Source organism: Streptomyces reniochalinae (assembly GCF_003323735.1).
GTDB classification, from domain to species: Bacteria; Actinomycetota; Actinomycetes; order Streptomycetales; family Streptomycetaceae; genus Streptomyces; species Streptomyces reniochalinae.
Genome location: NZ_QOIM01000052.1, coordinates 1 through 57,671 on the forward strand (window position 1 = coordinate 1; position 57,671 = coordinate 57,671).

The following is a 57,671-nucleotide window of genomic DNA, read 5'->3' on the forward strand; positions in this document are numbered from 1 at the left end:
TGAACTCCGGTGTGAACGAGCGGCGAGGACGCGGCTTCTTCTTCCCCATGCTCTCCATGATGGACATCCTTCCGGGGCAACGCCCCTGATCTCGAATGTCCGTCAAACCGAATCAAGCCCAGCACGTCCCCAGAGGCGGCCTATGCGGAAGCGCCGCGCATCCTTCGCGAAATCGCATGGATCGCACGCGCCACAGCCGACAAGGAATTCGGAGTGCCGATGGGACGAGAGTTCTGGCTTCGGAAAGCCGCCGTACTCGACCGCATCGCGCTGGCCGAGGAAGTGACCTACGCGCCCGAAGTAGCTGCCCCGGCAATCGAGACGGCAGAAGAGGCCGCCGGATGGCTCGCCGACTTCGACCACACCCACCACACAACGCACGGCCCCGGCAAACCCCTGCTGACCCCACCCGGCCGTTCCTACCGGCCCTACGTCCGCCAGGAATACCTGGCTTGGATCAAGACCCAAACCGAGTCCTAGCTATGCCCGGAGGCGGCGACCAACCGACCAAGGAAAGCCCGCCGCCTCCGGTCTCCCACTCCCAACCAGGAAACAGGAGGGCACAAGCATGCCATCCGAACCCGTCCACAGGCCGTACGGCAAAGTACGCGCTCTATTCGATCAAGCCGAGGACAGCGGACCGCCCAGCGACGTGGAAGCCGAGGCAGCCGTACTCGGCGCCATGATGCTCAGCGCTCAGGCCATCGGGGACATCACCAAGGCCCTGAGCCCGGAGGACTACTACCGGCCCGCACACGAGACCATTCACCGCGCCGTCCTCGCTCTGCACGAGGACGGCCGACCGGTAGACCCGATCACCCTCACACACCACCTGGACCGCCTCGGCGAACTGCCCCGCGTCGGCGGCCCCGGTTACGTGCAGTCCCTCGTCCAAGCCGTGCCGACTGCCGCGCACGCCGCGTACTACGCGGAAATCGTGCACGAACTGGCCGAGCGCCGCCGCCTGATCGAGGCAGGCACCCGCCTCGTCAACGCCGCTTCCTCCCCGGACGCCACGGCGAACGACGTACGCGAAGCACTCGCCCTCAGCGGCGAGAAACTGCCCGAAACCTGGCAGGAACCCATCCCGCTCAACACTCGCCCGGCGCTTCCGCGCTTCCCGCTGCACGCGTTCCCCGACTGGCTGCGGGAATTCGTAGCAGGCATCACGGAGGAGACGCAGACGCCGGCCGACATGGCGGGTGCCCTGGCGCTCTCCGTTCTCGCCACCGCTGCCGGTGGCCGTTGCGTGGTGCAGGTGCGCGGCCGGTGGCACGAGCCGACCAACCTCTACGTGGTCGTCGCGCTCCCTCCCGCCAACCGCAAAAGCGCCGTTTTCTCAGCAATGACCGACCCGCTCTACGAAGCGGAAAAATCCCTGGCCGAAGAGATGGCCCCACGCATTGTGGAAGCCGAACTGACCCGGAAGATGGCCCAGGAAGCAGCCGACAAAGCTGCCGCGCGGGCATCCTCGGCTCAAAGCTCGGAGCGTGACGCGCTTGTCGCCGAGGCCATTGACCTGGCCCAGGAAGCCGACCAACTCACCATCCCGGCCCGCCCCCGCCTGCTGGCGGACGACTCCACCCCGGAAACCGTCACCTCACTCATGGTCGAACAGGGCGGGCGCCTGGCCGTGATGTCCGCCGAGGGCGGCATCTTCGACATCATCGCGGGCCGCTACTCAGGCACGCCCAACATGGAGATCTTCCTCAAAGGGCATGCAGGCGACCGCCTACGCGTCGACCGCCGCTCCCGCGAGGAGTCCATCGAAGCACCGGCACTCACCATGGGCCTGGCCGTACAACCGACCGTCCTGGAGGACATCGGCAAGAACCGCGGATTCGACGGACGTGGCCTTCTCGCCCGCTTCCTCTACTCCATGCCGGAATCCCTTGTCGGCTACCGCAAGAGCAACCCCACACCAGTCCCCGGCCCCGTCGCAGCCCGCTACGCCTGCAACATCGTGGCGCTGACCCTCTCCCTGGCCGACCGCACCGAACCCGCCGTACTCCAACTCACCCCTACCGCCGAAAACGCACTGACCGCCTACCAAGACGCACTGGAACCCGAACTGCGCGCCAAGGGCGGAAAGCTCGGCCACATCGGCAAATGGGCCGGAAAACTGGTCGGCACCACCGCCCGCATCGCCGCACTCCTGCACCTGGCCGCACACCTGCGCGACAGCTACGGCGAGCCGATCAGCCAGGCCACCATGCTGGCCGCCATCGAACTGGGCGAATACTTCGCCGACCACGCCCTGAACGTCTTCGACCTCATGGGCGCCGACGCCGCCCAAGCCCGCGCCCGGACCCTGCTGGAGGTACTGGCCGCTAACGGCTGGGAGACCGTCAGCCGCCGCGACCTGTTCGCCAAGCTCTCCCGCTCGGAATTCCCCACCGTCGCCGACATGGAACCGGCCGTCTCCCTCCTGGAGGAACACGGCTACCTCCGCACCCACACCCCACCCCGCAACGGCAAACGCGGCCGTCCCCCGGCCCCCCGCTACCTGATCCACCCCCAGGTGAGGGAGGGGCTGGCATGACCCCACGTACGGCCCTCCGGCCGCGCAAACCGCAGAAACAACAGAAACCCCACGCCGTGCACGCTGACCAGCAGCGCAGCACCGTCGGTCCGGAGCCGAGCCAGCCGCCGCAGAAAGCAGCGAAACCGCCGCACAAATGCATGCGCACCGCTGACACCACCCTGGCCGGCTCGCCCGACGCCTATTTCTGCGGCACTTCCCGCACTTTCTGCGGCACCCATCCCGTCAACCACAACATCCCAGGTCAGGAGGCAAGTACGCAGGTTTCTGCGGATTCTGCGGTTTCTGCGACGGACCAGCGAACCTCCAGCGCTGAAAGGAGCACCGTGCAGCACGTCTTGAGCACCCGCGATCACGGCGACTGCGACATCGATCCCACGCTCGCGCTGCTCTCGGTCGAAGAGGCTGCCCGCCGACTCGGCATCGGCCGGACCGTCTGCTACCGGCTCATCAGCTCTGGCGAACTGGAGTCGATCACGGTCGGTCGCCTCCGCCGCGTCCCTGCCGACGCGGTTCCCGAATACGTCGCACGACTCCGCACCACCGCCCGTACCGCTGCCTGAAGGGGGAGAACACTATGGGAGACGAGAACAAGAGCCGTACACGCCAGCCCAACGGCCGTTCTTCCATCTACCGGGGGAAGGACGGGAAGTGGCACGGCCGCGTCACAGTGGGAGTCCGTGACGACGGCAGGCCGGACCGCCGGCATGTCGAGCGCAAGACGCGCGCAGAGGCCACCACAGCCGTACGGCAGCTTGAGAAGCAGCGCGAGGCCAAGACCGTACGGAAGCCCGGCAAGGTATGGACAGTCGAGAGCTGGCTTACCCACTGGGTGGAGAGCATCGCCCCGCTCGCCGTAGGCGAGAACACGATGGTCGGCTACGGCGTTGCCGTACGTGTCCACCTCGTTCCAGGGCTGGGAGCCCATCGGCTTGACCGGCTCACCCCGGAACACATCGAGCGCTTCTACGCCAAGATGCAGGCCAACGGCAGCAAGGCCGGAACCGCTCACCAGGTCCACCGCACGTTCCGCACCGCGCTCAACGAGGCCGTACGGCGCGGCCACCTCGGCAAGAACCCCGTAACGCTCGCCAAAGCCCCACGCCTCAACGAGGAGGAGATCGAGCCGTACACGGTGGAGGAAGTACGCCGGATCCTCCGCGCGGCCGAAAAGCGCCGGAACTCTGCGCGTTGGGCGGTCGCCCTCGCGCTCGGTCTCCGGCAGGGCGAAGCGCTGGGGCTCCAGTGGACAGACGTTGACTTGTCCAACGGTGTCCTGTGGGTCCGCAGGAGCCGCCGTCGGCCACGCTACGCCCACGGGTGCGGCGACACCTGCGGCCGGAAGGCCGGCTACTGCCCGCAGCGCCGCCGCACGAATCCGGAGACGGCGGAAACGAAGTCGCGCGCCGGACGGCGAGCGGTGGGGCTCCCTCCCCAGCTTGCCGACCTTCTCCGAGCGCACCAGGGCAAGCAGGAAGCTGAACGGGTTGCGGCTGGAGACGACTGGCACGACGGAGGCTGGCTCTTCGCCACGCGGGATGGTCGCGGAACCTCCACCCGAATCGACTACGACGAATGGAAGGAGCTACTGAAGGCCGCGAAGGTACGTGACGGCCGCCTACATGATGCCCGCCACACAGCCGCGACGGTCCTGCTGATCCTCGGCGTACCGGAACGAGCCGTCATGGGCCTCATGGGCTGGTCCTCCACCTCGATGGCAGCGCGGTATCAGCACATGGTTGACACTGTGCGCGACGGCATCGCCGCCCAGGTCGACGGGCTCATCTGGGAGCAGAAGCCTGACGAGCCGGACGACGATGACGACGGCACTGCGGGGGCTCTCGTACCGGTTGGGTGAGTCGGGGGCCGAGGGGACTGGCTACAAGTGGCTAGTCCCCTCGCCACCGGCTCAGACTGCTCGCCGTTGTTGTACGACGTTCCTAACGGCGGGTTCTCCCTGGCCCCCGTCGCCAGGGCAGGAACTGAGCGAAGGCGTCCAACACCTGGCCCAGGCCGGGAAGCACCTGAGGCAAGTCCTCGGGGCGGGCCCGCTGCACGACTGTATGCGCGATCACGCTTACAACAATCAGTAACGCCACAACTACTACGAGGACTGTAAGTAGGACGCACACCATGGCGACTGGTGAGAGAGACAGAAGTTCCGTCATGACACCTCCGGAGGGCATACCAAGGAAGCCCTCCGGCGGGGGCCGAAGGGCTTGTAGGGACTGCATAGGGATGGGGGAGGAGACGCACTCCTCCCCGGAACCTGCGTAGACCTTCAAGATCGCAGAGGGATTTCGGTGGTGCTATCAACCTCTGTGCCGAGCTTCACACCGTCTTGGAGGGAACCGCGTGGTCTCTGTGACCGCTCACCTCAACCTGGATGGTGTCTCTCTATGCGGTTATGTCTGAAGGCCAGCGCTACCAAGGTAGCAGCACTCTGTGGTTGGGTTCGGGCTCCAGACCGATATGGCCTCACACCAGGGGCCGGGCCGACTCAGGCAACAACTGAGACGGAAACTGAGACGGACACGACGAAGGGCCGGACCCTCGCCGGGTCCGGCCCTCCATACATCCTGCTCACAAGCGGTAGCGGTGGGATTTGAACCCACGGAGGAGTTGCCCCCTCACTCGCTTTCGAGGCGAGCTCCTTCGGCCGCTCGGACACGCTACCGAGAGGAACTCTAGCCCACTGAGGGCCCAGGGTCGAAATCGGTTGGAGGGCCCGCGGGGGGTGTGGGGGGTGCGGTACGGAAGAAGCTGGTGAGGAGGGTGGCGCACTCCTCGGCCCGTACCCCGCTGACGACCTCGGGCCGGTGGTTGAGGCGGCGATCGCGGAGGGCGTCCCAGAGGGAGCCGGCGGCGCCCGCCTTCGGGTCAGGAGCTCCGTAGACGACGCGCTCCACCCGGGAGAGGACGGCCGCCCCGGCGCACATCGTGCAGGGCTCCAGGGTGACGACCAGCGTGCAGTCCGTCAGGCGCCAGCTGTCGCCCCGCTTCCTGGCCGCGGCGCGCAGGGCGAGGACCTCCGCGTGCGCGGTCGGATCACCGTCCGCCTCACGGGCGTTGTGGCCCGTGCCGAGTACGGCGCCGTCCGGTCCAAGGACGACGGCGCCGACCGGCACGTCCCCCGCTCCCGGCGCCCTTTCGGCCTCCGTCAGCGCACGTCGCATGGGCTCGCGCCAACGGTCGCGCACCGGGTCGGGGGAGGGGGTGGGAGGAGAGGAGGCCGTGGCTGCCGGCCGCTCGTCCTCCTCGTGTGCGGGGGTCATGGGTCCAGTGTCGCGCCCGGCGGGTGACCCTCGGAGCCGCGGCCCGGCCTTGAGGGGCCTGGGGGAGGGGAGGGGAATCGGGTCGGCGGCTCTGAGACCGGCGGCCCCGAGACCGGACGTGGCCTCGGGGCCAGTGGTCCCAGGCCGGGTGTCCGGCGGCCCGGGGCCGGAGTTCGCGTGCCGGGTGGCCCGCCCGGGACCGCTGTCACATGCCGGGTGTCCGGGGCCGGTGGCCCGGGGTCGGGCGGACCGACGCCGGGCGTACGGCGTACGGCGGCCGGTCGCCCGAATCCGGGCTCCCGGCGGCCCGGATGACAGGTGCCGGGTGCCGCATGACGGGCCCCGGCACCGGCGTGGGCCGGGACGGGCGTGGCGTCCGCGCGCGAGCCCGACCCCGGCCCGGGGCAGGAGACGGATCCGGGCCCGGACCGGCTGCCTGGTGTGGCGGCCCGCGTCGGGCCGGCCCCGCGTCGGGCCGCCGGGCCCGACGCGGTCAGCGCACGGATTCCAGGACGTCCGTGCAGCCGAGGGCCTCGGCTACCTCGGCCAGCGCGTCCTCGGGGACGAGCGACAGCAGTGCCTTGCCGTCCATGCCCAGGTCGGAGAGGACGTCCGGGTCGCCCAGCGGCCCTGCGGGTGCGGCTTCCGCGTCGGCGACGGCGGTGCGCTCGGCCTCCTCGTCGTCGTTCTCGGCGCCTTCCGGCTCCCCCTCTTCCGTGCCGTCCAGGTCCACGAGTTGGTCGAGCGCGGAGGGGTCTTCCGGCTGGCGGCCCAGCAGCTCGTCCGACAGCAGTATTTCGCCGTACGAACTGCGCATCGCCGCCGCAGCGTCGGACACGTAGACGCGCGGGTCGTCTTCACCGTCCACGCGGACGACGCCGAACCATTCCCCCTCCTGCTCGATGCAGACCAGCACTGTCTCGTCGTCGGTCGTGGCCTCCCGGGCCAGGTCGGCCAGGTCGGCCAGGGTCTCCACATCGTCAAGCTCTGTGTCGCTCGCTTCCCACCCGTCTTCGGTGCGCGCGAGCAGCGCGGCGAAATACACCGTGACTCTCCCACTGATTCAAGAGGTGCCCGAGTGCTGACGAGGACCGTGCCCCGCCCCATCGGGCATCGTGGCAGAAACCCGGGCTGTGCGAAGGGTCTTCGACAGTGCGTCGCCGTGCTGTTTGCCCGACTGTTGCCCGAACGTTCCTCCGCGCCCCCGCCTGCGACGACTCACTGTGACAACTCGCGACGCAGAGCTGCCCAGGGAGCGCGTTCCGGCGCGGGCCCCTCCGGCGCGGGCCCCTCCGGCGCTTCCCGGCGGGGTGCGAGCCCGTCTCACCAGCGGAACGTGCGCATCCGCAGTGCTTGCTTGCGCCTTCGGGCGGCGCGCGAACGGCGCGGGTGGACGCGTTCGCGCAGTTCTTTCGCCTCGTTCAGCTCTCGGAGAAAGCGGGCGCGACGGCGGAGCCGCTCCGCGTCCGTGGGGTCTTTCCGGCCCGCCCTGTCCGTCTGTTCCGTGCGGTCGGTACGGCGGTCCCGGCGGTCCGGCTCCCCGGCCCGTCGCCGTGGCTGCCGGCCGGGCTTCGACGCCTCGGCTTCTGCCTCTGTCATACGCGCACCTCCGGTGTACCTGGCCACCTTCCCCGGTGCGCCGGTGGTACGCCCGTGCGCCCCCGCTCGCGTTCGGCGGTGGCCCCCGATTCCGTCGGAGGCGGCCCCGGCTCTCCCCGCCGACGCCCGCGCTCTCCGCCGACGACTCCGGCGAGGAGACCGGCAGCGCCCCCGCGGGGGTCCCGGCGGGGTCGGGTGGGCGGGGCCTCGGATACTGTCGAAGTATGCGGACCCACGTCGTCGACCATCCCCTTGTCGCGCACAAGCTCTCCACCCTGCGGGACGCGCGCACCGACTCGCCCACCTTTCGCCGGCTGGCGGACGAGCTGGTGACGCTGCTCGCGTACGAGGCGACCCGCGACGTGCGCGTCGAGGAGGTCGGAATCACCACGCCGGTGACCCGTACGACCGGCGTGCAGCTTTCCCGTCCGCGCCCCCTGGTGGTGCCGATCATCCGTGCGGGGCTCGGGATGCTGGAGGGGATGGTCCGGTTGCTGCCGACCGCCGAGGTCGGCTTCCTCGGGATGATCCGCGACGAGGAGACCCTCCAGGCCTCGACGTACGCGAACCGCATGCCCGACGACCTCTCAGGACGCCAGGTCTACGTCCTCGACCCCATGCTCGCGACGGGCGGCACGCTGGTGGCCGCGATCCAGGAGCTGATCCGGCGCGGCGCCGACGACGTGACGGCGCTCTGCCTGCTGGCGGCGCCGGAGGGCGTGGCCGTCATGGAGCGCGAGCTGGCGGGGACGCCGGTCACCGTGGTGACCGCCTCGGTGGACGAGCGCCTCAACGAACAGGGCTTCATCGTGCCGGGGCTCGGCGACGCGGGCGACCGGATGTACGGAACGGTGAGCTAGCGCCTCCGCGCGCTCCCGTACGCCCCCGATTACCGTCCGCACACCCCGCCGGACACCGGCCGTCCGTCCCGTCGGACACCGGCCGTTCCCCCTCCCGGATTTCGCCCGCGCGGTGGTTACGCGCTCAGCAGGTGGTGGGGTCGTGGGGCGTGGAGGCGGAGGCTCCGGGCGCCGCGGGTCCGGCGAGGGCCGCCGTGGCGGCCTTCTCCTCGGTCAGCTCGGTGAACTTCTTTCCGAGGACGAGGTCGAGTGCGTCGCCGTCCCGCTCGTCGTAGCGGATCTCCTCGCCCTTCAGCTGGGTGGCCAGGGTCTTCAGGCGGGCCGTGTTCTTCGCGCCCGGGGCGCCGATGAGGAAGCCCGTTCCCTTGACCTCCTTGGCGAGCCCGGCGGGCGCGTTGGCCACCTTACCGACGGTGAAGCCGCGCTTCTCCAACTCGTCGGCGGTGTCCTTGGCCAGGCCCGTACGTGAGGTGGCGTTCAGAACGTTGACGGTGACGTCACCGGGCTTCGGGAGGTGCGCGCCGTCGCGGGCGCCGGGCCGGACGGCTGCGGCCGGGGAGGCGCAGTCGGCGGCCTTGGCACGGCGGTGGTCGGAGGCCCTGGCGGGCTCGTCGGCGGAGAAGATGTCGACGAGCTGAAGCGTGCCCCACCCCAGCACGGCCAGGGCCGCCGCTCCCGACAGCGAGACCGCGAGGATTCTCCCCCTCCGCCGTGGCCTGCGCATCCGTGGGTAACGGTCGCCCCTGATGCGGTACTTCCCGCCCAGGCCCGGAGGAGTGAGCATGCTCATGTGCGCAGGGTAATGGCCAAAGGCAGTACTGCCTACTAGATGATCAACGACTCGTCAGAATGCGTACCCGAACGGGGGATGCGGGCGGACGCGGACGCATCTTCACTCGGTCATGCGTGCGCAGACGGGCGGGGCTCAGTCGAGTTCGAGTACGCGCGCGTGCAGCACCTGGCGTTGCTGGAGGGCCGCGCGGACGGCGCGGTGCAGCCCGTCCTCGAGGTAGAGGTCCCCTTGCCACTTGACGACGTGGGCGAACAGGTCGCCGTAGAACGTCGAGTCCTCGGCGAGAAGCGTCTCCAGGTCGAGCTGGCCCTTGGTGGTGACGAGCTGGTCAAGGCGCACCGGTCGCGGGGCCACATCCGCCCACTGACGGGTGCTTTCCCGGCCGTGGTCGGGGTACGGCCGCCCGTTTCCGATTCGCTTGAAGATCACACGGAAAGCCTACCGGGCCACCGGTACCGGGCGCAGCCTCGCGACCGTGACGCAATCCGGACGATCTACCCGTAAAGCGGGGGGAAAGCGGGCAGGACGTGGGTGACCCGGCAGGGGCGGCGGCGGAGAGTGTGGCGGGGCCCGGGCTCCGACAGGTGCGGGAGGTCGCGGCGTTCCGTTGTCCACAGGCTGTGGACAACGGAACGCCGCCGGGGTCGCGCGGCGCCTCCGTGGTGACCAGGTGGCCGCCGTGGCGACTAGCGGAAGAGGCGCGCCCCCTTGTAGGGGCCGTACGCCGGTCCGGCCGGGGTGGCGGTCTTGCGCACGCCGGCCGGCGCCGTCGGGCAGCTCGCCGGTGTCCCAGGCGTAGTGGCCGACGGCGTTGGCGATCGCCTTCACGTTGGCGTCGAACACGCGCATGTCGATCTTGTCGAGGGTGTCGCAGACCTGGTGGTAGAGGACGGCACCGACCGCGCCGGCCTCCGCGGCCGCCGACTGCTTCTGCGCGAACGAGCACGAGCCGCGCTGGATCAGCGCGATGCGCCCCTCGAACGTGCCCTGCGCGTAGTCGGCCGCGTCACAACCGCTGGAGCCGTCCGCGTCCACGGGCACCGCCGCCACGGGCGCCCTCCACGCCCCCGTCCGGCGTGCTCTTCGTGTACGTCATCAGCGTGAGCGGGACGTCGCGCTGCTCGGGCCCGAGCACCGTCAGTTTCTCCGCGAGGGTCTCGCGGAACGTGAACTCGAACTCCTGGAACGACACCTTGTAGCCGGCCGCCTTCAGCAGGGCACCCGCGTACGCGGCCGAACGGTCGTGCCCCTGGGAACCGGCGCCCCGGTTGCCGTCGCTGACCCTCGCGAGCGCGCTTCTGCCGCATCTCTTGCGGAAGAAGCCGAGGGACGAGCGGGAGCGGAGCGGTACGGACACAGTCGTGGTCCTTTCGGGGAACGGCTGTTCGGCGTGTGGTGCTCCATGTCCGTGGTGCGTCCGGCATACGGACGCGCGGACTCGGTGACAGGGAAGCTAGCGGGCCCCTGGCCCGGAGGGAACGCCCGTGTGGGCACGCGGCGTGTGGGCCCGCCGCGTGGGGGACGCCTGAATACCGGGGTGTCTGTGGGTGTGCTTGGAGGTGCCTGGGGCACGGGGGTGCCTGGGGCACGGGGTGCCTGGGGTGCTCGGAGGGCGCCCGGGGGCGCGCTCCGTTCGCGCTCCCGCACTGGGCACCCGCGCACCCGCGCGCCGGGCGCCTCCGCGCACCGCGCGCCCGTCCGCTCGTGTGCCGGTGGTCGGGAACGGTGGGCGAGGGGGGCGCGTTGGTAGCGTGTAGCGTCCGATACGGCCCGTGTGCTGTCCGCGCCGCCCTCCCCCAGCCCCCGGCCGGGAGGTGCCCCCAACTCGCGCCCCTGATCAGGAGCCCTCCGTGACCAACCTCGCACTAGGACCCAGCTGGCTGGATCCGGACTTCCTGATCAACACGTTCGGCCCTGTCGGGATCCTGGCGATCGTCTTCGCGGAGTCGGGCCTGCTCATCGGCTTCTTCCTGCCCGGCGACTCGCTGCTGTTCACCACGGGCCTCCTGATCGTGACCGACCAGCTGGACATGCCGCTGTGGCTGATGTGTCTGCTGATCGTGCTGGCCGCGGTGCTCGGTGACCAAGCGGGCTACCTGTTCGGGAAAAAGGTCGGCCCCGCGCTGTTCAAGCGGCCGGATTCCCGGCTGTTCAAGCAGGAGAACGTCGAGAAGGCCCACGAGTTCTTCGAGAAGCACGGCCCCAAGTCGCTGGTGCTGGCCCGTTTCGTGCCGGTCGTCCGCACGTTCACGCCGATTATCGCCGGCGTGAGCGGGATGCGGTACCGGTCGTTCGTCCTCTTCAACGTCATCGGCGGCACCCTGTGGGGAGCGGGAGTGACCCTGCTGGGCGCCGCGCTCGGCCAGATCGACTTCGTCCACGAGCACATCGAGCTGATCCTCGTCGGCATCGTGCTGCTGTCGGTCGTCCCCATCGCGATCGAGTACCTGCGCAACCGGGGTAAGGGCTCCGCGGGGAAAGCCGCGTCCTCCGCTGCTCCCGCGGCCGACGAGGCGCGCCCCCAGGCGCCGGGCGCGCCCGCCGGTGACCACGGTCACGGCCACTTCGGCCCGGGCCACGGCCCCGGCACGGGCCCGGGCTACGGCGACCACCACGTGCACGGCGCGTACGCGCCGGAGCCGGGTGCTCCCGCGCCGGGTGCTGCCCAGCCGGGCTACGGCGCGGGTCGTCCGGGGCCCGTGCCCCAGGACCCGAACGCGCCTCATGGCCACGGCCCCGGCCGGCCCCAGCAGCCTTATGGTCCGGGTGCGGGCAACCCTCCGGGCGCCTACGGCCCCGGTCCGGGCTACGGCGCGCCGGGCAGCCATGGAGCCTCAGGAGCACCCGGAGCACCCGGAGCACCCGGAGCACCCGGAGCACCCGGAGGCTATGGGCAGCGGGGACACCGCCAGGGCCCCCACGGCGAGGTCGGCGCGCCCTACGGTGACGGTGCCCCGGTGTACCCGGGCCCGTACGACGGCGCGGCGCCGCAGGACCCGTACGGGCGGGGCGGCGCCCCCCAGGCTCCCGCCGCCGGTGACCCGTACGGCGGGGACGGCGGACCGCACGGCCCCTCCGCGCCGCCTCAGGACCCGTCGGCGCCGCCCCGGGGTCCGGCGGCGCCTTCGGAGGACCCGCCGGGTTCGCAGAACCGTCCGGGCCGCGGCCGCCACGCCCGCCGCTAGAAGGCTCGGGGCGGTCTGCCGCCAGAGGGTTCCGAGCCCGCCCAAAACCCGCTGAGCCGGCCTGTCGCTGTCACCTCGGGCCACGGCGGCTCGTGTGGCGCGGGCCATGTGCCGGGCCCCGGCGCCGCGATCGCGGCGCCGGGGCCCGTGCGCTGTGGACGTCGTGCGTGCCGGTCAGGCCGGGGGTTCCGCGTAGGACGGCCGGTCCGACGGGTTCCCGTTCCCCGACGACTCCTGGGAGGCCGCGGGGGTCGGGGCGGCGTCGTCGGGGGGCTCCTTCGTGGCGGTGGGACTCGCCGGGATGCGCGAGGTCTGGCCGGTGAGCAGGGGGGAGAGTACGGCCAGGATGAGGACGTACCCGGCGATGAAGGGGGCGAGGCGGTCGTCGAGGCCGGCGGCCGCGGCCATGGCCGCGAGGATGAGGGAGAACTCGCCGCGGGCCAGCAGCGTGGTGGCGACGTTGGCCGCCGGCCGCGCTCCGAACGCGTAGATGCGGGCGGTGCACACGCCCGAGAGCACGTTCATGGCCAGGGTCAGGGCGACTGCCAGGAGTACGGGCACGAGGACCGTGGGCAGGTCGCCGGGGTCGATGGACAGGCCGAAGCCGAAGAAGAAGATGGCGCCGAAGGCGTCTCTCAGCGGATGGACGAGTTCGCGGATGCGGTCGGCCGAGGCGGTGTTGCCGAGCATGAGGCCGACCATGAAGGCGCCGATGGCGTCGGCGACGCCGAACTCCTCCGCGACACCCGCGACCAGCACGGCCGCGCCGAGGAAGGAGATGACGAGGAGTTCGTTGTCCCGGGTGGCGAACAGCCTGTTGATCACGCGGTTGCCGAAGCGGGCCGCGAGCCCGAGTACCAGGAGGAACGCGAACGCCTTGGCGATCTGGAGCAGCGCCGTGCCCGCCTCGTCGGCACCGGCGAGCACGGGCTGGAGCGCCGCCAGGTAGAGGGCGAGGAAGATGTCGTCGACGACGATGATGCCCAGGATGGGCTTGGTCTCGGGATCGCCGAGGCGGCCGAGGTCGACGAGCGTCTTGGTGACGATGGCCGAGGAGGAGATGCCCAGCACCCCGGCGAGTACCAGCGCCTCGGAGGTGCCCCAGCCGAGGGCGAAGCCGAAGCCGAGGCCGGCGCCGACGTTCAGGACGAGGTAGATGCCGCCGGCGAGCGCCATTTTGCGGCCGCCTGCTTTGAGGTCTCCCACGTGGAACTCGAGCCCGAGGTAGAAGAGCAGCAGGACGAGCCCGAGGGTGGAGAGCATTTCCAGCTCGTGCGGGTCCTCGACCAGTACGTAGCCGGGGGTGTGGGGGCCGAGGAGGATACCGGCCAGGATGAACAGGGGGATCGTCGGCAGTCCGATGCGGTTGCCGAGGCGGGCGAGGACGGCGGCGGCGACGAAGGCGCCGCCCATGGCGAGCAGGGTGTCGGCGTGGCCCATGCTCAGTCCCCCGGGGAGATGGGGGACGTGCGGGCGACTGCGGGGTGGTCGGGCGTCGGCAAGCTGATGGCTCCTCCTGGCGTCCGGCCTCTTGCACATGATCAGGCAAAGAGGTAGTCAAGAAAGCGTTAATAGTTACTTTACCAAACCAAATCCGCGGGCGGCCGGGCCGGACGGAGAAGGGCGCGGGCCTCCGGTTTCCGGAGGCCCGCGCCCGAGGTGGGGTCCCTTGCGGCGGGAGAGGAGAGGCGCGGCAGCGCGGGTGGCTCAGCCGCCGTCCTCCACGCGCTCGCGCCGCCGTGCACCCGGCAGCAGCCGCTTCAGCCACGGCCAGGCGAGGAGGACGACGATGATCGCGTAGACCGTCACCGCGAAGGGCGTGTCGACCAGCCCGGTGACGTGGCCGTCGCTGATCTGTAGCGCTCTGCGCAGCTGCTGCTCGGCGTTGGGGCCGAGGATGACGCCGATGATGGCGGGCAGCACGGGCAGCCCGTAGCGCCGCATCATGAGTCCGATGAGGCCGATGATCAGCAGGATGACGAGGTCGATCGCCTCACCGCCCACGGCGTAGGCGCCGACGGCCGCGAAGAAGAGGATCCCCGCGTACAGGTAGGGCCGCGGGACGCGCAGGAGCTTCGACCAGACCGGGGCGAGCGGCAGGTTGAGGACGAGCAGCATCACCATGCCGACGAACAGCGAGGCGATCAGACCCCACACCAGCTCGGGTTCGCGTTCGAACAGCAGCGGCCCCGGCTGGATGCCGTACTGCTGGAAGGCGGCGAGCATCACGGCAGCGACGGCCGTGGTGGGCAGGCCGAGGGTCAGCATGGAGACCAGCGTGCCCGCGGCCGAGGCGGAGGCGGCCGACTCCGGTCCGGCGACGCCCTCGATGGCGCCCTTGCCGAACTCGTGCTTGTTCTTGGAGAGCCGTTTCTCGGTGATGTAGGAGAGGAACGTGGGGATCTCCGCGCCGCCTGCCGGGATCGCGCCGAAGGGGAAGCCGATGACGGGGCCGCGCAGCCACGGTTTCCAGGTGCGCCGCAGCTCGTCGCGGCCCAGCCACGGGCGGCCGACCGGGATGGCGCCCTGTCCGCCGCGCCGCAGGTGGGCCGCCACCCACAGGGCCTCTCCAATGGCGAAGAGGCCGACGGCGACGATCACCACGTCGATGCCGTCGGAGAGTTGGAGGCTGCCGAACGTCAGCCGCTGCTGGCCGGTCATCTGGTCGAGGCCGACCAGACCGATGGTCAGTCCGATCAGCAGGGAGGCGAAGCCGCGCACGCGGGAGGAGCCGAGGACGGAGGTGACGGCGATGAAGGCCAGCACCATGATGGCGAAGTAGTCGGGGGCGCCGATGTCCACGGCCAGGTCCGCGACGGTCGGAGCGAGGACGACCAGCAGGGTCGTACCGATCATGCCGCCCGCGAAGTGGCCGACGGCCGCCGCCGCCAGTGCTTGGGAGCCGCGCCCCGACTTGGCCATCGGATTGCCTTCGATGGCGGCGATCACGGCGGCGCTCTCGCCGGGGGTGTTGAGCAGGATCGAGGTGGTCGAGCCGCCGAACATGCCGCCGTAGTAGATGCCGGCGAACATGATGAAGGCGGCTGTCGGATCGAGCCCGTAGGTGACGGGCAGCAGCAGGGCGACGGCCATGGCGGGCCCGATGCCGGGCAGTACGCCGATGGCGGTGCCCAGCAGGACGCCGGTGGCGGCCCACAGCAGGTTGAGCGGGGTGAGCGCGGTACCGAAACCGTCGATCAGGGAGCTCGCCGAGAGCATGACATCCATGGGTTACACCACTCCCATCAGCGGTCCGCCCGGCAGCTGCACGCCGAGGAGGGTGTGGAAGACGACGTAGGTGACCACCGAGAGGCCGGCCGCGATCAGGGGGTCGCGGGTGAGCGTGTGGGTGCGGCTGCCCAGCGCGTAGGCCGAACCCCAGAACAGCAGGGCGCCGGAGAGGGGGAAGCCGAGCGGGTCGATCAGGGCGGCGAACGCGAGGAAGACGCCCGCGAGCAGGGCGACCGTCCGCCAGTCGCCGGGTTCGCTCAGGTCGATGTCCTCACCGCCCTCGGCCTCGCCGCGCCCGCCGCGCAGAACGTCCACCGCGAGCAGCACGGCGACGAGAAGCAGCGCGATGCCGACGACCAGCGGGACGGTGCGGGGTCCGACGGGGCCGCGCACGGACGCGACGGTGTCCATCGTGACCGCGTCGGCCAGCACGAGGGCGCCGACGGCGAGCAGCAGGGCGCTGACGCCGAGTTCGGAGTAGGCGCGCAGCCCCGTGGGGCGTTCGGCGGGGGGAGGGGGCGTGGCGGCGGCGTCCGCCGGGGGTGGGGTCTCGGGCGTGCTCACCGGCCCAGCTCCTTCAGTACCGTGTCGACCCGCTCGTCCTCGCTCTTGAGGAAGCGGCCGTACTTCTCACCGGGCAGCCAGGCGTCGTCCCAGCCGTTGGTGCGCAGCGACTCCTTCCACTCCTTCGAGTGGCGCAGCGCGCGCACGAGGCGGATCAGCTTGTCGCGCTGCGTCTCGGACAGGCCGGGCGGCGCCATCAAGCCGCGCCAGTTGGTGAACTCCACCTCCAGGCCCGACTCCTTGAGGGTGGGCGCGTCGAAGCCCCTGACCCGCTCGGGCCCGGTGACGGCGAGCAGCCGCAGTTCGCCCGACTCGATCTGGTCCCGGTACTCGCCGAGCCCCGAGACACCGAACTTGACCTTGCCGCCGAGGACAGAGGCCAGCAGCTCGCCGCCGCCGTCGAACGGCACGTAGTTCACGGATTTCGGTTCGATGCCGGCGGCGCGGGCCATCAGCATCGGTGCCAGATGGTCGGGGCCGCCCGCGGAGGAGCCGCCGCCGACGGGGAGAGCGCCCGGTTTCTTCTTCCAGTCGGCCAGCAGCTGGTCGAACGTCTTGTACTTGGAGTTCTTCGGGACGACCACGATGTCCGGCTCCTCCGTCAGCCGCGCGATCGGCGTCGCGTCGGCCAGCGTGGAGGGCGCGTGGTTGGTGTGGACGGCTCCGACGACGCCGAGGCCCATGGACATGGCCAGCTTGCCGTTGCCGCGTTCGTTCACCAGGCGGGACAGGCCCACGGTGCCGCCGGCGCCGGGCAGGTTGAACACCTCGATGTTGTGGTTGAGGCCGGCGTCCTCGGCGTTCTTGGCCGCCGTACGGGCGGTGATGTCGTAGCCGCCGCCGGGGGTGTTGGGCACCATGAAGCGCAGGCCGGGGATGTTCGTGCCGCCCGAGGTGCCGCTGCCGGTCGTGATCAGCGGCGGTACGAGGAGCACGACCACCGCGGCGGCCAGGGGGGAGAGCAGGGCGCGCGTGCGCACGCGGAGACACCGCCTTTCCGGGGCAGTCCGCAGGGACGGGGGTGACCCGCCGCCGGCCCGGTGCTGAGGGGGACGTCCGGACCGACGGCGGCGGGGGAAGCCCACATGCTGCCCGCCCGGCACGGCGGTGTCTGCCCTTCGGCGGCAAGAAAAGTATTGGTCGTTGTGGTCGTTGTGGTCGCGACCCCGGGATGTACGCGGCTGCCCTGTTACGGGGCGACTTGTTCGCCTGGCAGGCCGACGTGTTCGCCGCGGCAGGCGTCGTCCACCGAGGCGTAGGCGGGCAGCCGGTGCTCCAGTTCCAACTGGCGCAGCAGCCTGCCGACCGGCGCGTGCTCGCACACCAGCACGAGCGAGCCGTCCCGGGACAGCGCCCTTCCGCGGGCCCGCATCAGGACGCGGACCACGGAGCAGTCCAGGAACGTCACCTTCCGCATGTCCAGCACGACGCGGGGCGGCCCCGGGGGCGCGAACGCCCGCACCAGGTCGGTCTCCAGCTCGGGCAGCGTGGCGATGTCCAGCTCGCCCCTCGCGCGTACGATCCGGAACCGGGCGGGCTCCGGGGCGTCGGGGCGGGGGACGGCGACCATGAATGACCCCTTCCGCTGCGGATGGCACGGTGGTGCGGCACGACGGCGATTTCCTCGGCGATTCCCTCGTTCGGCCGGGGTCCGGGGCCGAACGAGTGCACTCTAGGCACGCCTCGTGAGGGTTGGGGCGTGAGTGCGGATATCGAACCCTTCAGTGCCTTGATCTCACTCTTCCGAGTGACATGGGGGGCCGGTGGTTTTCCCGGGTCCTCCCGCGCCACGCGCATGTCCCGCGCGCGGAAGGGGCAGTGCATGAGGGATGCGACAGGACGGGCGGGAACAGGCGCGGGACGCGCGAGAGGCCGAGGCGCTGGCCGCACACTTCGGGCTGGAGCCGCTGCCACGCGAAGGCGGCCGGTTCCGCCGGCTGTGGGCGGGGCCGCAACGGAGCGACGGGCGGCCCGAGGGATCGGCGATCGTGATGCTGCTGACCGCCGCGCGGGACGACTACTGCGCGCTGCACCGGCTGCCGGACGACGAGATCTGGCACCACTACCTCGGCGACCCCCTCGAACTGCTCCTCCTCGCCCCCGACGGCACGGCGCGGACCCCCGTGCTCGGCCCCGACGTCCTCGGCGCCGGACACCACGTCCAGCTCACCGTGGCGGCCGGGACGTGGATGGGCGCCCGGGTCGCGACGGGCGGCGCCTGGAGCCTCTTCGGCTGCACCATGGCGCCCGGCTACACCGACGCGGGATACGAACACGGGGACGCGGAAGCGCTCGCCCTGCGGTACCCGGCACACGCCGGGGCCATCCGGAGGCTGGGCCGGTGACGCGGCGAGACGGTCCGCGGACCGTTTTGGTGACCGGTGCCTCCGGGGGCGTCGGGCGCGGGATCGCGCAGCGCTTCGCCGCCGCGGGCGCGGCCGTCGCCGTCCACTACCGCGGTGACGAGGCAGGTGCCCGCAGGACGGTGGCGTCCATCGAGGCGGCGGGCGGCGCCGCGCTCCCCGTCCACGGAGACCTGTCCACCGAGGCGGGCTGCCGCGCGGTCGTCGGGCGGGCGGCGGAGTGGCGGCGGGACGCGGGTCTCGGCGCCGTCGTCAACAACGCCGGCACCCAGCCGGTCACCCACCTGTGCGGGATGTCCGAGCGCGAGTGGCGCGCGGTGCTCGATGCGAACCTGCTCAGCGTCTTCGGCTGCACCCAGGCCGCCGCACCGCTGCTGGCGGACGCCGGCGGTGGCTCCATCACCCACATCGCCTCCATCGAGGCGGCCCAGCCCGCGCCGGGCCACGCCCACTACGCCGCCTCCAAGGCCGCGATCGTCGCCCACGCGCGGGCCGCGGCCCAGGAGTACGGCCCGCTCGGGGTGCGGGTGAACACCGTCTCGCCCGGCCTGGTGTGGCGCGAGGGCATCGAGGAGCAGTGGCCCGAAGGGGTGCGCAGGTGGCGCGAGGCGGCACCGGACGGGCGCCTCGGTACGGCCGAGGAGGTGGGCGACGCCTGCGTGTTCCTCGCCTCGCGGGCCGCCCGCTGGGTCAACGGGCACGATCTCGTGCTGGACGGCGGAGTGACCGCGCGCCCCTCCTGGTGAGCGGACCGGCTTCCCGCGGGCCGGCGACCGCTCGCGGGGGCTCCCCGCTGGTGTCGCCCTCGGCGATCGGCTGCGCGGGAGGCCCCGAGTGGATGGCTCACCAGCCCGTCATCAGTACGTGGTTGACGAGCAGGGCCACGGCCGCCTGTGCGGCGAGCCACCAGCGGGCGCCCGCCCGCGGCAGGAGCGCCGCGGCGGGCAGCAGCCAGGTGAGGAAGGGCAGCCAGATGCGCTCCGTCTCGGCCTTGCTCATGCCGGACAGGTCGGCGACGGCGACGGTGAGCGCGGCGGCCAGCACGAGCGCGACGAGCCGGCTCCGGCTGTCGGACCCTTGACGGGCGTCGGCTCGCTCCCGCACGTCGCTTCGGTTCTGGTCCCCGGGCCGGCCGGGTCGCCGTGCCCGCAGGTGGCCGGTCGCTTCCCGCGCCGCGGTGGTCCCACGCGCCAGCGCGCGTCGTACGCCCGCGAGCGTGGCGGGTCCGGCGACGGTGGCCGCGCACGCCAGGTTCCCCCACACCCAGTAGCTGTAGGGGCGGATGCCCGCCGCGCCCTGGTAGTAGCGCTCGGTCAACAGGTGGTAGCCCTCCCACCAGTTGAAACCGGCCAGGGTGAACGCGGCGGCGACCGCGGCCGCCCCGGCCAGCACGTGGGGCACCGGGCGCAGAGTGCGCGCCAGCGCGAGGACGGTGAGGCCGAGCAGGGCGCACAGGGCGAGCCCGTAGGACAGGTAGCACAGGAGGCCGAAGAGGAGCCCGGAGCCCAGGGCGGCGGCCCGGGGCGCGCGGACCGCGCGGGTGGCCGCCAGCGCGAGCAGGGCGAGTGCCCACGCGGCGACGGCGGTGAAGTAGCCGTCCGCCGACACGCCGACCCACACTGCGGTGGGGGCCGCCACCAGGAACGGGGCCGCCCCGCGGGCGTGTTCCTCGTCCGTCAGCGCGCGCAGGGCCACCAGGAGGGCCGCCGCGGCTGACGCCCCGGCGGTGATGACGAAGGCCGACGCCCAGGGGCCGCCTCCCAGGCCCAGGCGGTCCAGCCCGACGAAGGTGAGGACGGCCCCGGGCGGGTGGCCCGCGACGTGCGGTACCCAGTTGTCGGAAGAGTGCAGCAGGATGTGGTCGGTGAACGTGCGCAGGGCCGCGCCCACGTCGTCGAAGCGGTCGATCTCCTGGAGGTACTCGTAGGCGGAGGTGAGCTGGTTCTCCACCCCTCTGTGCCAGCCGTCCACCAGGGCGAGCGACCAGATCCACGCCATGGACGCGCCCCAGGCCGCCGGGGGCAGCCACCGCCACGGCAGCCGAGTCGCAACCGTCCGCCCGTACACCACGACGGCCGCGGCGATCAGCAGGGCGAAGGGCGTGCCCGGGCCGACGTGGGGTTCGAGTTCGGCGTAGAAGGGCGGCCAGTGCACCCGTAGGGTGCCGTGCTCGCGCTCGATGGCCGAGCCGACGACGACGGCAGCGGACACCAGCGCCACGGCGGCCAGTACGGCCAGCAGGTCGGACACCGGGCCGCGCCGCGCGTCGCGCCTGCCCGAGACCGCGCGCGGTCCGCGTCCGCCGGCGGCCGACCGGTCGGCGGCCGGGTCCGCGGCAGTGCCCGGCTCCGAGGAACCAGGCGGTTCCTGGGGCGTGTCCGCGTGTCCTTCGCGCTGGCGGGGTGCGCGGCCGTCCGGCCGGTGGCCGGGGCCGTGGGGGCGTGCGGGGGAGGGTTCTGGTGCCACAGGTGCACGTTAGGCCGCCCGGGGGTGCATGCGGGTCATCGGGCGAGGACGTCAGCGTTTCGTCATGCCTTCTGCGCCCCCACGGGGCCGCACCGGCGCATACGGTCGCTCCATGGGTGATCACAGCGCCGCTGCCGGCCCACCGCCGGACGAGCGCCCTCCTTCGCGCGGGTCCTCGCCGCCGAGTGGAGGCCGCACGGCACCGCGGCTCCCCTCGGACGCCGGGTTCTGGCGCAGCCCGCTGCGCGGCCCGTGGTTCACCGCGCTGCTGGGCGTCGTCCTGCTGGTGGGCATCACCGTGGTGTTCGTCACAGGGCTGCTCTCCTACGCCGCCTACAACCCGGATCTGGCCCCCGCCAACGACCAGACGCCCGAGCGGGGTCTGCTCGGCTTCTACCTGTTCGCCTGGCCCACCGATCCGCACTGGCTCTACCGGCTCACCCAGGGCCTGCACGTCACGGTCGGTGTGGTGCTGGTGCCGGTGCTGCTGGCGAAGCTGTGGTCGGTCGTCCCGAAACTGTTCACCCTGCCGCCGGCCCGGTCGGCCGCGCACGCGCTGGAGCGGGTCTCGTTGCTGCTGCTCGTCGGCGGTGTGCTGTTCGAGTTCGTGACCGGGCTGCTGAACGTCCAGCTCGACTACCTCTTCCCCGGCTCGTTCTACCCGCTGCACTTCTACGGGGCCTGGGTGTTCGCGTCCGCTTTCGTGGTGCACGTCGCCCTGCGGCTGCCCACGGCCGTACGGGTGCTGCGGGCGGGAGCACCGGACGACCTGGCCTCCGGACGCGGGAAGCGTTCCGCGGCCGGAGCGCGGGAGCCCGACAGGGAGACCGGACTGGTCGCCCCCGAGCCCGCCGCTCCCACCCTCTCGCGGCGCGGTGCGCTCGGCGTGGTGGGCGGCGGCTCCGTGCTGCTGCTGGGGGTGACGGTCGGCCAGAACGTCGACGGTCCCCTCCGCCGTACGGCCCTCCTGGCGCCGCACGGCGGTACGGATCCCGGAAGCGGGGCCAACGCCTTCCAGATCAACAAGACGGCGGGCGCGGTCGGTGTCACCGCACAGGAGACCGGCGACGGCTGGCGGCTGACCGTCGAGGGCGCGGACGGGCGCCGACGGCGGCTCACGCGCGCCCAGTTGCTCGCCATGCCGCAGCACACCGCGGCCCTGCCCATCGCCTGCGTGGAGGGCTGGTCCACCTCCGACCAGCACTGGAGCGGCGTACGCCTGCGCGACCTCGCTCAGCTGGCCGGGTTCGACCCGAGAGAGGGACTCCCCGGCGTATTCGTCTCCTCCCTGCAACGCTCCGGGGCGTTCCGGCAGGCCGCCCTGCGCGACAACCAGGTGCGTGATCCGCGCTCCCTGCTGGCGCTCCGCGTGGGCGGTGAGGACCTCTCGCTGGACCACGGCTATCCGGCCCGTGTCATCGTTCCGGCCGCCCCGGGCGTGCACAACACCAAGTGGGTCTCCCAGCTGTCGTTCGGAGCCAACCGATGAGCCAACCGCCGAGCGAACCGCCGAGCGGGTCCGAGGGCGAACCGGCCGACGGCAGGCCACCGACCGGCGGTCCGCCGGGACCGGTGGACGGCACCTCGTCCGCCGGCGTCACCCCCTCAACCGGTGACGACTCGGAAAGGGGTCAGGGGCGACGCCGCGGTGGACCGTCGGGGCCCGCCGCCGGAGGACGCATGGAGGCAGGGCCCGCGCAGGGCGCGGGACGGCCGCGCCGCCGCCTCGGCAGCCCGCTCCAGATCGTCCTCCTGTCGGCGTCGTTCGTGCTCGCCGGCTACGCGGGGACACGGCTGCCGACCGACGACTGGCTGGGCGTCGCCGTCTGGTTCGTCGGCGCGGCGCTGCTGCACGACCTGGTACTGCTGCCGCTGTACTCGCTCGCCGACCGGCTGCCCCGGCTCGCCGGCCGGTACGTCAACCACCTGCGCGTCCCGGCCCTGTTCTCCCTGCTGCTGCTCCTGGTGTGGCTGCCACTGATCTGGGGACCACCCGACCGGTACGCGAAGACCACCGGACGGCCGGAGGGCACCACCGACTACGCACTGCACTGGCTGTGGCTCACTGTCGGGCTCTTCGCCGCCTCCGCACTGTGGCTGGCCGTGCGGACCGCCGGCGGGGCGGTTCGAGAGCGCCGCAGAGCGAGGAACGACCGTCCGCCGGACTCCCACTGAGCCGCCCGGGACCACCCGGCGTGCGCGGCGTACCGCAGGAGCGCCCGCGCGCCCACCCGCGCCCAGGGGAAGGGCTGGCCGACAGGCTCGCCGGCGCCCCTCCCGTCGTCGATGCGGACCTCCACCCGCTCGTCCACGTCCACGGGAGCGGCCTCGGCCAGCAGCAGCCCCCCGGGGGCGAGCAGTTCGCCGCACCGGTCCAGCAGCGCGCCGGGACGGCCACCGATGCCGATGTTGCCGTCCAGCAGCAGGACGCTGCCCCAGCGGCCCTCCCCGGGGAGGGCCTCGAAGACCGAACGGCACAGCGCGGTCGCGCCCAGGCCGACGGTCCGGGTGACCGCCTCCTGACTGACGTCGATACCCAGCGCCCTGCTGCCCAGCCCGGCCAGCGCCGCCACCAGCCGCCCCGGACCGCAGCCGACGTCCAGCACGGAGCCCTCGCAGAGCCGCAGCACCGACAGGTCGGCGGCGTCCGCGCTCGCACACCAGCGCTCGACGTCCAAAGGGAGCAGCCAGCCGTCGGTCCGCCGCAGGAACAGCGGCCCGTGTCCGCTGCGCAGCGCGTCGGTGTAGGGATCCGCGCTCCAGCAGGGGCGGGGGCCACACGGGGCGGCGGAGCCCGCAGCGCCCGGCGCGGGTCCTGACGGCTGGTCGGGCGCGGCCGGCTGGTGCGGCGGTGCGGCCTGGTGGATGGTCGTGGGCGCCGTCATCGGGTGGCCGTTCCGGGGGAGGGGGCGGTTTCCTGGGGCCCCGCGGACGGCGGCGCCTCCTGGGCGGCCGCCTGCCGGGGGACGAGAGGGCCGAGCCGGGCGACGGCGGCGGCGAAGCGCCCCTCGGGGGCCTGAGCCGCCACCCGCACGGCGTCGTCCGCCGTGTCCACGTCGCGCAGCGACGGAAGGTGACGGACCCGCAGGCCCGCGTCCGTCAGCCGGCCGAGCTGCGCCTGTCCGGTCCCCGGGGTGGACATGGGGACGCCCCGCAGGAGCGCGGGCTGTGGACGGGCCAGGCCCAGTGCCCAGAACCCGCCGTCGGCCGCTGGTCCGAACCACGCGTCGCACTCGTGCCAGCCGCCGGGCTCCAGAACGGGCGCCAGCAGCGCGGGCGTCAGCTGGGGGGTGTCCATGCCGACCAGCAACGCGGGCCCCTCGCCCGCGCCGTCGAACGCGGCGGCCAGCCGCTCGTCCAGCCCGCCCGCGCCCTGAGGCACGACGTCGAAGCCGGACGGCAGCCACTGGCCGGGCCGCCCGGACAGGACGAGAACGCGGCGCCTGGCGGGCATCGCCGCGACGGCCGTCAACGTGTCGTGCAGCGCGGCCTCCGCGAGCCCGGCCGCCTGCTGCGGGGTGCACGGCGGACACAGACGTGTCTTGACGCGTCCCGGCACCGGCTCCTTGGCGATGACGAGCAGCGTGGTGTCCCCCTCGCGGGACGGCTGCGCGTGCGAGCTGCTCATCGGGCGGCCCCCTCGGTGGTGTGCGGCGGGCGCGGGGCGCCCTGACCCGTCGGCGTGCCCGGGACTCCCGGCTCTGGCGGGCTCGTCGGACCCGTCGGCGCGGGCGGCGCGTTGAGGACGGCGCGCATGTCGCGTACGGCGTGCCAGGTGCCCCGCCAGGTGCCGGTGACCTTCGACTTGCCGGCGCGCGGCCGGTAGGGCACGTCCCGCTCCTCGATCCGCCACCCGGCGTCGGCGGCCCTGACGACCATCTGGAGCGGGTAGCCGCTGCGCCGGTCGGTCAGACCGAGGGCCAGCAGATCCGTCCGGCGGGCGGCGCGCATCGGCCCCAGATCGTGCAGGCGGACGCCGGTACGGCCGCGCAGCATGCGGGAGAGCGCCAGGTTGCCCGCACGGGCGTGCGCGGGCCACGCGCCGCGCGTCTGCGGGCGTCTGCGCCCCAGGACCAGATCGCTGCGTCCCTCGCGTACGGCCGCCACGAACGGCTCCAGGAGGGAGGGGTCGAGGGAGGCGTCGCAGTCGCAGAAACAGACGATGTCCGCCTCGGCCGCCGTCAGCCCCGCGTGGCAGGCGGCTCCGAAGCCGCGCCGCTCCTCCCTGACGACCGTGGCGCCCAGCTTTCGTGCGACGGCCGCCGAACTGTCCGTCGAGCCGTTGTCGACGACGATCGCCCGCCAGCCGGACGGGATCCGCTCCAGCACCCAGGGCACGGCCTGTTCCTCGTCGAGACAGGGAAGGACGACATCGACGGCGGGCACGGGCACGGCCTCCTCCGGGCGGTTCGGTCCGGGTGCGGACCCGGATCCGAGGGCGGACACGGATGTGGGCCCGGACGCCGTCCCCGGGGGCGGGGCGGCTTCCGGCTGGGGATCGGTCACGCGGGACACCCTACGGAGCAGAAAGCGACATTCCGGGCTGCGTGTCCTTACGAAACACGGACATCGCCCGTCTCCGTCAACGGCCCGCCTGCCTCGTCCTCCCGTCCGGTGCCACCCTGAGCACATGCAGACACCACCTTCCGGCCACGTCCTGGTGGTCGACGACGACCCGACTGTCGCCGAGGTCGTCGCCGGGTACCTCGATCGGGCCGGTCACACCGTCGACCGTGCCGAGACCGGCTTCGAGGCGCTGGAGAGGGCGGCGGCGCGCCGCCCCGACCTCGTCGTGCTCGATTTGATGCTGCCCGGCATGGACGGCCTGGAGGTCTGCCGCCGGCTGCGGGAGGAGGGGCCGGTGCCCGTAATCATGCTGACCGCGCTCGGCGACGAGAGCGACCGCGTACTGGGCCTGGAGGTGGGTGCGGACGACTACGTGACCAAGCCCTTCAGCCCCCGCGAACTGGTGCTGCGCGTCGAGTCGGTGCTGCGGCGCAGCAGGGGCGCGGGCGGCGGCGCGGGCCACCCCGCACAGGCGGGGCAGACGGCGGGTGCCGGGGATCCGGGCCCCCGGGAGCCGCTGCGGGTCGCGGGGCTGACCGCCGACCCGCGCGCCCGGCTGGCCACCAAGAGCGGCGCCGAGCTCAACCTGACCGTACGGGAGTTCGACCTGCTCGTGCACCTGCTGCGGCACCCGGCACGCGCCTTCACCCGCGAGGAGCTGATGCGCGAGGTGTGGGGCTGGGACTTCGGCGACCTGTCGACCGTCACCGTCCACGTCCGGCGTCTGCGCGCCAAGATCGAGGACGACCCGGCCCGCCCCCGGCTCATCCAGACCGTGTGGGGCGTGGGCTACCGCCTCGCCTCCGCCGACCCCCCGGCTCCGGATGCCCGTCGGACCCCCGAAGACGCGGGCGCCGGTCAGGCCCCCGCAGACGCGGGCGCCGCCGGGGCCCGGGAGAGCTGAGACGCCGTGCACGACATGCTGCTGATCGCCCTTTTCGCCTTTCTGGGCGCCGCCGCCGCGGGGCTGCTCGGCGCGCTGGCGCTGCGCGCGCTGCGGCACCGTTCGCTGATCGTGTCGCTGACGGTCGTCTCCACGGTCACCGTGGTCGCCATGTTCTCCGGGACGCTCGTCGTCGCCTGGGCCATGTTCCTCTCCCGCCACGACCTGTTCGTCATCACGACCGTCGTCGCCATGGCGGCCGTCGTCTCGCTGGCGACCGCGCTGCTGCTGGGCCGCTGGGTCGTCGCGCGCAGCAACGCGCTCACCGCGGCGGCCCGCTCCTTCGGCGACGGCGGCCGCTTCCCCACACCCCGCGAGGGCGCCGACGACGACCCGGCCGAACTCGCGGCGCTCACCCGCGAACTCGCCGCCACCAGCGAGAAACTGGCCGCCTCGCGCGACCGCGAGCGCGCTCTGGAGAGCTCACGGCGCGAGTTGGTCGCCTGGATCTCCCACGATCTGCGGACGCCACTGGCGGGCCTGCGCGCCATGTCCGAGGCGCTGGAGGACGGCATGGTGGAGGACACCGGGCGCTGTCTGCGGCAGATCCGCGCCGAGGTCGAGCGGCTCAACTCCATGGTCGGCGACCTGTTCGAGCTGTCCCGCATCCACGCGGGCGCACTGTCGCTGACGACCCACCAGGTGGCCGTGGACGAACTCGTCGAGGAGGCGCTGGCGGGCGCCGACCCGCTCGCCCGCAAGAGCGGGGTCAGGCTCGTGGGGGACGCGGTGGCCGCCGTCCCCGTCGAGGTGGATCCGGGCGAGATGACCAGGGTCCTGGGCAATCTGCTCGTCAACGCCATCCGCCGCACCCCGGCTGACGGCACGGTGGCGGTGCACGCCCGCGGTACGGACGAGGCGGTCGTCCTCTCGGTGACGGACGGCTGCGGCGGCATCCCCGAGGAGGACCTGCCCCGCGTCTTCGACACCGGCTGGCGGGGCACCCACGCCCGTACGCCGCCGGGTGCGGGGCTCGGGCTCGCCATCGTGCGGGGCATCGTCGAGGCCCACCACGGCTCGGCGGCGGTCCGCAACGTCACCGGCGGCTGCTGCTTCGAGCTGACGATCCCGGTCACCCAGGCCGGCTGAGCGGCGGCGGACCCCCTCGTGGCTCAACGGCCCGACGAGGCGCGCATCTGGGCCGTCGCGAACTCCTTCATGCCCTCGGCGAACCCGATCTGCGCACGCCAGCCCAGCTCGCGGGCCGCACGCCGCGACGAGGCGGTGATGTGCCGCACGTCACCGAGCCGGAACTCGCCCGTGACGACGGGATCGGGCCCGCCGTAGGCCTCGGCCAGCGCCGCGGCCATCTCGCCGATGGTGTGCGGCTCGTCGCTGCCGACGTTGTAGGCGGCGAACGCCGCGGCGCTGCCCGCACCACCGCCCTCGCCCGGCTCCCCGACGCCGGTGCCCGCGCCCGCGCCCGTGTCCGTGCCCGTGCCCGTGCCCGTGTCCGTCTCCGTGCCCGAGACGGCGGCCAGCGCCGCGACGTTGGCCGCCGCCACGTCGTGCACGTGCACGAAGTCCCGGCGCTGCGCCCCGTCCTCGTACACGGTCGGCGCCTCGCCGCGCGCGAGGGCCGAGCGGAAGAACGAGGCGACCCCCGCGTACGGGGTGTCACGCGGCATCCTGGGCCCGTAGACGTTGTGGTAGCGCAGCGAGACGGCACGTCCCCCGGCGGCCCGCGCCCACGCCGCGGCCAGGTGCTCCTGCGCCAGCTTGGTGGTGGCGTAGGTGTTGCGCGGGTCCGTGGGCGCGTCCTCCCCCACGAGCCCGGGGCGCAGCGCCGCCCCGCACTCGGGACACGGCGGCTCGAACCGGCCCGCGCGCAGCTCGGACACCGCACGCGGCCCCGGCCGCACCTCCGCGTGCTCGTCGCAGACGTAACGGCCCTCCCCGTAGACGACCATCGAGCCGGCGAGGACGAGCGAGCGCACCCCGGCCGCCTCCATGCCGGACAACAGCACGGCGGTGCCGTGGTCGTTGCAACTGACGTACGCGGGCGCGTCGGAGAAGTCCTTGCCGAGCCCCACCATGGCGGCCTGGTGGCACACCGCGTCCACGCCGCGCAGCGCGTCGGCGACGGTGCCGGGGTCGCGGACGTCGCCGACGAGGCACCGCACGTCCGGCACGGTCGTCGAGGACAGCTCGCCGCGCCCCTCGTGCGCCGACGGCAACAGGGCGTCGAGCACGACCGCTTCGTGGCCCGCCTCCGTCAGGGCGTCGACGATGTGTGAACCGATGAAACCGGCCCCGCCGGTGACAAGAACGCGCATATGCACCACGCTAGGCCCGCGAGGCCGCCAGGCGCCGCCGCACCGCTCCTGTGTCACCGGCCCGTAAGAACCCGCGGACCGCGCACGTGCGCCCGGCCCCCTACGGACGTCCCTGCGGCGGCGTTCCGGCCACGCCGTCGCGCAGGAAACCGACCACCAGGGGCGTCGCCTCAGGGGCGAACTCCTCGAAGTAGGCGTGCCGGGCGCCGGGAATCAGCCGGAGGGCGGCGCCCGGGATACGGCCCGCCAGCAGCGGGGCGTTGGCCGTGGGGTTGAAACGGTCGTCCGTGCCGTGCACGACGAGGGTGGGTGCCGCGATGCGGGGCAGCGCCTCCCACGCGTCGTGCCCGGCGCTCGCCCTCAGGTGGCGGCGGCGAGCGTGCCCGGGCATCGAGGGATCGCCCAAGGTGTGGAAGGGGCCGGGGTGCCGGGCGGTGTAGGCGGGGGTGTACATCAGATCGAGCAGCGCCTCGCGGGCCGCCCGCGCGTCCGGCTGTACGAGAGCACGCCGCACCTCGGGACCCCGCTCGATGCCGTGCGGGGCACCCGGAGAGGTGCAGCCCAAAACGAGCCGGTCGACGCGGGAAGGGTGGTCGGCCGCCAGCCACTGGGCGACCCGGCCGCCCATCGACGTGCCGTACACGTGCGCCCGTCGGACGCCCGCGTGGTCGAGGACGGCCAGCGCGTCCCGGGCGAAGCCGGGGGTGCTGTAGGAGTCGGTGTCGGGCCGGTCGCTGCGGCCCGTGCCCCGGTAGTCCCAGACCAGGGTGGTGAAGACCGTGGCGAAGTCGGCCCGTACCGGATCCCACCACCTGTGGTCGTTGGACTGCCCGCTCAACAGCAGCAGCGGCGAGCCGCCGGCGCCGTGGACCTCGTAGTGGAGCGCGGCACCGTCGGCCGCGGTCGCGTAGGGCATGCTGTCACGCTCTCACGAGGGAGCGGTCGCGCTCTCACGAGGGGCGCGCACGCCCGAGACGGCCTCCGTCACACCGGTGCCCTTGACCAGGTCGCACACGGCCCACTCGCAGGGGCGCTCGTCGCCCTCCCGGCGCGGCTTCCTGCTCATCACGCGGACGGGGAGGCCGTCGGCCAGCAGCCGGTCGACGAGCGGACGGCCGAGGGTGCCGGTGCCGCCGGTCACGAGGACGGGCCCGGCGGGACGGTGGGCGTTCTCGTGCGGGGGAGAGGGCGCGGGTGTCATCGGTCTGCCTCCGGTTCGGTGGGGGTGCCCGGGACCTGCCCTGCCGGTGAGGGGGTCCCGCACGGGAGAACCGGACAGCGGCGCGGAATGTGACAACGGGTCCCGCGAACGGCTCAGACGTCGCTCCGGCCGCCTGCCCGGACGGTCGCGCCCCACGAGGCGAGCTGCTGCGCCGCGTACTTCAATTTGTCCGGGTTCGCGGTGATCCGCAGGGTCGTGATCCGGCCATCCACGACGTCCAGCGACAGCACGCCCAACAGCTGCCCCGCCGCCAGCCCGAGCAGCGCGGGCCCGCCGTTGACCTCGCACGGCACCAGTTCGACCCCGGCCGCGAACCGCTCCAGATTTCCGGCCAGGTACCGGGCGACCCGGGCCCGGCCGCCGATCGGACGCCGCGCGGTGTTGACCTTGCCGCCGCCGTCCGCGTACGAGACCACGTCCTCGGCCAGCAGTTGCTCCAGCCGCTCCAGATCGCCCTCGCGCGCCGCGGCCACGAACGTCTCGACCAGCCCGCTCCAGCGGCTCCGGTACGGCACGGCGGGCACTCCCGCGCGGTCGGGCACTCCCGCGCGGTCGGGCGCTGCCGAGCCTGTCCGTGTCTCCGTCCTGGCGGTCTGCGCGCTCTCGTGGACGGCCCGCTTCGCCCTCCGGTACAGCTGACGGGAGTTCGCCTCGGAGACGTCCAGTACCTCGGCGATCTCCCGGTGCGGGTAGTCGAAGGCCGCGCGGAGCACGAACACGGCACGCTCGGGCGGAGTCAGCCGCTCCAGCAGGACGAGCAGGGCCAGCGAAACGGAGTCGCGCTGCTCGGCCGTCTCCAGCGGCCCGAGCGGGGCCCCTGCCGCGTCCCGGCCGGCCACCCCGCGCTCCGACGCGACGACGGCCCCGGCGGGCCCCGTCAGCACCGGCTCCGGCAGCCACTGGCCCACGTACCGTTCACGGCGCACGCGGGCGGACGCCAACTCGTTCAGGCTAAGCCGGGTGACGACCGTGGCCAGCCACGCGCCGGGCGTCGCGACGGCCCCCTGGTCGGCGCGCTGCCAGCGCAGGTAGGCCTCCTGCACGATGTCCTCGGCGTCGGCCGCCGAACCCAGCATCCGGTAGGCGATCCCGAACAGCCGCCCCCTGTGAGCCTCGAACCGCGCCACCGCCGCATCCGCCATGGCCTCAGTCGACCATGCCGCACTCGGCCCGCGATCCGGGCCGCGGGGCCCGGACCGTGGGATCGGTCACAGCTCCTGGGAGGTGAGCCAGGGACGGATGTGGCGGCGGGCGTGGTGGAGACGGGACTTGACGGTGCCCAGGGGGATGCCGAGACGGTCGACGATCTCGGCGTAGTCCATCTGGCACAGGTCGCGGTAGACCAGGGGCGCCACCAGGTGGGGACTCTCCTGCTCCAGGCGTTCGAGCGCTTCGAGCACGTCCACCTTGGAGCCCGCGATCACGCTCGTCGTGCGGGGGTCGGGACGGCGCTCGGGCGCACCCGCCTCGTCGGGGAGCGTGGGCTGCTCCGCCGCGCGGCGTTTCAGCTCGCGGTACTTCTGCCGGGAGCAGTTGGCCACCACGGTGTGCAGCCAGGTGCTGAAGCGGCTGCGGCCCTCGAAGCGGTGGATGTTCCGTGCGACCTGGAGCAGCGCGTCCTGTGCCGCTTCCTCGGCGTCCTCGCGGTAGAGGAGGAAGCGGCCGCAGCGGCGGACCACGTCGGGACGGATCGCGCGGAGCAGCGCGTCGAGGGACGCGCTGTCGCCCTGCGCCGCGAGCAGCGCGAGGGTCTCGGTGTCGGGGGATCGGGGGTCGAAGGTCTCATTGTCGTGAGGTGCGGCGCCTGGGGGGACGCCCGTGCCGGCTGGTGTGGCCGGGGCGGCCGGAGTGGCCGGTTCGGTCGGGCCGAAGGGCTGGTTCGCGGCGTCTGCGGAAGCCGGGGGACACATCCAGGCATCATAAGGGGCATGCCCTCACCTGATCAGTTCGGCCGCTACCGGGTCGAGAAGCCCCTCGGATCCGGAGCCTTCGCCGTCGTCTGGCTCGCGCACGACGATCGGCTGGAGGCTCCCGTCGCAGTCAAGGTGATGGCCGAGAACTGGGCCTGCCGTATGGACATCCGCGACCGTTTCCTCGCCGAGGCGCGACTGCTGCGCAAGGCCTCCTCGGGGGGCGTCGTCCAGGTCTTCGACGTCGGCGAGCTGGACGACGAACGCCCCTATTTCGTCATGGAGTACGCGGACCGCGGCACGGTCGCCGACAGACTGGCCGGAGGCCCGCTGTCGGTGCCCGAGGCGCTGTGGCTCACCGCCGAGGCGTCCCGCGGCGTGCGGGCGCTGCACGAGGCGGGGGTCGCGCACCGCGACATCAAGCCGTCGAACGTGCTGCTGGCGAGCGGCGGCGCGCGGGGCACCGAGCGGGTGCTGGTCGCCGACCTGGGCCTGGCGAAGAACCTCGCGCAGGCCTCGGGCCTGACGGTGGTCGCCGGGTCGGCCGGATACATGGCGCCCGAGCAGGCGGAACCGTTCGACGGCATCGACGCCCGCGCCGACGTCTACAGCCTGGGCGCCCTCCTCCACCACCTGGTGACCGGGACCGTTCCCGGGGCGCCGGGCCGGGTACCGCCGCTGGGCCGGGTGCGCCCGGGGCTGCCGCCGGAGCTGGAAGAGGTCGTCGGACGCGCCCTGGAGCCCGACCGCGACCGCCGCTGGCCCACCGCGGGTGCCTTCGCGCACGAGCTGGACCGGCTGGCGGAGAGCGTCCGGCACCTGTCCGAGGACCCGGGCACGGGACGCGGTGGCCTGGCGGGCGGCGGTGGCCTTGCGGGTGGTGCGGGTGCCATGGGCGGTGCGGGAGCTGCGGGCATCGCGGGCGGCGTGGCCGCGGCCGGTGCGGCCGGTGCGGGCGGTCGCGGCGCGCAAGGCGCTCAGGGGCGCCTGGAGGCACCTGAGGAGGCTTCGACGGCCGCCGAGTGGCCAGCGGGCGCGCCCGCGTCCCGCGCGGCGCGAGAGGCCGCCTCAGAGCCTCCCACGGCGCCCGTCTCCTCCGCGTCTCCCGCCTCCTCCCGGCCCCCCGCCGCCTCGTCGGCGGCCCCCGGCTCCTCGGCGGACCCCGTGTCCTCGGCGGACTCTCCGGGCGGCCCGGCCTCTCCCGGGAGCTCCGCGAACTCCGTGGGTTCCGCGTCCTCGGCGGAGCCGACGTCGTCCGCCCGCTCCGACACTCCGAGCTGGGCGGCGTCTCCGTCGGCTGCCGCTCCCGCGCCGACCGCCGCCTCCGTGCCGGGTCCCGCGTCACCGTCCGACGCGGCGCGGTCCGACGCGGTGCGGTCGGACGCGGTGCGGTCGGACGCGAATGCGGTGCGCTCGGACGCGGTCTCGTCCGGCGCGGTGCCGGCCGGGGCGCCCCCGGCCGGGAGCGGCTCTCGTGTGGGCTACATCTCCCCCGTGACGGAGGCGGATTCGGAGGCCTCCACGGTCGCCGAGGCGCACGCGGCGACCGTCGGAGAGCCCTCGTCGGCCGCCGCCCCACCGTCGGGCGCGGCGCCGCCCTCGGCCTCGCCTCCGGCCGCTCGCCGGCGCCGGGGGCGCACGGCCCTCGTCCTCACCGTCGCCGTCGCGGCGCTGGCCGGCGCCGGGGTGGCGGTGGTGAAGCTGAAGCCGGACGAGCCGAAGAAGCCCGACGAGATGCTCCTACACGACGCCAGCGGACGTATCAGCATGAAGATACCGGCGGAGTGGGCGGGCGAGGTGTCACGTGACGGGTGGCGCCCGTCGTCGATCGGCCTGCCGGCCGACCGCGCTCCCGGAATGCTCGTCGCGCAGGACGTGAAGGGCTGGAAGGACCTCACCTCGAAGACGAGCGGGGTCTTCGTCGGTCTCGGCGACGACAGCGGGAACAGCGACGACAAGGGAGCCGACGCGGACGGCGCGAACGGCGACGAGCGCGCGAACGGTGCAAACGACGCGAACAGTGCGAACGCCGCGAACGGGAACGCCGCCAACGGTGAGAACGGTGCGAAGGCCGACGCCGGGGAGTCCGGTGACACGTTGGCGGACAAGGTCGGGGCGATCAGCCACAGCACCGCCTGCCAGGACGCGGCGAGCCGCGCGTACAAGGGCGAGAACTGGCAGGGACGCATCCGTACCTGGTCCTCCTGCGCCTCCTCGGGGATATCGCTGGAGGAGATCAGCCTCACGTCCCGGCACAAGGGGAAGCCGCCCGTGTACGTGCAGATCCGCTGCGACGAGGACTGCGTGGCCAGGACGGACAAGGTCCTGGACAGCCTGGAGGTGAGCAGCGCGTCGCAGGGGTGAAGGCGGCCGGCCGGAATTGCCCCTGCATGTCCCTGTTTGCCCCGGCCCCGATCCCGGCCGGGAGACCCGCGGCGAAAAAAATTCCCGAAACCGTGAACTTTCTCGGGGAGTCGGCCATCGAACGGTGTGTACGGCGCAAGAGCCCGGGGTGCACGCTGGTGAGGGACACACGAGAGGCATCCCGGGCGGCCGAACGACCGCGAGACGCGTGACCAGGGAGTGACGGCAGCCATGACACAGCGCCAACACGTGACAGGTGAGCGGGTCGTGCACGAGACGACGGGGCCCGCCCTCGTTTCCGGGGGCGCCGGACACCGCCCCCGGCGCCGGGTGGCCCGCGTCGCGGCCGGAGCGACGGCGGTGCTGGCCGCGGGGGCACTGCTGGTGGGGTGCGGCGACGGTGACAAGGACGCGGGGGACGGGGCGCCGAAGAAGGTCAGCGGCGAGGCGGCGCCGGCCGGAGGCGACTCCGACAAGGGCAAGGGAGGCGACGGCAAGGGCGGCGACCAGGGGAACAGCGGCAAGGGCGACACGGACGGCGCTTCGAAGGGCGGCTCCGACGGGTCCGATTCCGGGTCGGGGGATTCCTCGGGCTCGTCCGACTCGTCCGGGTCCTCTTCGGCGGGGGACTCAGGCGCCGACTCCAGTGCCGGCGGGACACACGCCGGCTCGCATTCCGGCTCCCGCTGCGCCACCGGCGACCTGCGGGCCTCGTTCGGTCAGAACCACCCGGGCGCGGGCCAGGAGAACTACTCCCTCGTGTTCACGAACAAGTCGGACGCCACCTGCACCGTGCGGGGCTACCCCGGCCTCGCGTTCGTCAACAGCGCCGGCGAGGAGGTCTCCATCGACCCGAACAGGACCGGCGGCCAGGTGCGTACGGTCACACTGGCGCCAGGAAAGAGCGCGTGGGCGCCGCTCTCCTACTCCAACCCCGAGATGACCGACGTCCCGACGGTGAAGCCGTCCGCGGCGAAGGTCACCCCGCCCGACGAGCACGCCTCACTCACCGCGCCGTGGTCGGGCGGCGAGGTCACCAAGAGCGGGACGGCGTCCGTCCCGAAGATCGGGCCGCTGGCCCCGGGCACCGGCGGCTGAACCACACACGCACGGGCTGACCGTCGCCGCTGTCCGTGACGGGCGGTGCGGACAGGCGTCAGCCGCGACGAGAGGGCTCGCACGGACGGCGCCCGGCTCCACGGGAGGGTGCCGGGCGCCGTCCGTCTGCCCCGGCCCCCCTCCCCGACGGTGAGCGGTCGGCGCGTGGCGCCCCGTTCGCCGTACGCACGGGTGCGGCCTGGCCGGACCCGTGTTACCGCTTCCGGACGCCGCGCGCGGACAGCCGTCCCCAGTCACCCGACCCGACCACGCCCGAGTGGCCCGGCGCCCGCAGGCGGGCCAGATTGAGAGCGTGGAGAGACGGACAGGCCGAGGGACGAGCCGGCCGACGGGCCGGAGCCGGGACCGGGAGGACGAGAGCGGTACCGAGCCGACGGACGGGTACGAGGACAGCGTGGGGCGGCTGCGGCGCCTGGCGCGGCTCCTCCCCGCCGCGCTGTTCGCCCTGGGCCTCGTCCTGGAGCTGGCCACGCCGCCGGGCGTGACCGTCTCGGCGCCTTTCGCCGCCACGCCACTGGCCGCGGCCGCACTGCTCTCGTTCCGCGCCACCGTCGTCGCCGGTGTCGCCTCCTCGGGCACCGTCGCCCTGCTGACCTGGCTGCACGACGAGGTGGGCCCCGACATCGAACCCGAGGCCCGGTCCATCACCATCGCGACCGTCTCCGCGCTCGCCGTGGGCGTCAACTATGTGCTCCGTCGCAGCGGCGAGCAGCTGGCCTCCGCCCGTGTCGTCGCCGAGGCCGTCCAGCTCGCGGTCCTGCCCACGCCGCCCACCCGTGCGGGCGGTCTGGTGTTCGCCACCCGGTACCGCGCCGCACAGACGGACGCCCGCATCGGTGGCGACTTCTACGCCGTCGAGGAGACCCCGTACGGCGTACGGCTGCTCCTCGGTGACGTGCGCGGCAAAGGGCTCGGCGCGGTCGAGGCCGTCGTCATCGTGGTGGGTGCCTTCCGTGAGGCGGCCGAACAGGAAGAGACGCTCGCCGGCGTCGCGGCCCGCCTCGACCGCGCCCTCCAGCGGGAAGGACGGCGGCAGCTGGGCACCGCGCGGTTCGAGGGCTTCACCACCGCGGTGCTCGTGGAGATCCCCGCCCACCCGCCCCATCCCGGCCCTGCCACGCCGGGCGGGACAGCGCCGCAGCACGCCGGCTCCGGCCCCGTACTGCGCCTCGTCAACCGCGGCCACCCCGGTCCCGTCCTGCTCCACCAGGGCCGCACGACGCTCCTGGAACCGGACGAACCCGCGCTCCCGCTCGGCATGACGGAACTGGGCGTGTGGCCCGACGAGATCGACGAGGTGCCCTTCCCGGCGGGCAGCCAACTCCTCCTCTACACCGACGGCCTGTCCGAGGCCCGCAACGCCCACGGCGTCTTCTACGACCCCGCCGGACGGCTGTCCCGCAGCTACTTCGCCGACCCGGAGGAACTGCTGGAAACCGTCCTCATCGACGTCGCCGACCACACGGGTGGCGAGGCGGTCGACGACATGGCGCTGCTGGCTGTCGCCCACGAGACCCGCCAGAGCACGTGATCCCGGCCCCTGCCCTCTCCCGGCCGCTTCGCCGCCCACCGGGCTCCTCGTAGCGCTCGCGCGTCGGCACGGCCGGACGGTCGGGTGGCCGGACGGTCGGAAGGTCGCAAGGGAGCGGCAATTGTGGGGATCGGCTTGGAAACTCGGGTGCTGTTCTATTACCGTCCGATAACACGGCACGGTCGTCACTGTCGTCACGGAAGACGGCACCGTGCGCCGACGCCGAATCCCGCACACGGAGCACCAGCCGGCCCAACTCACCGGCCGGGCCCCGCGGGAACCGGGGAACCACCCCTTCTCGTCAGCACGTCGGGAAGGACCGGGGTGAATCGGGTGCCCCGCACGGGATGCCCGTAGGAGACCTTCCTGCTCCGAACCCGTCAGCTAACCCGGTAGGCGAGAAGGAAGGAAAGGAGAGCGCCCACCGTGGCGTCCACATCCCAGGGCCCTGCCCCCGAGGCCGTCGGGTACGACCCGCGGTCCGGCACCGTCGGCTCCCCCGTTCCCACCCCCGCGTCGGCCCCTCACGGCGGCCCGCAAACGTACGGCGGCCCGCAAACGTACCGAGGCCCGCAGCCGTACGGCGGTCCGCTCCCGTACGGCGGCGGCGCGCACCCAAGCGGTGCCCCGCATCCGCACGGCACAACGGGCCCGCACGGCACTCCGGACGGCCCTGCGCAACCGCATGGCACCGCGCAACCGCATGGCACCGCGCAACCGCATGGCACCGCGCAACCGCATGGCATCGCGCAACCGCATGGCACCGCGCACCCGTACGGCGAGCCCAAGTCAGGGGCGCGCGAGTCCTCCGGCGGGGACGGCCCCTGGGAGGAGTGGAACCCCACCGACGAGGCCACCCCCTCCCTGCGCGGCAAGCACCGGGTCGCCCGGCAGCGGACCGGCGGTGTGGCGCGCGGCGGGGCCGTCCTCGGCGTCGGCATGATCGCCGCCGTGGGCGCGGGCGGCATGGCCACAGCGCACGACAAGGACCCCGGCTCCATATCCGTGCCCGACCTCGGCGCCGCAGCCGACACCGCGCGGGACCTGACCGACCACCTGCCCGACGCCGAGGACATCCCCGGCCTCGGAGCGTTCGTCTCCGACGACGCTGACGTCCGGGACGGTGCCCGGGGAACGGGCGGCAGCCAGGCGGCACACGGAGCCGACGCGGCCGCTGCCGCCGACACGGGCGGCGGCAGCGCCGGTGAGGCGCTCAGGGCCCGCATCCTCGCGCAGGCCGAGCGCCACCGCTCCGCGACGGACGCACAAGCCCGCGAGGACGCGGCACGCCAGGCCGCGAGCGCCGCCGCGGAACAGGCCGCGAAGCGGGCGACCGCTGAGGAACGCGCGCGAGCCGAGGCCAGGGACGAACGCCGGCGCGAGGCCGCGGAGGCGAAGGCGGCCGAAGCCGCCGAGGCGGCGAAGGCCGAGGCAGCGGCCGAACGCCGGGCCAAACTCGCCCGCAGCTATGTCGCCCCGGTCGCCTCCTACCAGCTCAGCGCCGGCTTCGGCCAGTCCGGCGGCAGATGGCAGAACGACCACACAGGACAGGACTTCGCCGCTCCCAACGGCACCCCCGTCAAGGCGATCCACACCGGCACCGTCAAGGAGGCCGGCTGGGCCGGCTCGTACGGCTACCGCGTCGTCCTCGAACTGGACGACGGCACGGAACTGTGGTTCTGCCACCTCTCGTCCATGACCAAGTCGGCGGGCGACAAGGTGAGCACCGGCGACGTCATCGGACGCGTCGGCTCCACCGGCAACTCCTCGGGACCGCACCTGCACGTCGAGGTCCGCCCCGACGGCGGCGCCCCGGTGGACCCGCTGACGTGGCTGCGCGACAAGGGCGTCAACGTCTGACCCGCCTTCGACGACGGGGGCCCCGCACGTGCTCGTGGGGGCGCCTGCGGGACTGCCGCTTCCCACGGCCGCGCGGGGGAGTCTCGCGCGCTGTGCCCGCACCGGAGGGAGGCGGCGCGCTACGGTCGCGGCATGCAGATGAACGCCAGCAAGAGGATCGGTCAGCTGTCCGTCGCGCCGCTCGCCCTCGGCGGCAACGTCTTCGGCTGGACCGCGGACAAGGACACGTCCTTCGCCGTGCTGGACGCCTACACCGAAGGCGGCGGCAACCACATCGACACCGCCGACGGGTACTCGGCCTGGGTGGAGGGCAACTCGGGCGGCGAGTCCGAGACGGTGATCGGCCAGTGGCTCGCGGCACGCGGCCCCGCGGTCCGCGACGACGTCGTCGTCGCCACCAAGGTCGCCCGGCACCCCGACCGCATGGGACTGGCCCCGCAGAACATCAAGGCCGCCTGTGAGGACTCGCTGCGCCGCTTGCAGACCGACCGCATCGACCTGTACTACACGCACTTCGACGACGAGTCGGTCGAGGTCTCCGAGATCGTCCAGGCGCTGGACGACCTGGTCAAGGCCGGCAAGGTCCGTGAGATCGCGGCCTCGAACATCTCCCCCGAACGCCTGGCCGCCTCCCTCGCCTTCAGCGACCGCGAAGGTACTGCCCGGTATGTCGCACTCCAGCCCCACTACAACCTCGTCTCCCGCGACACGTACGAGGGAGAGCTCAAAACCCTCGCCCGGCGCGAGTCCCTGGCCGTGCTCCCGTACTACGCGCTGGCCGCCGGCTTCCTCACCGGCAAGTACCAGCCCGGCGAACAGCCGCCCGAGGGCGCCAGGTCAGGTCAGGCGGCCAAACTCCTGGCCACCGAGCGGGGCCAGCGTGTCCTGGCGGCCCTCTCCACGGTCGCCGGCGCCCACCAGGCCCCCGAGGCCACCGTCGCCCTCGCCTGGCTCCTCGCCCAGCCCACCGTCACCTCCCCCATCGCCAGCGCCCGCACCGTCGACCAACTCCCGGCCCTCATGGCCGTGGCCGACCTCCAACTCACCCACGACGAACTCCACCTCCTCACCGACGCCTCGTCGTAACCCCGGTTCGGGCTCAGCGTCGACGGGTCCTCGCCTGATGGGCGCTGAGCCCTAGAACCTGCGAACGGCGCGTCGCCATGGCGATCCGGTATTCGTGTGCTCCCGTCACCGCCGCAGCCATGCGGCTTCGCCGTCGTAATCTGGCGGCCATGACGGAATCTGCTGCCGTGCATGCGCAGCGCGTGGTCGTTGCAGCGGCTCTTATCGAGAGTGGCCACCTTCTCGCTGCTCGCCGCAGCGCACCGGCGGATCTTGCTGGTTTCTGGGAGCTCCCTGGCGGCAAGATCGAGCCAGGCGAATCACCCACGCAAGCCGTGACCCGCGAGCTTCGCGAAGAACTCGGTGTCGAAGCCCACGCCCTGCACCGCATCCCCGGCGAACACCGCCTCACCAAGAACATGGTGCTCCGGGCTTGGCGAGTCTGTCTCCGGCAGGGAGACCCGCAACCGCTTCAGGATCACGACCGACTCCGCTGGCTCTCGTTCCACGACCTCTATGAGGTGCCCTGGCTCCCGCAAGACCTCTCTTTCGTCGAGTGGGTATCCGGTGAGCTGCGCAGAGAGGAGGCTTGCACTCAGTAACGCGTTGCCCCGAGGTGGCGTGGTGGCCATGCTTGAGCGCATGGCCACAACTTCCCTCCCTGTCCTGTTCGGAAGAGTCCCCGGTGTCAACGAGGGGGACACCTTCTCCAGCCGACAGGCGCTGTATAACGCAAAGGTGCATCGCTCTCTCCAAGCGGGCATCGCCGGAGGAGCGCGCGAAGGAGCGGACTCCATTGTGATGAGCGGTGGCTACCCGGACGATCGAGAGTGCGGTGACGTCATCCTCTACACAGGGCATGGCGGGCGTGGTAGCAACGGTGCTCAGGTACGTGATCAGAACTGGTCGTCTCCTGGTAACGCCGGGCTCGTACTGACCAGCGCTCTCAGAAAGCCTTTGCGAGTCATCAAGGGGCTCGCCATCAAGCGTGGCAAGGCCACGGGTGGATATCGATATGAGGGCTTGTACCACATCGTTGACTTCTGGAAAGTCTCGGGGAAAGAGGGTTTTCAGATTTGCCAGTTCGAACTACACAAGCTCCATGGCGATGAGGAGTCTATTCCGCCACCGCGTCCGCGCCCCGTCATAGAAACCGAGGCTGAACAAAGGGTCCGTCGCCTCGTTGCTGCTCGGGAAGAGCCTGCTCGCGATCTGCGCATCGTCCAGCGTGTCAAAGAGCTGTACAGGGACACATGTCAGATGTGCAGGGCCAGGGTGGTGGTGGCCCCCGAGGGGCAGGCGTTTAGTAACTGTGCCCACATCAAGGCGCTTGGGCGCCCCTACGACGGGCCGGATATTCTCGAAAATGTCCTGTGCCTCTGCCCTAACTGTCACATCCGATTCGATCGTGGAGCCCTCCAAATCACAGACGATTTTCAAGTGATTGACACGTTGGAAGGTAGAAAGTTCGCTGACCTATACCGCGTGGGCGAACACCACATCGACGTGCAGTATCTCGGATCACACCGATCGCGGTGGCCCGGCCGTATGGAGGCATGGCTCACCGGGCCGAACTGAGAGCCCCCAACGTCCCCCGGGGCGGGTGGTCATCGGGGTGAATAACCCGCCCATGCCTGCGGAGGGATGGGCGGGCGGCTCAGGGCCAGGGCGGCGCTGGTGGTGGGGGGGCCGGAGAGGGGGTGGTTGGCGCGGAGGGAGTTGAGGAGTTGGTGCTCGCGGGCGGCGAAGTCGGGGGCTGTGGCGCCGTTGGTGGCGCGGGAGCGGAGGAGGGCGAGGGCGGTGGCTTCGTGCTGGTAGGCGGCCACGGTGCGGGCCGCGGCGGGGCCGTGGCTGCGGCGGGCCATCGCGCGGGCCATCGAGCGGGCCCGCATGGAGGAGAGCGACCAGGGCTCCGGCTCGCTGAACCAGCCCGCCGCCGCGTACGCGGGCAGCGTCTCGCGGACGATCCGCAACTCGTGCAGGCGTGACCAGACGGCCAGCCACGTCAGGGCGCCGAACACCGGGAGCATGAAGAGCCCGTACACGGCGAGGAACGTGTAGTTGGCGAAGGACGCCGAGCCGTTCCAGATCGCGTGCAGCAGCACTGCCGTGAACCAGCCCAGCAGCGGCAGCACCGTACGCAGGATGCGGCGGCGCCGTGGCAGGGCTGCGACCATGCCGAAGGCTATGCCGGTCATCGCCGTGAACAGCGGGTGGGCGAACGGCGCGAAGATGATGCGGATGAGGAACGTGCCCGCGGTCGCCGAGCCGGCCAGGCCGTCGGGTCCCAGTGCGGCGTCCTGGTCGAACGCGGTACCGAGGTAGAGGATGTTCTCGGTGAAGGCGAAACCGGCGGCCGTGATGCCCGCCGCCGCTATCCCTGACACGACGCTGTCGAGGTGACGGCGGCGGAAGAGGAAGAGCAGCAGGACGGCCGCCGCCTTGGTGGTCTCCTCGACGACCGGGGCGATCACGGTGGCGCCGAGGGTGTCGGCCTCGTGCGGTGAGTCGACGACGACGGAAGAGGCCAGCCAGTCGGTGGCGAAGCCGTTGGCCAGGATGGCGACCAGCGTCGCCGCACAGGCCCCCCACGCGAAGGCGAACAGGTGGGTGCGCCACGGCGCGGGCAGCGGTGCGCTCAGCCAGCGGAACGCGGTCAGCAGCAGCGGGACGGGCAAGAGCGCGAGCCCGAACCCGACGAGCAGGCCCGCCGTGCCTGTCTGCTCCCGTACCAGCGCCAGGATCATCAGGCCGCACAGCGTCAGCAGCACGATCAGGGCGGTCGCGCGCAGCGTCCTGCGGTGCCGTTGCCACCAGGACGGCACCGGGTGCGTCGGCACGGCGGAGTAGGGGAGCCCGATCCCGCCCCCGGGGTGGGGGGCGGGTCCGGGTGACGGCGGGGGAGCGTACGGGGCCGGCGGCCTCTGGGCGGCTGTGTGCGGCTGTGCGGGCGGGGCAGCCGTCGGGGCGTGCCGGTCGGGGTGGGGCGCATGCCCCGCCTCCGGGGGCGGGTGGCCACCGTCGTGTCCCGCCGGGGCGTCCTGCGGCTGGGCAGGGCGCGCCGAGGGGACGGGCGCGGGCGGGCCGGAGGGCTGCCCGGACGTCATCGGGTTCGGCGGCGCGCCTGGGGCGCCGGATGCCTCGTCATGCACGCATCGACAGTAACCAGTGTGGGTGACATGCGCTGCGGCCCTGCGGCAATGGCGCAGCAACAACGGCCCGGACGTCCGGGACGGCCCGGTCCGTTCCCTGCGGGCCGCGGCCGCGTGCTCAGCGGCGTCGGAACACCAGGTCGCGCACCGCGTGTCCCTTGGTGAGGCCCTGCCCTTCGAAACGGGTCAGAGGACGGTGCGCGGGGCGGGGTGCGTAGCCGCCGTCGGGCCGGGTGTTCTCGTACTCGGGATGCGCCGACAGTACGTCGAGCATCTGCTCGGCGTACTCCTCCCAGTCCGTGGCGCAGTGCAGGAGGGCGCCCGGTCGCAGCGGTCCGGCGGCCAGGTCGAGGAACTCGGTTTGCAGCAGTCGCCGCTTGTGGTGGCGGGCCTTCGGCCACGGGTCGGGGAAGTAGATCCGCAGGCCGGAGAGCGAGTCCTGGGCGAGCATCTCGCGCAGCAGGATGATGGCGTCGCCGTTGCCGACCCGTACGTTGTCCAGGCCCTGCTCGTCGGCGAGGCGGAGGAGGTTGCCCTGGCCGGGCGTGTGGACGTCGACGGCGAGGATGCCCGTGGCCGGGTCGGCGGCCGCCATCTCGGCCGTGGCCTCGCCCATGCCGAAGCCGATCTCCAGGACGATGGGCAGGCCGGGGTCGCCGAAGAGTTTGCCGAGGTCGAGCCGGCGCATACCGTCCACGTCGAAGCCCCACCGGGGCCAGAGCCGCTCCAACGCGGTCCGCTGCCCCTTGGTGACGCGGCTGCGGCGGGGCTGGAAGCTGCGGATACGGCGCTCGTGGTGCGACCCGGCGGGGTCGGGCGAGGGCCCGGAGCCGGGGGGAAACATCCGGGCCATGGGCCGGGGCTCCGGCTCCGCGTCGGAGGAGTCGGTGCGGTCGGAACCGGGTGAGTCGGCGGGGCCGTCGTGGGCGTCGTGGGTGGCATCGGCGGGGGCGGCCTCGTGGTCGAGGTCCCGGCGGGCGAGATCCTCGCGGGTGAGGCCGTCGTTCGGAGAGAAGTTCTTGCTTTCGGACACGATGCTTCGATTTTACGGGCAGCCGGACCGCAGCGGCGGCGCCGCCCGTCGACCGGGAGGGTAGGGCCCCTTTCACAACCGTCACCGGTTTGACCGGTGACGGTTGTGCAAGGGGTCACCGGGGCCGGCAGCCGGTGACGGGCTCGTCCGGTCCGTGGTCGAGGGCCGACTGTCGGTGACCGACTGGCCAGAGCGCGCCGCTCGGCACCAGTGGTTCGAAGGACGTCGGGCGGGGATCAGGCGTCGGCCAGTACCGCCGACGCCCGGCGGGCGATCTCTCGGCCGATCGGGAGGGAGGCGGTCGCGGCCGGGGAGGGGGCGTTGAGGACGTGGACGGTGTGCGGGCCCTCCGCGAAGAGGAAGTCGTCGACGAGCGTGCCGTCCCGCAGCACGGCCTGGGCGCGTACCCCGGCGGGTGCGGGGCGCAGGTCGGCCTCCGTCACCTCGGGCAGCATGCGCCGTACGGCGGCGGTGAAGGAGGGCCTGGAGAGGGAGCGGCGGATCTCGCCGGCGCCGTAGCGCCAGTGGCGGCGGGCTATCCGCCAGGTGCCGGGGTGTGCGGCCAGTCCGGCCAGCTCGGCGGGGCGTGCGGCGGACCACGTGTAGCCCTCGCGGGCGAGCGCGGGCACGGCGTTCGGGCCGACGTGCACACCGCCGTGAACCCCTCGGGTGAGGTGGACGCCGAGGAAGGGGAAGGCCGGGTCGGGCACCGGGTAGACGAGGCCGCGCACCAGGTGTTCGCGCTCGGGGGCCAGCTCGGCGTACTCGCCCCGGAAGGGGAAGATCCTGGCTTGCGGGGTGTCTCCGGCGAGGCGGGCGACGCTGTCGCAGTGGAGTCCCGCGCAGTTGACGAGTGCGCGTGCCCGCAGGACCGTCCCGTCCGCGGTCCGTACGGCGACGCCGCGGCCGGGGCGGCGGTCGATCACCGCGACCTGTCCTGCGGCGGCGTACCGCACCTCGGCGCCGGCGTCGTGCACCAGGCGGGCGAGCTGCCGGGTGACGGCCACGTAGTCGCACACGCCCGTCGTGCCGACGTGGATGGCGGCCAGGCCCCGCACATGGGGCTCGCGTTCGGAGATCTGGGCTGGGCCGAGTTCCCTGACGGGGATGTTGTGCTGGCGGCCGCGCTGGATGAGGGCGTGCAGCCGGGGGAGTTCCTCGTGTTCGGTGGCGACGATCAGCTTGCCGGTGACCTCGTGCGGAATCCCGTGCTCCGCGCAGAACTTGACCATCTCGGCAGCGCCCCGCAGCGCGAAGCGCGCCTTGAGGGAGCCGGGCGGGTAGTAGACGCCGCTGTGGATCACCCCGCTGTTCCGCCCCGTCTGGTGCCGGGCAGGGCCGGGCTCCTTCTCCAGGACGGTGACCCGGGTTCCGGGGGCCCGGCGGGTGAGGGCGTAGGCGGTGGACAGTCCGACGACGCCGGCGCCGATCACCAGCACGTCGCAGTCGAGCCGGCCGGCGCCCTTGCCGACGGCTGAGCGGTCGAGTCTTCTGGACGTCGAGGTCACGCCCCCCATCATGAACCCCACGGCTGACAGCTCGCTGCGGCACCCTTCATGCCGACGATCAAGAAATCCCTCCCGGTTCCTCTCCGGCCCTCCGGCCGCCCCGCGGGACGAAGAGCGCGCCTCCGTCGAGCAGGCCGGCCGACCGAGCAGAGCGACCGATCGGGCCGAGCGGAGCGACCGATCGAGCCGGGCAGTCGGCCGAGCAAGGCGGTCGGCGCCCGGCCGGCGGCGCCGCTCACATGCTCGAGCGGGCGGCCCCGGTCACGCCGGGGCCATCAGCAGCGGCCGCGCCCTCTCGCGCAGTTCGGCGACGCGCGGCTCGTCCCCGTAAGGCTCCAGGCGGTGCAGCAGGTCGCGCACGTACTCCGTCGTACGGGCGGAGGAGATGCGCCCGGCGACCTCCACGGCGCGCGTACCGGCCGCGCAGGCGGCGTCGAGGTTGCCGGATTCGAGCTCCGCGACCGCCGAGACGACCAGGCGCAGCCCGTGCGAGCGCACGAACTCCTCCTTCGGCTGCGAAAGCGCCTTCTCCGTGAAGCGGCGCACCTGGCGAGGTGCCTTCAGGTCGCGGTAGCACTCCGCCGCGTCCGCCGCGAGGCGGTCGTAGGAGTAGAAGTCCAGCCAGGAGGGGTCCGGGTCGCCTTCCCTGGAGCGCTCCAGCCAGCTCTCCGCCGCGGCCAGCGCGGCGGCGCACGCCTGTGCGTCGTTGGCCTTGGCGTGGGCGCGGGCCTCGACGAGTTGGAAGAAGCTCATGGTGCGGGCCGTCGCCAGTCCGCGGTTGCGTTCCAGCGCGGCCTGGGCGAGGTCGACGCCCTCGTCGGCGAAGCCGCGGTAGGTGGCCTGGAGCGACATGGAGGCGAGTACGTAGCCGCCCAGCGGGACGTCGGCGGCGGCGCGGGCGAGGCGCAGCGCCTGGATGTAGTAGCGCTGGGCCGCCTCCTGCTGGCCGGTGTCGAAGGCCATCCAGCCGGCGAGTCGGGTCAGTTCGGCGGTGGCGCCGAAGAGGGAGCGGCCGACCTCGTCGGTGTAGGCGCCCAGCAGCAGGGGTGCGGCGTCCACGCGCAGGCACTCGGGGACCATGGAGGAACGCCAGTCCCCGCCGCCGTACTTGGAGTCCCACCGGCGGGCCTCGTCCGCGGCCTCGCGCAGCTTGGAGACGTCGGTGTGTCCGACGCGCAGTGGCGCGGTGGTGCCCTCCTGCTCGGCGCCCGGCCCGTGCCCGTTGCCCGACCCGGCGTCGACGGCGACGAGGGCGCCGTCCGCCGCGCCCGTTCTGGGGGCTTCCGTTCTGGCCCCGTCGGCAGCGGACGGGGCCACCCCCTCGAGGAGTTCGACGTGGCGGGCGACGGAACTGTCCGCCGGGGTTATGAGCCAGCGCGAGGCGGGGGTGGCGTAGGCGCTGACGGCGAACGAGCCGGCGAGCGACTGCCAGATGCTGCCGCCTCCACGCCGACCTGCCAGGTCCAGCCGGTAGAGGTCGGTGGCCGATTTGACGGCGGCTCCGACGTCGCGCGGGAAGGCGAGCCCGACCTCCGGGGTCGGGTCGGCGTCCGCGAGGCCGATCTCGTGCAGCGGCACCGGACGGCCGAGCTTGCTGCCGATGGCAGCGGCGATCAAGTGGGGCGCCGCTCCTTGCGGCACCATCCCCTTCGATACCCAGCGGGCCACCGACGTCTTGTCGTACCGGAGCGTGAGGCCCCGTTGGGCGCCGAGGTCGTTGACCCGTCGGGCGAGTCCGGCGTTGCTGATCCCTGCGAGGGCGAGGACGGTGCCGAGTTTCTCATTCGGCCCGCGTGACTCCCTGGACATGCGCACCCCTGACCACACCGACGACCGCCCCGCGGCTGACGCGGGGCCCCCTCCCGTCACTGCGCACTGCGCGGCGCGGAAAGCACTGCCAACACAGCGTAGTTCGCTGCATGCCCACCGTTAAGGGGTGTCATGGGGGATGGCGGGATCTCTCTCCGTACGCGTGTACGTGCAGGGGTCACGTGCCACCCTCAGCGTGCCCTCCGTCGGGCGGCCGGAATCGTACGCGCCCACCGCCGGTCCGGGTGGTTTCGTGGCGCTGTCTCCCGTGCACCGGCCGTGTGGCCGTGCGCCCGCCCATGCGCCTGCCCTGCCTGCGAGGTCAGCGGTTCCATGGGAGCCGCGTGGGTCGGCCCGCTGCACAGGATCAGTGGGCTGGGGGAACACCGCCGCCCCATTCCCCGCGGGCGGCGGTCCGGGCCGGGAGGCACGCACGTGCCTTCCGGCCCGGCCGACTCGCCCCCCCGCCCGGCCTCGGTGCCGGCCTTCTCTCCCCGCGCCCTCTCGCCCGCTGTACTGCCCCTCTGGACCGCTGCGTTCGCCCCACCCGGCCGCGATACGGAGCCCAACTTCCGCCCGCTCGGACAGGCGCATCGGCAGCTCGGACAGACGCACGGCTCCCTCCGGCTCCCTGGCGGTGACGTCTCCTGCCCAGCGGGGGCTGCGTGCGTGTGTCCTTGTCCCCGCGTGCCGGCCACGCGTGTGCCCCTGTGCCTCCGTGCCCGGCGTACGCGACGCGGCCGCGCGCTCGGCGTGCACGCCTGTCGCGCGTCACGGCCGGCGGCGCCCGCCCCTCCCGACGCCAACCGTGCGCCGTCCGTCCGGTGTTGCGTCGCGAGTGCGCCGCGGGGCGTCAAGGCGGCGGTCGTCGTGGTCCGTCGTACGCGCAGATTTGGCCGAATGACATCGGTCGTGTGTGCGGTGCCGGAGGCGGACGCCAGAGGAATATGCGCGTGCGGAGCCCGGTCACCGGGCCCGCACGGAGGCGCGGGAGGAAGGAAGAACGGCCGCGTACTGCACTGAGGTATGCGCCCCTTACACGCCTCCCGTGCGCCACTTACGTGGCACCATAGCCGCAACGGCAGCGGTCCCAGGGCGGCGCACACCCGTCGCCCCAGGGCCCGCGCGGTGCGGCGGACGCCGGCGGGAGTGCCGGCAAGTGACGTGAAGGCAGGCGGCGATGCGCTGGTTGGTGGGGTGGAGCAGTGCCGCGGCAGCGCCTCAGGGCCGTCGCGGCGGTGCCCGGGCCACCACGAACGCAAGCCGTACCTCCACAGGTTCGGACGACCCGTACCCGTACGACGCCCACGACCGGTACGACTCCTTCGGCCGGTACGACGCCCACGACCCGTACGACTCCTACGGCCGCTACGGTCACGCCCCGCACACCGCCCACGTGCCCGACGGCGGCGACGGCATCCTGGCGCCCGTCGGCGCGCAGGTGGTGTGGGGGGACCCGGACCCGCTGTGGGCGGTCGGGGACTGGCGTCCCGACGAGATCCGGGTGGTGGAGGCCCAGCCGGGAAGCCGGCTCGCGGTGTTCGGCTGCTGCGGCGCCAGCGACGACGAGCTGCGGCTCGGGCTGATCGCCGCGCGAGGCGGAGCGTTCCGCCACCTGACCGCGTGGCCCGGCAGCTACACGGCCGTCGCCTGCGTCGGGCGCCGGCTCACCGTCGCCGCCGACCTGGCCGGTGTGCGGCCCGTTTTCCACACGCCGTGGGCGCGCGGCACCGCGTACGCGACGGCCGCGCTGCCGCTGGCCGACCTGGTCGAGGCGGAGCTCGACTTCGGTCACCTCGCCGCGCTGCTCGCCTGCCCTGACGCTCCCGAGGCGCTGGGCGACGGCACCCCCTACCGGGGGGTCAGCCGGGTGCCGCCGGGGCACGCGCTGATCGTGCGGGACGGCGGCAGCAGGGAGATCGCCGGTTACGAATCGTCCACGTCCCTGGTCGTCGGTGCGCCGCCCGTCGACCCGGAGGCGGCCGTCGCGGGCGTCAGGGACGCGCTCGTGAACGCTGTCCGCGCCCGCCTGACCGCGCCCCGCCACGCGTCCGAACACGACACCGACGCACGGGATCCGGGCCCCGTCCCCGGAATGGGCCCGGCCGACCGGCAGCGGGCGCGCGGCGGACCCGCGCCCGGCATCGGCGCCGACCTGTCCGGCGGACCCGCCTCCGGTACGCTCGCGCTGCTCGCCGCAGGACTGCCCGGCACCCCCGGCACCGTCTTCGGGTCCGGCGCGGCGGGCGCGGGCGAGCGGCTGCTGGCCGTCACCTTCAACGACCTCACCACGGGAACGGGCGCCGCACACCGCGGCGGGCCCCACGACCCCGCCGACGCCGAGGACCACACCGCCGAGCTGGAGCGGGCACACGCCATCGCCCAGAACCCGCGGCTGCGCCACCTCGTGGTCACCGGCGGCGAGGAGACGCTGCCGTACGCGGACCTGACCGCGGGGCCGCTCACGGACGAGCCGGGCCCCTCACTCGTCGCGGCCGAACGCCACCGCAGCCGTCTCACGGCGGGCAGCGCCGACCACTTCGTCGGCGCAGGGGCCCGGCAGGTTCTCGACGCGCACCCCGCCCGCCTGGCCGACCTGCTGCTGGACAGGCGCCGCCGGCACCTCGTCCGCCCCGTCGCCGCGCTGGCCCGCGCGGAGGGGCAACGGGGAGAGAGCCAGGTGGCGGGGCGTTCGCTGCTGGTGCCCGTCACCATTTACCGGGCAGCGCGCAGACTGGCTCGTACGCCGTACAGGGAAGGGGTGGAGCAGACAGCGGCGCTGATGCGGGACGGCGGGTTCACGGCGTCCGCGTTCGAGCCCTGTCCGGACGGCGGGGAGAGCGCCGTGGACGCCTCGGTGGCCGCGCTCACCTGGTGCCGCCCGGGACCGGCGGCCCGCTGGCTGACGGGGGAGGCGCTCGCGGAGGTCTCCCTGCGCCTGGAGTCCGCGGCCCAGGCCCGCCCGTCCGTGGAGAGGCCCGGCGAACGGCGGGCCCGCGCCGCCCTCGCCCGGTCCGCCGCCGACCACCGCGTCCTCGAACAGGCCGCCGAGCTCCGCAACCAGCGGCTGCACGCCCCCTACTTCGACAACCAGGTCGTACGCGCCGCCCGGGAGCTCCCCGACGCGCTGCGCGTACGCCCCGGAGCCCGCGCCTCCATCCTGCGTGCCGCACTCGCCGGGGCGGGCGTCCACGACGTCCCGTCCGGCTGGGGCGCCCCCACGCAAGCCGCGCACCACGCCGCCCTCCGCGCGGGCATACGCCTCGCGTCCGAGCGGCTGCTCGAACTGTTCCAGGCACCGCTGCTCGCCGAGGCCGGGCTGGTCGAGGCCCGCGTCGTACGGCAGGCCGTCCGACGGGTGGCCCGAGGCGAACCGCTGCCCGCGGAGGGCATCGCCGACCTGGCCGCCATGGAACTGTGGCTGAGCCGCCTGCTCGCCCGCCGCGGCACCTGCTGGACCGGCGCCGCGGCGCCCCGCCACCGCGCCGCGGCGGCGGGCGTCCACCCCGACGCCCGGTACGAACGCAGCCTGCCGCCCACGCCCAGGTGACGGACCGGCTCCGTCCGCTCCGCCCCGGTCACGCCAACAGAAAAAAGCACGCGGACATGACGGCACCGACAGGGACAATAGGCGTGTGCGCTATCTGATCCTGGGGGCGAGCGAGGCCCGCGACGACGCCGGGCGTCCCGTCCCGCTCGGCGGGCAGCGCCTGCGCGCGCTGCTCGCCGCCCTCGCACTGCGCGCCCACAGCCGCGCGCCCACCTCACCCCAGGCACTCATCGACGACGTGTGGGCCGACGCGTACCCCGACGGACTGCCGGAGGACGCGCCGGCCGCCCTACAGGCGCTGGTGGGCAGGTTGCGCCGGGCCCTGGGAAGGGACGCCGTCGAGTCGCTGACCGGCGGGTACCGGCTGCGGCTCGACCCCGAGCGCGACGAGGTCGATCTCCTCCGCTTCGAACACCTCGCCACCGAGGGGGAGCGCGCACTGGAGGAGGGCGACGCCGAACGGGCCGCGCGGGTACTCCGCGAAGCCCTCGCTCTGTGGCGCGGCCCCGCGCTGGCCGACCTGCCCGACCGCGCCGCCGTCGCCGCCCGCATGGAAGCCCTGCGGCACGCCGCCCTCCAACGGCGCCTCGCCGCCGACCTCGCCCTGGGCCACGCCGCGCGCGTCCTGCCCGAACTGCGACAGCTGGCACCGGAGCACCCGCTCGACGAACCGCTCCAGGTCCTCCACCTCAGAGCCCTGCACGAGAGCGGCCGCACGGCGGAGGCGCTGGCCGGTTACGAGTCCGTACGCAGAGGGATAGCGTCCCGCCTCGGCGCCGACCCGGGTGCGGAACTGCGCGCACTCCACGCGGAACTCCTCCGGGCGAGCACCCCGACGGACACGGACACGGACACGGACACGTCCTTTGGGCCTGTCCCTGCCTCTGTCCCTGCCTCTGTCCCCGACGAGGGCACCTCCGGCACGGGCGGGGCGGACGGCACTCCCCGCCCGGATGCTGAGGGCGACGGTGTTCACGCACCCGGTCCTGCCGCGGAAGCGGACGGCGGCCCGGCCTCCCGTACGCCGAACGGCGCAGCGTCGGATGCGGCGTCACGCGGTGCGGACCGGTCCGTCCGGACGGCGCGGACCGGTGCGACCCGCACGCCGGTGTCGGCCCCGGAGGACCGGACGGCCCCCGCGGGCGGCCCCGCACACCCGCCCCCGCCGCCTGGGCGCGAGGCACACCCGCTCCCGCCGGGGGGCGAGGTGGAGCCCGCCCCCACGCGCGGTGCGAGACGGACGCCGACGGCGGGTTCCGCGAAGTCGGCAGCGGCTTCCGCGAAGGCGACACCGGGTGACGGGAGACCGAGGCCCACCTCGGAGGGACGGACACCCATCCCGGAGGGGCGAGGACCGGCGCGCCCACCGGGCAACCTCCGGGCGCGGCTGACCAGCTTCGTCGGGCGCGAGACGGACATCGCCACCCTCAGCGCCGACCTCGCGGCCTCCCGGCTGGTGACGCTGACCGGTCCCGGCGGCTCCGGCAAGACCCGGCTCGCCGAACAGGTGGCCGCCACGACGGGGGCGGCGGAGCCGACTCCGCATCCCGACGGCACCTGGTTCGTGGAGTTGGCGCCTCTCGACCATCCCACCGCCGTGCCGGGCGCCGTCCTCAGCGCGCTCGGTCGCCGGGTGACCGCGCTGTCCACCGCCGCCACGGAGGGCGCGCGTGCGCTCAGTGGCCAGCAGGACGCGATGGCCCTGCTGGTCGAGCACTTGCAGCACCGCACTCCGCTGCTGGTGCTCGACAACTGCGAGCACGTCATTCACGCGGCTGCGACGCTCGCTGAGACGCTTCTCGCCCACTGTCCCGGGCTGACCGTGCTGGCCACCAGCCGCGAGCCCCTCGGCGTGCCGGGGGAGTCCGTGCGTCCGGTCGAGCCGCTGCCGCCCGCTCCGGCGCACCGCCTCTTCGCCGACCGTGCCGCCGCGGCGCGCCCCGGTTTCCGTCCGAGTGAGGACGCGGAGGCCGTGGCGGAGATCTGCCGCAGGCTCGACGGCCTGCCCCTGGCGATCGAACTGGCGGCCGCACGGCTCCGCTCGCTCACCCCGCGTCAGATCGCGGACCGCCTCGACGACCGCTTCCGGTTGCTGACCAGCGGCAGCCGTACCGTGCTGCCCCGCCAGCAGACCCTGCGGGCCGTCGTGGACTGGTCCTGGGACCTGTTGGACGAGCGCGAGCGCACCACCGTCCGCCGGCTGTCCGTCTTCGCGGGCGGCTGCACCCTCTCCGCCGCCGAGCACGTGTGCGCGGACGAGGCGCCGCAGGACCCCGGCCCGCCACCGGGTGGGCACATCCACCCGGACGACGTACTCGACCTGCTCTCCGCCCTGGTCGACAAATCGATCCTCGTCGCCGTCCAGCCCCCCGCCCTGACGGGCACCGGTGTGCGCTACCGCATGCTGGAGACGATCCACGACTACGCCCGCGAACGCGCCGCCGAACACCCCGAGGAGCGCGACGAGGCCGAGGCCCGGCACACCGCGCAGATCCTCCGCTTCGCCACCGCCGCCGAACCCCGCATCCGCTCGGCCGAACAGCTCTCCTGGCTGCCCCGCGTCGAAGCCGACCTCGACAACATCCGCGCGGCGCTCCACCGGTCCCTGTACCAGCGCGACCACGAGACCGTCGTCGCGCTCGTCCGCGCGGCCGGCTGGTTCTGGTGGCTGCGCAACTTCCGTGACGAGGGAGCCCGTTGGGTCGAGGCAGCCCTCACCCTGCTGCTGCCGACCTCGGCCGCGGACGAACGGGACGGAGGCAAACGGGGCACCGAGGAACCGCACGCCGAGAAATGGGGTGCCGAGAAGCGGCGCGAGGAGAGCCGTGGCGGGGAGAAGCGGCGCGAGGAGAATCGTGGCGGGGAGAAGCGGCGCGAGGACGGGGTACTGCTCGTTCGGGAGCTTCAACTCCTCGACTACTTCCTGCTGTCGGAACACCGCACCCAGGAACTGGTTCAAGAGCCGCATCACCGCTCCGTCGCGGAGCAGCTGGTCGCCACCTTCCGCGAACCCGGCCCGGCCTCCGCACGTTTCCCCGGAATGCTCTGGCCCTTCGCGGGATTCCTCCTCGAAGGCGGCAAGGGCGTCGCCCCCCTCATGCAGGAGCTCGTCGCGAACTGCCGTCGCTACAGCGGCCCCTGGGAGCTCGCCGTCGCACTGCTCTTCCGCGCCCACATCCGCATCGACACCCCCGGCGGTCTCCCGCACCTGAAGGAAGAGCTCCCCGAGATCAGCGCCCTCGCCGAAAGCACCGGTGACCGCTGGCTGCTCAGCCAGCTGTGCGGCCTGCGCGCCGAGATCGCCATCCAGGAGGGCCGCTACGAACACGCACGTGCCGAGTGCGAGACGGCCATGCGCTACGCGCAGCAGCTCGGTGCCCTCACCGAGATGCCGGTACTCCTCGTGCGCATCGCCGAGATCTGGTACCGCCAGGGCGACACGAAGCAGGCCGACCAGCTCGCCCAGCGCGCCATGGAGGACGGCGACCGCCTCGGCGTCCGCGACGCACCGACCCTCGCCGCCTTCGTCCGCGCCATGACCGCCGTGGAGGAAGACGACATCGCCCGCGCCCGCGAGCTGTACCGGCAAGCCGAGAAGTACGCCTCCGTCGGGAGTCTGCCCGCCGTCTTCGAGGTCCCGCTCCGCGTACTCGACGCCCGCATCACGGCCTGCGAGGGCGACGAACTGGTCCCCGAGGCCCTGCGGAAGATCAATGCCGCCCTCCACGCCGGACTGGAGGTGTCAGTCCCCGAGACGCTCACCGGCAACGCCCTGCTGACCGCCGGTTTCATCCTGCTCCGGGCCGGTCGGCCCGCCCTCGCCGTCCAGCTCGCCGACGCGGCCGGCGCGACACGCGGCGACCTGCCCGCGAGCGTCCCCGAACTCCGCCTCGACGGCACCATCCGCGCCTACTCCGCCGGTGCGGCCGCCGACGCTTCCGACGACGACCTGGACGGCACGTCCGACGCCTGTTCCGGCGGCGCTTTTGATGACGCGTCCGGCGGCGCTTCCGACGACGGGCCCGAGGCCGCCGGGGTGCCCCTCACCCTCGCCGAGGCGGCGGCCCTCCTCGACAAGCTGTGCGACCAACTCGCCGCCGGCTCAGGCGCGCCTCCGCCAGGCTGACGCTCCACCACCAGCCGCACCGTGCGTTCCCCCGTCGTGGACTCGAGGACGACACCGCGCTCCGTGACGCGGATGACGTGCCGCTCGCCCGGCTCCGGCTCCGGGGCGGGAGCCGGGGGAGAGGGCCGAGCCGGCGGAGAAGACGGAGGCGGGGGTGCGGACGGCGGCGCGGGGGCCGGGCTCCGCGGGGGCTCAGGATCCGGCTCAGGCGCGGACGGTCGCGGGGCCGGGCGCCGCACGGGAGTCTGAGGCGCCGGGCGTCGCGGCGCGGCCCGCACGGGCCGCGGCCCGGGAGCGGGCGGTCGGGCCGTCGGCTTCCGGGGCTCGGGGCGGGGGGAGGGCGGCGGATCGGACTTCCGAGGCGGCTCGTCCGGCGCCGCGTGCGGCGCCGAGGGCCGAGCCCGCGGCTTCTCGACCGGCTCGTCACCGCCGGTCAACGCGTAGGCGAGCACCGCACCCGCCGCCGCGGCCACGCCCAGACCGATGCCGACCTTCGCCGGCGCGCCGAGACCCTCCGACGCCGCGCCACCCGACGCCGCACCACCGGCCGCGGAGGCCCCTCCCGCGGCCGCGCCACCGCCGAGCAACGCGGCGAACGCCTTCGCCCCGCCCGCCGTACCGAACCAGCCGATGAGCGCGACGGGCAGCACCAGCCTGATGTGCTCGTTGAGGTCCTTCACCTCCGAAGCCGCCTGACTGCACGCCGCACACTCCTCCAGGTGCCGGGCCAGCCCCCGCTCGGCCCGCATCCGCAGCCCACCGCGCGCGTACGCGCCGAGCCGGTCCGCGTACCGTGCGCACTCCCCGCCCTGCGTCAGCGCCTGACTGACGTGCGCCTGGAGATACGCCTGCTTGAGGTGCTCCCGCGCCCGGTGCGCCGCCGTCGCCACCGCGCCACGCGACGTGCCGAGCAGCACCGCCACGTCCTGCGGCCTGCCGCCCTCGACCGCCGTGTGCCACAGCAGCATCCGGTCGTGCTCCGACAGGCTTTCGAACGCGCGGACCACCAGCGTCTGCTCCGCCTTGTGCATCGCCCGCACGTCGGCGCCCAGGTCCAGCGTGTCCACATCCCGCGCCGCCGAGGCGGCGGCCGCCGACTGCACGAACACCGCGAAGTCGTCCACCAGCCGCTCTCGCCGCCGCGTGCGCGTCCACGCCGCGGCCACGTGCCGCACGGACGTGAGCAGGTACGCCCGCACCGCGGTTCTGGGCCCCTTGCCGCCGCGGACCGCTTGCAGGGTGCGCGCGAAGACCTCGCCGGTCAGATCCTCCGCGGTGTCCGCGTCCCGGCAGCACGTACGGGCGTAACGCCGCACGGGCTCCGCGTGCCGCCGGTACAGCTCCTCGTACGCCCCGTCGTCCCCCTTCCGCATCCGCGACAGCAACTCCGCGTCCGACACCCCGCCGAGCGTCCCGCCGCTGCTCGCCCCGCGCACCCCGCGCGGGGTTTTGAGCTTCTTGCCCACCTCGCGCGGGCCGTTCGGCGTCCCTGTCTCGTCCGCGCCGCCTGGCCCGGGCAGCGCCGTGCCCTCCTCCGCTCCGCGCGGTCCGTCGGAGGCGCCGGCCCGCCCCGTACGGTGCGGGCTGCGCGGCCTGCCGGCTCCGCCCGCGTCGTGGCGCCCACGCTGTTCGGGTACCTGAGGCGAAGCCGACTGCTGCGGCGGGACCTGCGGGTCGAGGTCCGAGGAAGAGCCGGTCTCGGCCCCCGGCCCCGACGCCCCCGATGCCTTCGACGCCCTCGACCCTTCCGACGCCCTCGACTCGTCGGACGCTTCGGGCCTCCCCGACGCTCCCGGCTTCTCCGGTACCTCCGGTTCCTCGGGCCCCTCCGGCTCCCGCCGCTCGTCACCAGCCATAGCCGTGACTTCCGTGCACACCCTGCCTGCGGAACATCGCGTCAGCGTGGCACAGCGGTGCCGGCCGGGAAGCCGACAAGCTGACGAATCACCCCGGCCGGTGGCCCCTCGTACGCGTGCTCGACGACCGGCCCACTCCGCCCGGCGACGTGGCGATGGCCCCACACCGATGTCGGCAGAGACCCGCCCCGCGCGGCCCACGCGCGAGCACGCCAACCCACCGACACCGAAGGCGCCCCTCGGCGCGTGCCGCTCAGCGCTCACCGTTCAGCACGTGTCGTTCAGCACGTGCCGTTCAACACGTACCGCTCAGTGCGTGCCGCGTGAACGCAGCCCTTCGAGCAGGATGTCGAGGAGTCGGGTGGAGGCCGCTGCCTGGTGGGCGGCGTCAGGCAGTGAGGGCGCGGCCGTCGCTATCACGAGCAGTACGTCGCCGACCGTCACGTCCGGCCTGAGCTCGCCGGCCTCCCGGGCTCGCTCGACCAACTGGCCGACGACCTGGAGAAGCTCGACCGCGCCCGGGTCGTCCTCCAACCCTTCGTAGCCCCCCTCCTGGGCCACGGCAGCGGACGTGGTGTGCTCCACAAGCCGCAGGTCCGGCGGTGTGCTTCCGTCCAGCCGTGCGTCCTCGGCGAACTCGGCCGGGGCCGGCGGGCGCTGCGCCGGCACGCGAGGTGAGCTGTCCGTGGCCCAGCCGTCCGCGCGCAGTATCCGTGGCGGCAGCAGCCGTCCGGCACCGGAGGCGACGGAGGTGCGCAGGAAACGGGAGAGCGCCGACCAGGGCTCGTCCTCCTGGCCCAGCGCCGACCGTGCCTGTTCCGTCAGGCGGGCCGTCTCCTCCTCGGCGATCCGCCTCACCAGGACGTCCTTGCTGGGGAACCGGCGGTAGACCGTTCCCACCCC

The 57,671-nt window shown here is 73.2% G+C and carries 46 protein-coding genes, 1 tRNA gene, 1 pseudogene and 1 riboswitch (1 of these 49 running past the window's edge); of the genes and pseudogenes, 20 read left to right on the top strand and 28 right to left on the bottom strand.

Annotated elements, in window-relative coordinates; translation table 11 throughout:
• Nucleotides 1-213: 213 nt before the first annotated feature.
• The 4 genes from DQ392_RS31850 (at nt 214) to DQ392_RS31865 (ending at nt 4,400) form a co-directional block, all read left to right on the top strand.
• Nucleotides 214-480 carry a hypothetical protein gene (locus DQ392_RS31850; RefSeq protein WP_147266608.1) on the top strand — a complete coding sequence of 89 codons (267 nt, stop codon included), beginning with the start codon at nt 214-216 and terminating at the stop codon, nt 478-480.
• Between the two features lie 88 nt (nt 481-568).
• A complete protein-coding gene (locus tag DQ392_RS31855) occupies nt 569-2,542 on the top strand; it encodes a DUF3987 domain-containing protein (RefSeq protein ID WP_114019188.1) in 1,974 nt (657 codons plus the stop codon).
• A 338-nt stretch (nt 2,543-2,880) separates the two neighbouring features.
• Complete coding sequence (locus DQ392_RS31860) at nt 2,881-3,105, top strand: excisionase family DNA-binding protein (protein ID WP_114019225.1); 225 nt, start codon at nt 2,881-2,883, stop codon at nt 3,103-3,105.
• Nucleotides 3,106-3,119: 14 nt separating this feature from the next.
• Complete coding sequence (locus tag DQ392_RS31865; RefSeq protein WP_114019189.1) at nt 3,120-4,400, top strand: tyrosine-type recombinase/integrase; 1,281 nt, start codon at nt 3,120-3,122, stop codon at nt 4,398-4,400.
• Nucleotides 4,401-5,132: 732 nt separating this feature from the next.
• On the opposite strand, the gene DQ392_RS31870 is transcribed toward DQ392_RS31865, so the two are convergent.
• From DQ392_RS31870 to DQ392_RS31885, 4 genes are all read right to left on the bottom strand, one after another.
• A tRNA-Ser gene (locus DQ392_RS31870) sits at nt 5,133-5,219 on the bottom strand.
• A gap of 10 nt (nt 5,220-5,229) precedes the next feature.
• Nucleotides 5,230-5,817 carry a tRNA adenosine(34) deaminase TadA gene (tadA, locus tag DQ392_RS31875; protein ID WP_114019190.1) on the bottom strand — a complete coding sequence of 196 codons (588 nt, stop codon included), beginning with the start codon at nt 5,815-5,817 and terminating at the stop codon, nt 5,230-5,232.
• 493 nt (nt 5,818-6,310) lie between these two features.
• Complete coding sequence (locus tag DQ392_RS31880; protein WP_114019191.1) at nt 6,311-6,862, bottom strand: tRNA adenosine deaminase-associated protein; 552 nt, start codon at nt 6,860-6,862, stop codon at nt 6,311-6,313.
• 278 nt (nt 6,863-7,140) lie between these two features.
• Nucleotides 7,141-7,416 carry a hypothetical protein gene (locus DQ392_RS31885; protein ID WP_114019192.1) on the bottom strand — a complete coding sequence of 92 codons (276 nt, stop codon included), beginning with the start codon at nt 7,414-7,416 and terminating at the stop codon, nt 7,141-7,143.
• A gap of 224 nt (nt 7,417-7,640) precedes the next feature.
• Between DQ392_RS31885 and upp the strand changes: the two genes are divergently transcribed.
• The gene (upp, locus tag DQ392_RS31890) at nt 7,641-8,276 is read left to right on the top strand and encodes a uracil phosphoribosyltransferase (protein ID WP_114019193.1); all 636 of its coding nucleotides are present in this window, start codon (nt 7,641-7,643) and stop codon (nt 8,274-8,276) included.
• A gap of 124 nt (nt 8,277-8,400) precedes the next feature.
• Here the strand turns inward: upp and DQ392_RS31895 are convergent, their stop codons facing one another.
• The 4 genes from DQ392_RS31895 to DQ392_RS31905 all read right to left on the bottom strand — a co-directional run bounded on the left by DQ392_RS31895 (nt 8,401) and on the right by DQ392_RS31905 (nt 10,426).
• Nucleotides 8,401-9,066, bottom strand: coding sequence for a LytR C-terminal domain-containing protein (locus DQ392_RS31895; protein WP_114019194.1), 666 nt, complete (start codon nt 9,064-9,066; stop codon nt 8,401-8,403).
• Between the two features lie 135 nt (nt 9,067-9,201).
• Nucleotides 9,202-9,498, bottom strand: a complete 297-nt coding sequence (locus tag DQ392_RS31900; RefSeq protein WP_003999914.1) for a type II toxin-antitoxin system VapB family antitoxin — start codon at nt 9,496-9,498, stop codon at nt 9,202-9,204.
• Between the two features lie 9 nt (nt 9,499-9,507).
• The gene (locus tag DQ392_RS36055) at nt 9,508-10,119 is read right to left on the bottom strand and encodes a PA domain-containing protein (RefSeq protein WP_342774986.1); all 612 of its coding nucleotides are present in this window, start codon (nt 10,117-10,119) and stop codon (nt 9,508-9,510) included.
• A complete protein-coding gene (locus tag DQ392_RS31905; protein ID WP_342774987.1) occupies nt 10,076-10,426 on the bottom strand; it encodes a hypothetical protein in 351 nt (116 codons plus the stop codon). The genes DQ392_RS36055 and DQ392_RS31905 overlap by 44 nt, the downstream gene beginning before the upstream one ends.
• 493 nt (nt 10,427-10,919) lie before the next feature.
• Here DQ392_RS31905 and DQ392_RS31910 point away from each other — a divergent pair, with 493 nt between their 5' ends.
• Complete coding sequence (locus tag DQ392_RS31910) at nt 10,920-12,254, top strand: VTT domain-containing protein (RefSeq protein WP_114019195.1); 1,335 nt, start codon at nt 10,920-10,922, stop codon at nt 12,252-12,254.
• A gap of 174 nt (nt 12,255-12,428) precedes the next feature.
• Here the strand turns inward: DQ392_RS31910 and DQ392_RS31915 are convergent, their stop codons facing one another.
• From DQ392_RS31915 to DQ392_RS31935, 5 genes are all read right to left on the bottom strand, one after another.
• Nucleotides 12,429-13,667, bottom strand: coding sequence for a cation:proton antiporter (locus DQ392_RS31915; RefSeq protein ID WP_181856663.1), 1,239 nt, complete (start codon nt 13,665-13,667; stop codon nt 12,429-12,431).
• 294 nt (nt 13,668-13,961) lie between these two features.
• Nucleotides 13,962-15,473 carry a tripartite tricarboxylate transporter permease gene (locus DQ392_RS31920; protein ID WP_114019226.1) on the bottom strand — a complete coding sequence of 504 codons (1,512 nt, stop codon included), beginning with the start codon at nt 15,471-15,473 and terminating at the stop codon, nt 13,962-13,964.
• 12 nt (nt 15,474-15,485) lie between these two features.
• Nucleotides 15,486-16,049, bottom strand: a complete 564-nt coding sequence (locus tag DQ392_RS31925) for a tripartite tricarboxylate transporter TctB family protein (protein WP_114019197.1) — start codon at nt 16,047-16,049, stop codon at nt 15,486-15,488.
• The gene (locus tag DQ392_RS31930) at nt 16,046-17,029 is read right to left on the bottom strand and encodes a Bug family tripartite tricarboxylate transporter substrate binding protein (RefSeq protein ID WP_114019198.1); all 984 of its coding nucleotides are present in this window, start codon (nt 17,027-17,029) and stop codon (nt 16,046-16,048) included. Before DQ392_RS31930 ends, DQ392_RS31925 begins: the two co-directional genes overlap by 4 nt.
• Before the next feature lie 209 nt (nt 17,030-17,238).
• Nucleotides 17,239-17,619 (bottom strand): anti-sigma factor antagonist, encoded by a 381-nt coding sequence (locus tag DQ392_RS31935; RefSeq protein ID WP_114019199.1) that lies wholly within the window; start codon nt 17,617-17,619, stop codon nt 17,239-17,241.
• 259 nt (nt 17,620-17,878) lie between these two features.
• On the opposite strand from DQ392_RS31935, the gene DQ392_RS31940 reads away from it, so the two are divergent.
• Entirely contained in the window at nt 17,879-18,394 is a 516-nt protein-coding gene (locus tag DQ392_RS31940; RefSeq protein WP_114019200.1) for a cupin domain-containing protein, read from the top strand.
• The gene (locus DQ392_RS31945) at nt 18,391-19,158 is read left to right on the top strand and encodes an SDR family NAD(P)-dependent oxidoreductase (protein ID WP_114019201.1); all 768 of its coding nucleotides are present in this window, start codon (nt 18,391-18,393) and stop codon (nt 19,156-19,158) included. Before DQ392_RS31940 ends, DQ392_RS31945 begins: the two co-directional genes overlap by 4 nt.
• A gap of 97 nt (nt 19,159-19,255) precedes the next feature.
• On the opposite strand, the gene DQ392_RS31950 is transcribed toward DQ392_RS31945, so the two are convergent.
• Nucleotides 19,256-20,662, bottom strand: coding sequence for a hypothetical protein (locus tag DQ392_RS31950; RefSeq protein ID WP_114019227.1), 1,407 nt, complete (start codon nt 20,660-20,662; stop codon nt 19,256-19,258).
• Nucleotides 20,663-20,990: 328 nt separating this feature from the next.
• On the opposite strand from DQ392_RS31950, the gene DQ392_RS31955 reads away from it, so the two are divergent.
• Nucleotides 20,991-22,367 (top strand): molybdopterin-dependent oxidoreductase, encoded by a 1,377-nt coding sequence (locus tag DQ392_RS31955; RefSeq protein WP_114019202.1) that lies wholly within the window; start codon nt 20,991-20,993, stop codon nt 22,365-22,367.
• A 550-nt stretch (nt 22,368-22,917) separates the two neighbouring features.
• On the opposite strand, the gene DQ392_RS31965 is transcribed toward DQ392_RS31955, so the two are convergent.
• The 3 genes from DQ392_RS31965 to DQ392_RS31975 are packed head-to-tail and all read right to left on the bottom strand — an operon-like array spanning nt 22,918 to nt 25,264.
• On the bottom strand, nt 22,918-23,763 hold the full coding sequence (locus DQ392_RS31965; protein WP_114019203.1) for a class I SAM-dependent methyltransferase: 846 nt from the start codon (nt 23,761-23,763) through the stop codon (nt 22,918-22,920).
• Complete coding sequence (locus DQ392_RS31970; protein WP_114019204.1) at nt 23,760-24,506, bottom strand: TIGR04282 family arsenosugar biosynthesis glycosyltransferase; 747 nt, start codon at nt 24,504-24,506, stop codon at nt 23,760-23,762. Before DQ392_RS31970 ends, DQ392_RS31965 begins: the two co-directional genes overlap by 4 nt.
• Nucleotides 24,503-25,264 carry a glycosyltransferase family 2 protein gene (locus DQ392_RS31975; RefSeq protein WP_245982224.1) on the bottom strand — a complete coding sequence of 254 codons (762 nt, stop codon included), beginning with the start codon at nt 25,262-25,264 and terminating at the stop codon, nt 24,503-24,505. Before DQ392_RS31975 ends, DQ392_RS31970 begins: the two co-directional genes overlap by 4 nt.
• Before the next feature lie 244 nt (nt 25,265-25,508).
• Between DQ392_RS31975 and DQ392_RS31980 the strand changes: the two genes are divergently transcribed.
• Both DQ392_RS31980 and DQ392_RS31985 read left to right on the top strand, forming a co-directional pair.
• Nucleotides 25,509-26,348 (top strand): response regulator transcription factor, encoded by an 840-nt coding sequence (locus tag DQ392_RS31980; RefSeq protein WP_114019205.1) that lies wholly within the window; start codon nt 25,509-25,511, stop codon nt 26,346-26,348.
• A gap of 6 nt (nt 26,349-26,354) precedes the next feature.
• Nucleotides 26,355-27,476 carry a sensor histidine kinase gene (locus tag DQ392_RS31985; protein WP_114019206.1) on the top strand — a complete coding sequence of 374 codons (1,122 nt, stop codon included), beginning with the start codon at nt 26,355-26,357 and terminating at the stop codon, nt 27,474-27,476.
• A 23-nt stretch (nt 27,477-27,499) separates the two neighbouring features.
• Here the strand turns inward: DQ392_RS31985 and DQ392_RS31990 are convergent, their stop codons facing one another.
• From DQ392_RS31990 to DQ392_RS32010, 5 genes are all read right to left on the bottom strand, one after another.
• Nucleotides 27,500-28,663, bottom strand: coding sequence for an NAD-dependent epimerase/dehydratase family protein (locus DQ392_RS31990; RefSeq protein ID WP_114019207.1), 1,164 nt, complete (start codon nt 28,661-28,663; stop codon nt 27,500-27,502).
• 100 nt (nt 28,664-28,763) lie between these two features.
• Nucleotides 28,764-29,579, bottom strand: coding sequence for an alpha/beta fold hydrolase (locus DQ392_RS31995; protein WP_114019208.1), 816 nt, complete (start codon nt 29,577-29,579; stop codon nt 28,764-28,766).
• A gap of 12 nt (nt 29,580-29,591) precedes the next feature.
• Nucleotides 29,592-29,864, bottom strand: a complete 273-nt coding sequence (locus DQ392_RS32000; protein WP_114019209.1) for an SDR family oxidoreductase — start codon at nt 29,862-29,864, stop codon at nt 29,592-29,594.
• A gap of 113 nt (nt 29,865-29,977) precedes the next feature.
• Nucleotides 29,978-31,027 (bottom strand): sigma-70 family RNA polymerase sigma factor, encoded by a 1,050-nt coding sequence (locus DQ392_RS32005; protein WP_114019210.1) that lies wholly within the window; start codon nt 31,025-31,027, stop codon nt 29,978-29,980.
• 66 nt (nt 31,028-31,093) lie between these two features.
• Entirely contained in the window at nt 31,094-31,795 is a 702-nt protein-coding gene (locus tag DQ392_RS32010) for an RNA polymerase sigma factor (RefSeq protein ID WP_114019211.1), read from the bottom strand.
• 18 nt (nt 31,796-31,813) lie between these two features.
• Between DQ392_RS32010 and DQ392_RS36060 the strand changes: the two genes are divergently transcribed.
• The 7 genes from DQ392_RS36060 (at nt 31,814) to DQ392_RS32045 (ending at nt 41,312) form a co-directional block, all read left to right on the top strand.
• Nucleotides 31,814-34,159 (top strand): protein kinase domain-containing protein, encoded by a 2,346-nt coding sequence (locus DQ392_RS36060; RefSeq protein WP_181856659.1) that lies wholly within the window; start codon nt 31,814-31,816, stop codon nt 34,157-34,159.
• Between the two features lie 231 nt (nt 34,160-34,390).
• Nucleotides 34,391-35,257, top strand: coding sequence for a DUF4232 domain-containing protein (locus tag DQ392_RS32020; protein ID WP_114019212.1), 867 nt, complete (start codon nt 34,391-34,393; stop codon nt 35,255-35,257).
• A 313-nt stretch (nt 35,258-35,570) separates the two neighbouring features.
• Nucleotides 35,571-36,809, top strand: coding sequence for a PP2C family protein-serine/threonine phosphatase (locus DQ392_RS32025; RefSeq protein WP_114019213.1), 1,239 nt, complete (start codon nt 35,571-35,573; stop codon nt 36,807-36,809).
• A gap of 252 nt (nt 36,810-37,061) precedes the next feature.
• Nucleotides 37,062-37,222: riboswitch (cyclic di-AMP (ydaO/yuaA leader) on the top strand.
• Nucleotides 37,223-37,235: 13 nt separating this feature from the next.
• Complete coding sequence (locus tag DQ392_RS32030; protein WP_245982226.1) at nt 37,236-38,669, top strand: M23 family metallopeptidase; 1,434 nt, start codon at nt 37,236-37,238, stop codon at nt 38,667-38,669.
• A gap of 138 nt (nt 38,670-38,807) precedes the next feature.
• Nucleotides 38,808-39,755 carry an aldo/keto reductase gene (locus DQ392_RS32035; protein ID WP_114019229.1) on the top strand — a complete coding sequence of 316 codons (948 nt, stop codon included), beginning with the start codon at nt 38,808-38,810 and terminating at the stop codon, nt 39,753-39,755.
• A gap of 149 nt (nt 39,756-39,904) precedes the next feature.
• Complete coding sequence (locus DQ392_RS32040; RefSeq protein WP_114019214.1) at nt 39,905-40,336, top strand: (deoxy)nucleoside triphosphate pyrophosphohydrolase; 432 nt, start codon at nt 39,905-39,907, stop codon at nt 40,334-40,336.
• A gap of 28 nt (nt 40,337-40,364) precedes the next feature.
• The gene (locus DQ392_RS32045) at nt 40,365-41,312 is read left to right on the top strand and encodes a YDG/SRA domain-containing protein (protein ID WP_245982236.1); all 948 of its coding nucleotides are present in this window, start codon (nt 40,365-40,367) and stop codon (nt 41,310-41,312) included.
• Between the two features lie 29 nt (nt 41,313-41,341).
• Here DQ392_RS32045 and DQ392_RS32050 read toward each other — a convergent pair whose 3' ends face one another.
• The 4 genes from DQ392_RS32050 to DQ392_RS32065 all read right to left on the bottom strand — a co-directional run bounded on the left by DQ392_RS32050 (nt 41,342) and on the right by DQ392_RS32065 (nt 47,236).
• Nucleotides 41,342-42,574: a PrsW family intramembrane metalloprotease gene (locus DQ392_RS32050; RefSeq protein WP_245982229.1), complete on the bottom strand. Its 1,233-nt coding sequence runs from the start codon at nt 42,572-42,574 to the stop codon at nt 41,342-41,344.
• A 430-nt stretch (nt 42,575-43,004) separates the two neighbouring features.
• Complete coding sequence (gene trmB / locus DQ392_RS32055) at nt 43,005-43,739, bottom strand: tRNA (guanosine(46)-N7)-methyltransferase TrmB (protein WP_114019231.1); 735 nt, start codon at nt 43,737-43,739, stop codon at nt 43,005-43,007.
• 416 nt (nt 43,740-44,155) lie between these two features.
• Complete coding sequence (gene lhgO / locus DQ392_RS32060; protein ID WP_114019216.1) at nt 44,156-45,439, bottom strand: L-2-hydroxyglutarate oxidase; 1,284 nt, start codon at nt 45,437-45,439, stop codon at nt 44,156-44,158.
• 249 nt (nt 45,440-45,688) lie between these two features.
• A complete protein-coding gene (locus DQ392_RS32065; protein ID WP_114019217.1) occupies nt 45,689-47,236 on the bottom strand; it encodes an NsdA family TPR-like regulatory protein in 1,548 nt (515 codons plus the stop codon).
• Between the two features lie 1,180 nt (nt 47,237-48,416).
• Between DQ392_RS32065 and DQ392_RS32070 the strand changes: the two genes are divergently transcribed.
• Both DQ392_RS32070 and DQ392_RS32075 read left to right on the top strand, forming a co-directional pair.
• A complete protein-coding gene (locus tag DQ392_RS32070) occupies nt 48,417-50,786 on the top strand; it encodes an asparagine synthase-related protein (RefSeq protein ID WP_245982231.1) in 2,370 nt (789 codons plus the stop codon).
• An 85-nt stretch (nt 50,787-50,871) separates the two neighbouring features.
• Complete coding sequence (locus tag DQ392_RS32075; RefSeq protein WP_245982232.1) at nt 50,872-54,912, top strand: AfsR/SARP family transcriptional regulator; 4,041 nt, start codon at nt 50,872-50,874, stop codon at nt 54,910-54,912.
• A gap of 857 nt (nt 54,913-55,769) precedes the next feature.
• Here the strand turns inward: DQ392_RS32075 and DQ392_RS36340 are convergent.
• Nucleotides 55,770-56,768, bottom strand: a pseudogene (locus tag DQ392_RS36340) (RNA polymerase sigma factor); the annotation flags it as partial.
• Nucleotides 56,769-57,077: 309 nt separating this feature from the next.
• Nucleotides 57,078-57,671 carry the 3' portion of a TetR/AcrR family transcriptional regulator gene (locus tag DQ392_RS32085; protein ID WP_114019219.1) on the bottom strand. Its footprint extends 240 nt past the window's final position, so the window shows 594 of its 834 coding nt (coding positions 241-834); its start codon lies off the right edge, out of view — the gene reads right to left on this strand; the stop codon is at nt 57,078-57,080.

Bases quoted from the DNA above. Each gene is read 5' to 3' on its own strand.
- DQ392_RS31855 (WP_114019188.1), top strand. From the start codon at position 569: ATGCCATCCGAACCCGTCCACAGGCCGTACGGCAAAGTACGCGCTCTA.
- DQ392_RS31865 (WP_114019189.1), top strand. From the start codon at position 3,120: ATGGGAGACGAGAACAAGAGCCGTACACGCCAGCCCAACGGCCGTTCT.
- tadA (WP_114019190.1), bottom strand. From the start codon at position 5,817: ATGACCCCCGCACACGAGGAGGACGAGCGGCCGGCAGCCACGGCCTCC.
- DQ392_RS31885 (WP_114019192.1), bottom strand. From the start codon at position 7,416: ATGACAGAGGCAGAAGCCGAGGCGTCGAAGCCCGGCCGGCAGCCACGG.
- upp (WP_114019193.1), top strand. From the start codon at position 7,641: ATGCGGACCCACGTCGTCGACCATCCCCTTGTCGCGCACAAGCTCTCC.
- DQ392_RS31895 (WP_114019194.1), bottom strand. From the start codon at position 9,066: ATGAGCATGCTCACTCCTCCGGGCCTGGGCGGGAAGTACCGCATCAGG.
- DQ392_RS31915 (WP_181856663.1), bottom strand. From the start codon at position 13,667: ATGGGCGGCGCCTTCGTCGCCGCCGCCGTCCTCGCCCGCCTCGGCAAC.
- DQ392_RS31920 (WP_114019226.1), bottom strand. From the start codon at position 15,473: ATGCTCTCGGCGAGCTCCCTGATCGACGGTTTCGGTACCGCGCTCACC.
- DQ392_RS31935 (WP_114019199.1), bottom strand. From the start codon at position 17,619: ATGGTCGCCGTCCCCCGCCCCGACGCCCCGGAGCCCGCCCGGTTCCGG.
- DQ392_RS31940 (WP_114019200.1), top strand. From the start codon at position 17,879: ATGCGACAGGACGGGCGGGAACAGGCGCGGGACGCGCGAGAGGCCGAG.
- DQ392_RS31955 (WP_114019202.1), top strand. From the start codon at position 20,991: ATGGGTGATCACAGCGCCGCTGCCGGCCCACCGCCGGACGAGCGCCCT.
- DQ392_RS31965 (WP_114019203.1), bottom strand. From the start codon at position 23,763: ATGACGGCGCCCACGACCATCCACCAGGCCGCACCGCCGCACCAGCCG.
- DQ392_RS31970 (WP_114019204.1), bottom strand. From the start codon at position 24,506: ATGAGCAGCTCGCACGCGCAGCCGTCCCGCGAGGGGGACACCACGCTG.
- DQ392_RS31980 (WP_114019205.1), top strand. From the start codon at position 25,509: ATGCAGACACCACCTTCCGGCCACGTCCTGGTGGTCGACGACGACCCG.
- DQ392_RS31990 (WP_114019207.1), bottom strand. From the start codon at position 28,663: ATGCGCGTTCTTGTCACCGGCGGGGCCGGTTTCATCGGTTCACACATC.
- DQ392_RS31995 (WP_114019208.1), bottom strand. From the start codon at position 29,579: ATGCCCTACGCGACCGCGGCCGACGGTGCCGCGCTCCACTACGAGGTC.
- DQ392_RS32000 (WP_114019209.1), bottom strand. From the start codon at position 29,864: ATGACACCCGCGCCCTCTCCCCCGCACGAGAACGCCCACCGTCCCGCC.
- DQ392_RS32005 (WP_114019210.1), bottom strand. From the start codon at position 31,027: ATGGCGGATGCGGCGGTGGCGCGGTTCGAGGCTCACAGGGGGCGGCTG.
- DQ392_RS32010 (WP_114019211.1), bottom strand. From the start codon at position 31,795: ATGTGTCCCCCGGCTTCCGCAGACGCCGCGAACCAGCCCTTCGGCCCG.
- DQ392_RS36060 (WP_181856659.1), top strand. From the start codon at position 31,814: ATGCCCTCACCTGATCAGTTCGGCCGCTACCGGGTCGAGAAGCCCCTC.
- DQ392_RS32020 (WP_114019212.1), top strand. From the start codon at position 34,391: ATGACACAGCGCCAACACGTGACAGGTGAGCGGGTCGTGCACGAGACG.
- DQ392_RS32035 (WP_114019229.1), top strand. From the start codon at position 38,808: ATGAACGCCAGCAAGAGGATCGGTCAGCTGTCCGTCGCGCCGCTCGCC.
- DQ392_RS32040 (WP_114019214.1), top strand. From the start codon at position 39,905: ATGACGGAATCTGCTGCCGTGCATGCGCAGCGCGTGGTCGTTGCAGCG.
- DQ392_RS32045 (WP_245982236.1), top strand. From the start codon at position 40,365: ATGCTTGAGCGCATGGCCACAACTTCCCTCCCTGTCCTGTTCGGAAGA.
- trmB (WP_114019231.1), bottom strand. From the start codon at position 43,739: ATGGCCCGGATGTTTCCCCCCGGCTCCGGGCCCTCGCCCGACCCCGCC.
- lhgO (WP_114019216.1), bottom strand. From the start codon at position 45,439: ATGATGGGGGGCGTGACCTCGACGTCCAGAAGACTCGACCGCTCAGCC.
- DQ392_RS32065 (WP_114019217.1), bottom strand. From the start codon at position 47,236: ATGTCCAGGGAGTCACGCGGGCCGAATGAGAAACTCGGCACCGTCCTC.
- DQ392_RS32070 (WP_245982231.1), top strand. From the start codon at position 48,417: ATGCGCTGGTTGGTGGGGTGGAGCAGTGCCGCGGCAGCGCCTCAGGGC.